This window comes from Pseudomonas sp. GM24, assembly GCF_000282235.1.
GTDB lineage: Bacteria > Pseudomonadota > Gammaproteobacteria > Pseudomonadales > Pseudomonadaceae > Aquipseudomonas.
This window is the reverse complement of sequence record NZ_AKJR01000024.1, coordinates 1-57,671: the sequence shown is the minus strand read 5'-3', so window position 1 is coordinate 57,671 and position 57,671 is coordinate 1. Positions and strand designations below refer to the sequence as shown.

General features: G+C 58.3%; 52 protein-coding genes (1 of these 52 running past the window's edge). 12 read left to right on the top strand and 40 right to left on the bottom strand.

All coding sequences use genetic code 11. The features are described 5' to 3' along the window. The 7 genes from PMI23_RS03880 to PMI23_RS03845 all read right to left on the bottom strand — a co-directional run. A protein-coding gene (locus PMI23_RS03880; RefSeq protein ID WP_007908819.1) for a DUF642 domain-containing protein crosses the window boundary here: on the bottom strand, nt 1–89 show its beginning. 487 nt of this gene lie to the left of the window's left edge; only the first 89 of its 576 coding nucleotides appear in the window; it begins with the start codon at nt 87–89; the stop codon falls past the left edge of the window. A 99-nt stretch (nt 90–188) separates the two neighbouring features. Next, nucleotides 189–590, bottom strand: a complete 402-nt coding sequence (locus PMI23_RS03875; protein ID WP_007908820.1) for a tail fiber assembly protein — start codon at nt 588–590, stop codon at nt 189–191. A gap of 514 nt (nt 591–1,104) precedes the next feature. Beyond that, nucleotides 1,105–1,839, bottom strand: a complete 735-nt coding sequence (locus PMI23_RS03870; RefSeq protein WP_007908821.1) for an XRE family transcriptional regulator — start codon at nt 1,837–1,839, stop codon at nt 1,105–1,107. A gap of 138 nt (nt 1,840–1,977) precedes the next feature. Then, nucleotides 1,978–2,160 carry a hypothetical protein gene (locus PMI23_RS03865; RefSeq protein ID WP_007908822.1) on the bottom strand — a complete coding sequence of 61 codons (183 nt, stop codon included), beginning with the start codon at nt 2,158–2,160 and terminating at the stop codon, nt 1,978–1,980. Nucleotides 2,161–2,250: 90 nt separating this feature from the next. Next, the gene (locus PMI23_RS03860; protein WP_238539509.1) at nt 2,251–2,601 is read right to left on the bottom strand and encodes a DUF1090 family protein; all 351 of its coding nucleotides are present in this window, start codon (nt 2,599–2,601) and stop codon (nt 2,251–2,253) included. 585 nt (nt 2,602–3,186) lie between these two features. Continuing rightward, nucleotides 3,187–3,678 carry a hypothetical protein gene (locus PMI23_RS03850; RefSeq protein WP_007908824.1) on the bottom strand — a complete coding sequence of 164 codons (492 nt, stop codon included), beginning with the start codon at nt 3,676–3,678 and terminating at the stop codon, nt 3,187–3,189. Further along, the gene (locus PMI23_RS03845) at nt 3,645–4,403 is read right to left on the bottom strand and encodes a winged helix-turn-helix domain-containing protein (RefSeq protein ID WP_007908825.1); all 759 of its coding nucleotides are present in this window, start codon (nt 4,401–4,403) and stop codon (nt 3,645–3,647) included. Before PMI23_RS03845 ends, PMI23_RS03850 begins: the two co-directional genes overlap by 34 nt. Before the next feature lie 251 nt (nt 4,404–4,654). Between PMI23_RS03845 and mutS the strand changes: the two genes are divergently transcribed. Next, on the top strand, nt 4,655–7,225 hold the full coding sequence (gene mutS / locus PMI23_RS03840; protein ID WP_177321039.1) for a DNA mismatch repair protein MutS: 2,571 nt from the start codon (nt 4,655–4,657) through the stop codon (nt 7,223–7,225). A gap of 163 nt (nt 7,226–7,388) precedes the next feature. Then, complete coding sequence (fdxA, locus tag PMI23_RS03835; RefSeq protein ID WP_007908827.1) at nt 7,389–7,712, top strand: ferredoxin FdxA; 324 nt, start codon at nt 7,389–7,391, stop codon at nt 7,710–7,712. A 528-nt stretch (nt 7,713–8,240) separates the two neighbouring features. Here fdxA and rpoS read toward each other — a convergent pair. The 8 genes from rpoS to PMI23_RS03795 all read right to left on the bottom strand — a co-directional run bounded on the left by rpoS (nt 8,241) and on the right by PMI23_RS03795 (nt 15,459). Then, nucleotides 8,241–9,248 (bottom strand): RNA polymerase sigma factor RpoS, encoded by a 1,008-nt coding sequence (rpoS, locus tag PMI23_RS03830; protein WP_007908828.1) that lies wholly within the window; start codon nt 9,246–9,248, stop codon nt 8,241–8,243. Nucleotides 9,249–9,354: 106 nt separating this feature from the next. Next, the gene (locus tag PMI23_RS03825; RefSeq protein ID WP_007908829.1) at nt 9,355–10,236 is read right to left on the bottom strand and encodes a peptidoglycan DD-metalloendopeptidase family protein; all 882 of its coding nucleotides are present in this window, start codon (nt 10,234–10,236) and stop codon (nt 9,355–9,357) included. Between the two features lie 212 nt (nt 10,237–10,448). Then, nucleotides 10,449–11,084 (bottom strand): protein-L-isoaspartate(D-aspartate) O-methyltransferase, encoded by a 636-nt coding sequence (locus PMI23_RS03820; RefSeq protein ID WP_171057346.1) that lies wholly within the window; start codon nt 11,082–11,084, stop codon nt 10,449–10,451. A gap of 41 nt (nt 11,085–11,125) precedes the next feature. After that, nucleotides 11,126–11,875 (bottom strand): 5'/3'-nucleotidase SurE, encoded by a 750-nt coding sequence (gene surE / locus PMI23_RS03815; protein ID WP_007908831.1) that lies wholly within the window; start codon nt 11,873–11,875, stop codon nt 11,126–11,128. Then, the gene (gene truD / locus PMI23_RS03810) at nt 11,863–12,921 is read right to left on the bottom strand and encodes a tRNA pseudouridine(13) synthase TruD (RefSeq protein ID WP_007908832.1); all 1,059 of its coding nucleotides are present in this window, start codon (nt 12,919–12,921) and stop codon (nt 11,863–11,865) included. The genes surE and truD overlap by 13 nt, the downstream gene beginning before the upstream one ends. Further along, nucleotides 12,918–13,391 carry a 2-C-methyl-D-erythritol 2,4-cyclodiphosphate synthase gene (ispF, locus tag PMI23_RS03805; RefSeq protein WP_042704890.1) on the bottom strand — a complete coding sequence of 158 codons (474 nt, stop codon included), beginning with the start codon at nt 13,389–13,391 and terminating at the stop codon, nt 12,918–12,920. The genes truD and ispF overlap by 4 nt, the downstream gene beginning before the upstream one ends. 44 nt (nt 13,392–13,435) lie before the next feature. Continuing rightward, the gene (fghA, locus tag PMI23_RS03800; RefSeq protein WP_007908834.1) at nt 13,436–14,281 is read right to left on the bottom strand and encodes an S-formylglutathione hydrolase; all 846 of its coding nucleotides are present in this window, start codon (nt 14,279–14,281) and stop codon (nt 13,436–13,438) included. 65 nt (nt 14,282–14,346) lie between these two features. Continuing rightward, nucleotides 14,347–15,459: an S-(hydroxymethyl)glutathione dehydrogenase/class III alcohol dehydrogenase gene (locus PMI23_RS03795; RefSeq protein WP_007908835.1), complete on the bottom strand. Its 1,113-nt coding sequence runs from the start codon at nt 15,457–15,459 to the stop codon at nt 14,347–14,349. A 116-nt stretch (nt 15,460–15,575) separates the two neighbouring features. On the opposite strand from PMI23_RS03795, the gene PMI23_RS03790 reads away from it, so the two are divergent. Continuing rightward, on the top strand, nt 15,576–16,472 hold the full coding sequence (locus PMI23_RS03790) for a LysR substrate-binding domain-containing protein (RefSeq protein WP_007908836.1): 897 nt from the start codon (nt 15,576–15,578) through the stop codon (nt 16,470–16,472). 87 nt (nt 16,473–16,559) lie between these two features. On the opposite strand, the gene ispD is transcribed toward PMI23_RS03790, so the two are convergent. The 23 genes from ispD to rpsB all read right to left on the bottom strand — a co-directional run bounded on the left by ispD (nt 16,560) and on the right by rpsB (nt 42,659). Then, nucleotides 16,560–17,267, bottom strand: coding sequence for a 2-C-methyl-D-erythritol 4-phosphate cytidylyltransferase (gene ispD / locus PMI23_RS03785; RefSeq protein WP_007908837.1), 708 nt, complete (start codon nt 17,265–17,267; stop codon nt 16,560–16,562). Further along, nucleotides 17,264–17,542: a cell division protein FtsB gene (gene ftsB / locus PMI23_RS03780; RefSeq protein ID WP_007908838.1), complete on the bottom strand. Its 279-nt coding sequence runs from the start codon at nt 17,540–17,542 to the stop codon at nt 17,264–17,266. The genes ispD and ftsB overlap by 4 nt, the downstream gene beginning before the upstream one ends. Before the next feature lie 171 nt (nt 17,543–17,713). Further along, entirely contained in the window at nt 17,714–19,003 is a 1,290-nt protein-coding gene (gene eno / locus PMI23_RS03775) for a phosphopyruvate hydratase (protein WP_007908839.1), read from the bottom strand. A gap of 157 nt (nt 19,004–19,160) precedes the next feature. After that, a complete protein-coding gene (gene kdsA, locus PMI23_RS03770) occupies nt 19,161–20,006 on the bottom strand; it encodes a 3-deoxy-8-phosphooctulonate synthase (RefSeq protein ID WP_007908840.1) in 846 nt (281 codons plus the stop codon). Nucleotides 20,007–20,011: 5 nt separating this feature from the next. Next, nucleotides 20,012–21,643 (bottom strand): CTP synthase, encoded by a 1,632-nt coding sequence (locus PMI23_RS03765; RefSeq protein ID WP_007908841.1) that lies wholly within the window; start codon nt 21,641–21,643, stop codon nt 20,012–20,014. 274 nt (nt 21,644–21,917) lie between these two features. Beyond that, a complete protein-coding gene (gene tilS, locus PMI23_RS03760) occupies nt 21,918–23,246 on the bottom strand; it encodes a tRNA lysidine(34) synthetase TilS (protein WP_007908842.1) in 1,329 nt (442 codons plus the stop codon). Between the two features lie 108 nt (nt 23,247–23,354). Then, complete coding sequence (locus PMI23_RS03755) at nt 23,355–24,302, bottom strand: acetyl-CoA carboxylase carboxyltransferase subunit alpha (RefSeq protein WP_007908843.1); 948 nt, start codon at nt 24,300–24,302, stop codon at nt 23,355–23,357. A 139-nt stretch (nt 24,303–24,441) separates the two neighbouring features. Beyond that, the gene (dnaE, locus tag PMI23_RS03750; RefSeq protein ID WP_007908844.1) at nt 24,442–27,963 is read right to left on the bottom strand and encodes a DNA polymerase III subunit alpha; all 3,522 of its coding nucleotides are present in this window, start codon (nt 27,961–27,963) and stop codon (nt 24,442–24,444) included. Nucleotides 27,964–28,039: 76 nt separating this feature from the next. After that, nucleotides 28,040–28,666 carry a ribonuclease HII gene (rnhB, locus tag PMI23_RS03745; protein WP_007908845.1) on the bottom strand — a complete coding sequence of 209 codons (627 nt, stop codon included), beginning with the start codon at nt 28,664–28,666 and terminating at the stop codon, nt 28,040–28,042. A gap of 11 nt (nt 28,667–28,677) precedes the next feature. After that, entirely contained in the window at nt 28,678–29,808 is a 1,131-nt protein-coding gene (gene lpxB / locus PMI23_RS03740; RefSeq protein ID WP_007949652.1) for a lipid-A-disaccharide synthase, read from the bottom strand. Between the two features lie 2 nt (nt 29,809–29,810). Then, nucleotides 29,811–30,587 (bottom strand): acyl-ACP--UDP-N-acetylglucosamine O-acyltransferase, encoded by a 777-nt coding sequence (lpxA, locus tag PMI23_RS03735; RefSeq protein WP_007908847.1) that lies wholly within the window; start codon nt 30,585–30,587, stop codon nt 29,811–29,813. Then, on the bottom strand, nt 30,584–31,024 hold the full coding sequence (gene fabZ, locus PMI23_RS03730) for a 3-hydroxyacyl-ACP dehydratase FabZ (protein WP_003222142.1): 441 nt from the start codon (nt 31,022–31,024) through the stop codon (nt 30,584–30,586). Before fabZ ends, lpxA begins: the two co-directional genes overlap by 4 nt. Before the next feature lie 106 nt (nt 31,025–31,130). Beyond that, nucleotides 31,131–32,186, bottom strand: coding sequence for a UDP-3-O-(3-hydroxymyristoyl)glucosamine N-acyltransferase (gene lpxD / locus PMI23_RS03725; protein WP_007908848.1), 1,056 nt, complete (start codon nt 32,184–32,186; stop codon nt 31,131–31,133). Nucleotides 32,187–32,189: 3 nt separating this feature from the next. After that, on the bottom strand, nt 32,190–32,693 hold the full coding sequence (locus PMI23_RS03720) for an OmpH family outer membrane protein (RefSeq protein ID WP_007908849.1): 504 nt from the start codon (nt 32,691–32,693) through the stop codon (nt 32,190–32,192). Nucleotides 32,694–32,738: 45 nt separating this feature from the next. Next, nucleotides 32,739–35,114, bottom strand: a complete 2,376-nt coding sequence (bamA, locus tag PMI23_RS03715) for an outer membrane protein assembly factor BamA (protein WP_007908850.1) — start codon at nt 35,112–35,114, stop codon at nt 32,739–32,741. A gap of 74 nt (nt 35,115–35,188) precedes the next feature. Then, nucleotides 35,189–36,541: a sigma E protease regulator RseP gene (gene rseP, locus PMI23_RS03710; protein ID WP_007908851.1), complete on the bottom strand. Its 1,353-nt coding sequence runs from the start codon at nt 36,539–36,541 to the stop codon at nt 35,189–35,191. Between the two features lie 54 nt (nt 36,542–36,595). Continuing rightward, a complete protein-coding gene (ispC, locus tag PMI23_RS03705; protein ID WP_007908852.1) occupies nt 36,596–37,786 on the bottom strand; it encodes a 1-deoxy-D-xylulose-5-phosphate reductoisomerase in 1,191 nt (396 codons plus the stop codon). Further along, nucleotides 37,783–38,589, bottom strand: a complete 807-nt coding sequence (locus PMI23_RS03700; protein ID WP_007908853.1) for a phosphatidate cytidylyltransferase — start codon at nt 38,587–38,589, stop codon at nt 37,783–37,785. The genes ispC and PMI23_RS03700 overlap by 4 nt, the downstream gene beginning before the upstream one ends. Beyond that, complete coding sequence (gene uppS / locus PMI23_RS03695) at nt 38,589–39,344, bottom strand: polyprenyl diphosphate synthase (RefSeq protein WP_007908854.1); 756 nt, start codon at nt 39,342–39,344, stop codon at nt 38,589–38,591. Before uppS ends, PMI23_RS03700 begins: the two co-directional genes overlap by 1 nt. A gap of 14 nt (nt 39,345–39,358) precedes the next feature. After that, nucleotides 39,359–39,916 (bottom strand): ribosome recycling factor, encoded by a 558-nt coding sequence (frr, locus tag PMI23_RS03690; RefSeq protein ID WP_007908855.1) that lies wholly within the window; start codon nt 39,914–39,916, stop codon nt 39,359–39,361. Then, on the bottom strand, nt 39,913–40,656 hold the full coding sequence (gene pyrH / locus PMI23_RS03685; protein ID WP_003222124.1) for a UMP kinase: 744 nt from the start codon (nt 40,654–40,656) through the stop codon (nt 39,913–39,915). The genes frr and pyrH overlap by 4 nt, the downstream gene beginning before the upstream one ends. A gap of 209 nt (nt 40,657–40,865) precedes the next feature. Continuing rightward, nucleotides 40,866–41,729, bottom strand: a complete 864-nt coding sequence (gene tsf, locus PMI23_RS03680) for a translation elongation factor Ts (RefSeq protein ID WP_007908856.1) — start codon at nt 41,727–41,729, stop codon at nt 40,866–40,868. Between the two features lie 192 nt (nt 41,730–41,921). Further along, nucleotides 41,922–42,659, bottom strand: a complete 738-nt coding sequence (gene rpsB, locus PMI23_RS03675) for a 30S ribosomal protein S2 (RefSeq protein WP_003222119.1) — start codon at nt 42,657–42,659, stop codon at nt 41,922–41,924. Nucleotides 42,660–43,032: 373 nt separating this feature from the next. Between rpsB and map the strand changes: the two genes are divergently transcribed. The 4 genes from map (at nt 43,033) to PMI23_RS03655 (ending at nt 48,697) form a co-directional block, all read left to right on the top strand. Beyond that, nucleotides 43,033–43,815 (top strand): type I methionyl aminopeptidase, encoded by a 783-nt coding sequence (map, locus tag PMI23_RS03670; RefSeq protein WP_007908857.1) that lies wholly within the window; start codon nt 43,033–43,035, stop codon nt 43,813–43,815. A gap of 41 nt (nt 43,816–43,856) precedes the next feature. After that, nucleotides 43,857–46,559 (top strand): [protein-PII] uridylyltransferase, encoded by a 2,703-nt coding sequence (locus PMI23_RS03665; protein WP_007908858.1) that lies wholly within the window; start codon nt 43,857–43,859, stop codon nt 46,557–46,559. A gap of 43 nt (nt 46,560–46,602) precedes the next feature. Then, the gene (dapC, locus tag PMI23_RS03660; protein ID WP_007908859.1) at nt 46,603–47,802 is read left to right on the top strand and encodes a succinyldiaminopimelate transaminase; all 1,200 of its coding nucleotides are present in this window, start codon (nt 46,603–46,605) and stop codon (nt 47,800–47,802) included. Between the two features lie 202 nt (nt 47,803–48,004). Then, a complete protein-coding gene (locus PMI23_RS03655; RefSeq protein WP_007908860.1) occupies nt 48,005–48,697 on the top strand; it encodes a M12 family metallopeptidase in 693 nt (230 codons plus the stop codon). Here the strand turns inward: PMI23_RS03655 and PMI23_RS03650 are convergent. Continuing rightward, entirely contained in the window at nt 48,690–50,321 is a 1,632-nt protein-coding gene (locus PMI23_RS03650; RefSeq protein WP_007908861.1) for a Na+/H+ antiporter, read from the bottom strand. The genes PMI23_RS03655 and PMI23_RS03650 overlap by 8 nt on opposite strands. Before the next feature lie 291 nt (nt 50,322–50,612). Between PMI23_RS03650 and PMI23_RS03645 the strand changes: the two genes are divergently transcribed. The 4 genes from PMI23_RS03645 (at nt 50,613) to PMI23_RS03630 (ending at nt 53,783) form a co-directional block, all read left to right on the top strand. After that, nucleotides 50,613–50,975: an ArsC family reductase gene (locus tag PMI23_RS03645; RefSeq protein ID WP_003222107.1), complete on the top strand. Its 363-nt coding sequence runs from the start codon at nt 50,613–50,615 to the stop codon at nt 50,973–50,975. A 33-nt stretch (nt 50,976–51,008) separates the two neighbouring features. Continuing rightward, nucleotides 51,009–52,043: a 2,3,4,5-tetrahydropyridine-2,6-dicarboxylate N-succinyltransferase gene (dapD, locus tag PMI23_RS03640; protein ID WP_007949650.1), complete on the top strand. Its 1,035-nt coding sequence runs from the start codon at nt 51,009–51,011 to the stop codon at nt 52,041–52,043. Nucleotides 52,044–52,176: 133 nt separating this feature from the next. Next, complete coding sequence (locus PMI23_RS03635) at nt 52,177–53,382, top strand: aminotransferase class V-fold PLP-dependent enzyme (protein WP_042704889.1); 1,206 nt, start codon at nt 52,177–52,179, stop codon at nt 53,380–53,382. After that, nucleotides 53,379–53,783, top strand: coding sequence for a SufE family protein (locus tag PMI23_RS03630; RefSeq protein WP_007908864.1), 405 nt, complete (start codon nt 53,379–53,381; stop codon nt 53,781–53,783). The genes PMI23_RS03635 and PMI23_RS03630 overlap by 4 nt, the downstream gene beginning before the upstream one ends. Before the next feature lie 115 nt (nt 53,784–53,898). Here the strand turns inward: PMI23_RS03630 and tcdA are convergent, their stop codons facing one another. After that, nucleotides 53,899–54,717, bottom strand: a complete 819-nt coding sequence (tcdA, locus tag PMI23_RS03625) for a tRNA cyclic N6-threonylcarbamoyladenosine(37) synthase TcdA (RefSeq protein WP_007908865.1) — start codon at nt 54,715–54,717, stop codon at nt 53,899–53,901. Nucleotides 54,718–54,930: 213 nt separating this feature from the next. Between tcdA and PMI23_RS03620 the strand changes: the two genes are divergently transcribed. After that, the gene (locus PMI23_RS03620) at nt 54,931–57,519 is read left to right on the top strand and encodes a glycosyltransferase (protein ID WP_007908866.1); all 2,589 of its coding nucleotides are present in this window, start codon (nt 54,931–54,933) and stop codon (nt 57,517–57,519) included. Nucleotides 57,520–57,671 lie beyond the last annotated feature (152 nt).

The window sequence follows — 57,671 nt, the reverse complement described above, 5'->3', positions numbered from 1 at the left end:
TTCACCAACAGATTGGCAGCCAGTGCGTGGGTACCTGTGCCGAGCAGTACAAAAGTCGTGAAAAGCGCAGCGATTTTATTGTTCAACATGGTTTGTTTTTCATCCCTGATAAATTTCGGATTTGGTTGTGGTCTTCTGGCTCAAGGAACCAGGCACGATGGGTCTGCTTTCACAGCAGACTTGATGCGTCAGTAAGGAGCGACCGGCCACATGATGTTTGCCGGATACCCCGACTGTTTATCGATGTCGCTGAGAGCGATGCAGTACTGTTTGTGAGCCAGCAGCCGGGCCTGCTCTTCTGCCGTGGCCATGGCCAGGTCAACCTTGAACTGCAACGAGTTCATCAACAGCCAGTTGGCGGCAGCATTCAGCAATTGCCATTTCTGCTGTTCGGCTTCATTTCGCAGGTCTTCCTCGGTCGGTGGAGAAAAGGTCCAGATTCCGTTGAATGTGGCTCCCCACCCCACTCGAACATCCGAGCCGGTGACATCAACCCAGACGGAGGCTGGCGAAGCCGGTGCTTCAGGAGCGATTTCGCTCTCTTTCAGTTGGACCACTCTGTTGTATTCGACCAGTGCATAAAGATTCATGTGTATTCCTCGATGTGTGTTTTTCAATGCATGTCGTGTTTGATCAGGCAGGCATTCCAAAAAGCCCGGCGCTTGCACCCCGGGCTTTTCAGTAATGCGCTCCTTCGCCTTCCTTCAAATCCTGTGTTCGAGAAGGAAGCTGACTGTTCGGCGCTACTGGCGCGGTACTAGTCCATTCAAATTGTTTTTCCGACCGCGGTCCCTGCCCGCCGGATAACTGCTTCTGGTGCTTTACGCTGCACACCCGGGTCAGTTGCCAACCCTCTGAACCGTTGAGGCCGGTTCATCGCTGCCTGTTCTTGTGGAACTAAAGAGCTTTCTTGCCAGCCGCTTTGTCGAGCGGCTTGGTGGCAAGAATATGCATGTATGCATATCCAGTCAATGCGCAAATGCATTTATTTATGCATTAGAAATGCGCAAACGCATGAAAGCCCCGCAGCGAAAGGGTTTGGTGGTTTTATCCAGGCGAAAAAAAACCCGCCAACGAAGGCGGGTTTATCTGGAAGAGGTCTGGTTAGCGGGCGTACATGCCCCACCAGAAGACGTGACCGAGGATGACAATCTGCTCTTCCTGGATTTCCTGGAAGCTGTAGTCCTCGTCTGGATGCTCATCGCGATTGAAGCTGCGCAGACGAATGCCGGTAGGCAAGCGATAAAGCTGCTTCACGCGCAATTGGCCATTGTGATTGATCGCGTACAGGTCGCCATCGATGATGTCGCCGATGCCGCACTTGCCGGCGTTGACGCCGACGGTGGCGCCATCACGCAAGACCGGCAACATGCTGTTGCCGCGTACCGTCACACATTTGGCCTGGTCGAACTGCACACCGTTATGGCGCAGGCTGCGCTTGCCGAAGCGCAGGCTAGAGCGCTCGCTCTCTTCGATGACGAATCTTCCTGATCCAGCAGCCAATTCAACCTCGCGAAGGAACGGCACCGATACTTCGTCATCATCGACCGGCGTATCGTCGTCCCACAGCATTATGTCCTTGAGTTCCGCGTGTACATCATCACGCGCGGCACCGGCCGACGGCGCGACATCCGCGCGCCCGCGCAACTGATCGGTGCTCACGGCGAAGTACTCGGCGATCTTCGAGATATGTTTATCCGAGGGATCGACGATCTTCCCGCTGAGAATCCGCGAGAGAGTGGATTGAGGCACGCCGGTGCGACGGTGGAGCTCCGTGGGGGAGATCCCGTGCTGGTCGAGCAGTGCTCTTAAGACGGAGGCTACGTTGCGTTTTTGCATAACGCGCATAGTGCTTGAAGTTATTGGTTAAGACAAATGCTGATTTGCATAATTAACGCATAAATATGAATTCAGCCGCAAAATGATATTGCCGAGCCATCATTTTGTATTGGATAACGGCCCGGTTCCAACTTGTGGTCAGCCTTTGACGCGACGCGCAGCAGCATTGGCTTTTTTTAGTCGATCGGTTCTGGCTTTCCTGTCGTAATCGTCCTTGGCGCCCATGATTCCACCGGCAGCATGCACCCAGTCGGTCGCGGTGCAGCCAGAGATCAGCACAGCAGAAGTAAAGACTGAAGCAAAGATAAGGATGTTTTTCATATTCGATTCCTCGGTGTCACTGATGAGCTTGTTGAATTGCAGAGTTGAAAAAAGAAAACCTGCTGCGGTGTGTTGGCCGTGGTTGACCCTTTACTCATCCATGAGCTTTTGCAGTTTTGTCTGAGCTCGTTCGAGCCTCGCTTCCTGATTCTTGATGACTTTCACATCGCCGTACTGACGCGCGGCCTCCAGATAGTTCTGTCTGCGTCGCACTTCGGCTTCGGCCTTCTGGATGGAGCTAGAACGGTCATCTTGCGCGGAGGGTTCTTGGCAATAACGCTCGACATTGGCCAGCGCCCGCTCCAGACCGGACTTGCGATATATATTGTCCGCCTTGTCAGCGCGCTCAATTTGCAACACAAGTTCAGCGCGGCGCTGCGCGCAACTTTCCCGCGAGTCAGCCCTTGAACTATCGATGATCAAAACGCTGCCAATCAGCAAGGACAGATTCCACAACAGACTTGATCTCATCAGACAAACCCCAGATAGTTTTTCTCTCCAGCGCGCCCATGAAAGTAGCTCACCCGAGACCATGCCTCGCGACTAACTAACGTTTCCCGTATAGCAAAAAGTGCTGCCTTCATCATTTCGCAACAGCGAGTTCTACACATTGGGAAGTGTTCAACCATCCACGCCACCGGTACGTAAACATGATCGAAGCACAGCAACACCGGAGTACGATCAGACAACGTGGAAATACTGACGTCCTTTTCTTTTCCACCCATAACCGCCGGCACAAACACGATACCTTCCCTGTTTATTGCAATTGATCGCTTCCAGACGGGAGACTTGGCCCCATGAGCACTGCGCACGCAAAACCAGAGCATCTATACGTTCCTCAACAGCTTAAACATCGCCATATTATTCAAGGCAACCAAACAGCCGCAGTGCGCTGACTCTCGGGTAGTCGCAGGGGCTGTTGGCTTGACTCGAATCATATTAACGACCCGGGGCCGTCAAGGCCTTACAGGCCTCTTACTCAGTCTTACTTAATCGCCCAGAGGCCTTGCACCCCGGGGGTTTTCGCTAGCGAGGGACGTGGCATACGCCATTGATCAAGTTATTGATGTTGTAGTAGTACTCGGTATCGGAGAAGTAATTGAACGTCACCATACCGCCTTGAAAACCTCTTTCCATAAACGGAAGTTCATCGCCGGCGGTGTCCGCATCAAACTTTACAATCGAACGCGTCCTGAACAGAAACCTGGAAGTATCCAGATGGGTGAGTGCAATTTCAAACTTGCGATCATAAGTATAGACTTTGCCCTCAGGGGTTTTGACAGCGTAGTACACATAAAGAGCGCCTTCCTCTGAGTCGATCGTCATATCACCAACGCCATGCCAACGAACTTTGTGATCATTCGTATGGACAAAATCTATGGATGCAAAACAAGGTGCGCGCGGAATATCGCGACTGATCAAATAAAAATGTTTTATAACCAGAGCACCGAAGACGAATACCGACAAAGCGGCAATCACTGCGATTATTTTTTTCCAACGAGTTGGTAGTTCACACATATGGCCTCCCCCTTACTTTCCGGCTTGATGCATTTGACCAGCAATTGGGAGAGTGGCTTTCGCACATAGTAGTTGATATCGGACAATACAATCGGTGGTTCGAACTCGCTGAGCGCCTTGACAATATCCTCTTTGGACATTCTTTCACTTTCTTCTACATACAACTTCGCTTCACCCTCTTGCCAGATGAGTTTCCACTCTTCCAGATCGGCTGGCTTTTTAAACACCAGGTAAGTGTAAAAGACCGGAAGAGCAATCGCAGGCACCAGGATTGCTGGCAAAAGGAAGCGCCAGTAACGACTGAATGGCTTTTTCACCATGGGAGCGTCGACGATGAATGGTTCAGCATCGTTTACCACCGCAGGTGGCGACTCAGAGGCTTGAGTCTGCGTGCTGACCAAGCGGATTTCACACAACAGCACCACGCCACGGCGTGGCAAGGTCTTAAGACTGTCCCGCGGTAACCCGACGTCAGCGAAATGCGCGCGGAGCATGTGCAGCGTCTTGTAATAACTGCTGTCGGAAATCACCAGGCCGCGCTCCCCCCAGACTCGGGAGATAAGCTGCTCCTTATCGGTCACGCCGGCTATCAGGGCCAGCAGCAGGTCACTTTCATTGCTGCCTAGCACCGCTGACTGCCGCGCCCGGCTGAGGGTCATTTTTTCCGCATCGTAGTAACAGTTGCTCGCTGATATCCCTGAGCCGATGCCCTCTGACTGTTCCAAGCTGCGTCCTCAACTGATCTGCAATCCTCGAATTCCGATCATTCGATAGCTTTTCGGCACTATAGGACACAATGCCAACCCAAGCGGCGGTGCGTTGCTGCATCCACTTCAAAAAAACTTCATACTCGGCCCCACTGAATCAACTCACGGGCCGCATCGCTGGCAAACACTCGCCATTTTGAAGATGCGAACGACCCCGTTTTGGCCTCGTCACTTTTTCCGGTAAAGCTAAACCCCTGATGAATAAAGCTATTTCAGACCTTTCCTCCCACACTCCGATGATGCAGCAGTACTGGCGCCTGAAGAATCAGCACCCGGACCAGCTGATGTTCTACCGCATGGGCGACTTCTACGAGATCTTCTACGAAGACGCGAAGAAGGCGGCCAAGTTGCTCGACATTACCCTGACCGCCCGCGGGCAGTCGGCGGGGCAGGCGATTCCGATGTGTGGCATTCCTTACCACGCAGCGGAAGGCTATCTAGCGAAACTGGTCAAGCTTGGCGAGTCCGTGGTGATTTGCGAGCAAGTCGGCGACCCGGCGACCAGCAAAGGCCCGGTGGAGCGTCAGGTGGTGCGGATCCTCACACCGGGTACGGTCAGTGATGAGGCGCTGCTCGACGAGCGCCGCGACAACCTGATCGCTGCGCTGCTGGGGGATGAGCGTCTGTTCGGTCTGGCCGTGCTGGACATCACCAGCGGCAGTTTCAGCGTGTCGGAAATCAAAGGCTGGGAGAACCTGCTCGCGGAACTGGAGCGGATCAATCCGGTGGAGTTGCTGATCCCGGATGACTGGCCAAGGGACCTGCCAGCGGAAAAACGCCGTGGCGTCAGCCGTCGTGCGCCGTGGGATTTCGAGCGTGATTCAGCACTGAAAAGTCTTTGCCAACAGTTTTCTACTCAGGACCTGAAAGGCTTCGGCTGCGAGAACCTGAGCCTGGCCATCGGCGCTGCCGGTTGCCTGCTGGCCTACGCCAAGGAAACCCAGCGCACCGCCCTGCCTCACCTGCGCAGCCTGCGCCACGAACGTCTGGATGACACCGTGGTGCTGGACGGTGCAAGCCGTCGTAACCTCGAACTCGACACCAATCTGGCCGGTGGCCGCGATAACACCCTGCAATCGGTCGTCGATCGCTGCCAGACCGCCATGGGCAGCCGCCTGCTGACCCGTTGGCTGAACCGTCCGCTGCGCGATCTGACCGTGCTGCTGGCACGCCAGAGCTCGATCACTTGCCTGCTCGATCGCTATCGTTTCGAAAAGCTGCAACCGCAGCTCAAGGAAATCGGCGACATCGAGCGAATTCTCGCGCGGATCGGCCTGCGCAACGCGCGTCCTCGTGATCTCGCACGGCTGCGCGACGCCCTTGGCGCACTGCCTGAACTGCAAGTGGCCATGACCGACCTGGAAGCGCCGCACCTGCAAGGTCTGGCGACCACCACCAGCACTTACCCGGAACTGGCAGCGTTGCTGGAAAAAGCCATTATCGACAACCCGCCTGCGGTCATCCGTGACGGCGGCGTGCTGAAAACCGGTTACGACAGCGAACTCGATGAACTGCAGTCGCTGAGCGAAAACGCCGGTCAGTTCCTCATCGATCTGGAAGCCCGCGAGAAAGCCCGCACAGGCCTGAGCCACCTGAAAGTTGGCTATAACCGCATTCACGGCTACTTCATCGAACTGCCGAGCAAGCAGGCCGAATCGGCGCCAGCGGATTACATTCGTCGGCAGACGCTGAAAGGCGCCGAACGCTTCATCACGCCTGAGCTGAAAGAGTTCGAAGACAAGGCCCTCTCTGCCAAGAGCCGTGCCTTGGCGCGCGAGAAGATGCTTTACGAAGCGCTGCTGGAAGATCTGATCAGCCAGTTGCCACCGCTACAGGACACCGCCAGCGCACTGGCTGAACTGGACGTGTTGAGCAACCTCGCCGAGCGTGCGCTGAACCTCGACCTGAACTGCCCGCGCTTCGTCACCGAGCCTTGCATGCGCATCTCCCAGGGTCGTCACCCGGTGGTCGAGCAGGTGCTGACCACGCCGTTCGTGGCCAACGACCTCAGTCTGGATGACAACACGCGCATGCTGGTGATCACCGGCCCGAACATGGGCGGTAAATCCACCTACATGCGCCAAACCGCACTGATCGTGCTGCTGGCGCATATCGGCAGCTTCGTGCCGGCCGCCAGTTGCGAACTGTCGCTGGTCGATCGCATTTTCACCCGCATCGGTTCCAGCGATGACCTCGCGGGCGGCCGTTCGACCTTCATGGTTGAAATGAGCGAGACCGCCAACATCCTGCACAACGCCACCGAGCGCAGCCTGGTACTGATGGACGAAGTCGGTCGCGGCACCAGCACCTTCGACGGTCTGTCGCTGGCGTGGGCTGCGGCGGAGCGCCTGGCTCATTTGCGCGCCTACACACTGTTCGCTACACACTACTTCGAACTGACCGTGTTGCCGGAAGCCGAGCCATTGGTGGCCAACGTCCACCTCAACGCCACCGAGCACAACGAACGCATCGTGTTCCTGCACCACGTGCTGCCCGGCCCTGCCAGCCAGAGTTATGGCTTGGCAGTGGCGCAGTTGGCCGGCGTGCCGAGTGAAGTGATCGTGCGTGCCCGCGAGCACTTGAGCCGACTGGAAGAAACCGCGTTGCCGCATGAAGCGCCGAAACCTGCGGCCAAGGGCAAACCGGCGACGCCACAGCAAAGCGACATGTTCGCCAGCCTGCCGCATCCGGTACTCGATGAGCTGGCTAAACTGGATCTGGATGACCTGACCCCGCGTCGTGCGCTCGAAATGCTCTATGCATTGAAGAACCGGATATAAGCACTGAAGAAGCGGATATAACGCAAACGGCTTCAAGCTGTTAGAATCTCGCGCGGTTTGGGATGCTGCTGGCTAATAGCCTGGCCAGCAGGTATCGCTCCCGAACCTGGCGACCCCAACCGTGAAGGGGCAACGCTGCCGCCGCCTGAGGAGAAAATTAGAAATGACCTTCGTCGTCACCGACAACTGCATCAAGTGCAAGTACACCGACTGCGTAGAAGTCTGTCCGGTGGACTGCTTTTACGAAGGCCCGAACTTCCTGGTGATTCACCCGGATGAGTGCATCGACTGCGCCCTGTGCGAACCGGAATGCCCGGCCGTAGCCATCTTCTCCGAGGACGAAGTTCCGGAAGAGATGCAGGAGTTCATTCAACTCAACGTTGAGCTGGCTGAAATCTGGCCGAACATCACCGAGAAGAAAGAATCGCTGCCGGATGCCGAAGAGTGGGACGGCGTCAAAGGCAAGATCAAAGACCTCGAACGCTGATCTGCCCCGCGCTCGAATGAAAAGGCCCCTCGCGGGCCTTTTTGCTTTTCTGTGTTCTGCTTTTCTGCGGGCAAAAAAAAGGGGCGGTATGACCCGCCCACATTTTTTCCCTATTCCCTGTATTCCTTTTCATCGTCCTGATGAATCGCGTCCTGCGATGTCCGTTCCCCTCATCCTTGAAGGGCGTGTCTGTCCGTCGACACAACCCAGATACTAGAGAATTCCCCGGCGAGAGCAATCGGCCCTGAGACCGTAGAAGCGCTGTAATAAGCACTTCACATTAAAAAATAAATATATAAATCAACAAGTTAAATGGCTCTGCCGAAAGCGATCGACGTCTACCGTACTGTAAAAATAGTGAACACTTACGAAAGAGTAAGCCAAGGCTTACACCGAGAGACTACAAACGATGGAATTGCCAACCGTACGTCCGGCAATGAACCGGGTGGCGTGAGATAACCAACAAATCCATGCCCGCAAAAAGCCCCGAACCAGTCGGGGCTTTTTGCGGGCGGGCGTGTGAGGCGCTTACTGGAACAGCGACTCGCTCGACAGGCCATTCTTCTCAAGAATTTCACGAAGGCGCTTGAGGCCTTCTACCTGAATCTGCCGCACCCGTTCCCGGGTCAGGCCGATCTCCAGGCCTACGTCTTCCAGCGTGCTGCTCTCGTGACCGCGCAGGCCGAAGCGACGTACAACCACCTCGCGCTGCTTGTCGGTCAGCTCCGACAGCCATTGATCGATGCTTTGCGACAGGTCGTCATCCTGCAACAGTTCGCACGGATCGGTCGGACGATCATCGGTAAGGGTGTCCAGCAGGGTTTTATCCGAATCCGGACCCAGCGAGACGTCGACCGAAGAAACCCGCTCGTTCAGGCCCAGCATGCGCTTGACCTCGCCCACCGGTTTTTCCAGCAGGTTGGCGATTTCTTCGGGTGAAGGTTCGTGGTCGAGCTTTTGCGTCAGCTCCCGTGCAGCCCGCAGGTACACGTTGAGCTCCTTGACCACATGGATCGGCAACCGGATGGTCCGGGTCTGATTCATGATCGCGCGCTCGATGGTTTGACGAATCCACCAGGTTGCATAGGTCGAGAAGCGGAAGCCGCGCTCGGGATCGAACTTTTCCACCGCCCGGATCAGCCCAAGGTTGCCCTCTTCGATCAGATCCAGCAGCGACAGCCCCCGATTGACGTAACGCCGGGCGATTTTGACCACCAGCCGCAGGTTACTTTCAATCATGCGCTTGCGCCCGGCCGGATCGCCACTTTGCGACAAGCGCGCAAAATGAACTTCTTCCTCCGGGGAGAGCAATGGGGAAAAGCCGATTTCGTTGAGATACAACTGCGTGGCATCAAGTGCACGCGTGTAGTCGATGTACTTATGTTGTTTAAGTGAAGCGGAGTGTTTGGATTTGGAACGAACGGAAGGTGGAGCAGCCCCTTCATCATTCGACATCGAATCCGAATCGATGCCGGTCTCCATAAGGAGAACCTCATCGTCGATGTCAAACTCCGGCACTTCTTTACTGAGAGCCATTGTTATAGTCCTTTGGTGAGTTCGACCCCAAGCTCAAGCGACGCCTTTATCCTTGGCAGCGCTGGAGCCTGTCCCCTCTACGTGACGGAACAGGCTGGCTTACAAATCAACGTCTTGGCAGGAACTGCAGCGGATCCACAGGTTTACCTTGGCGGCGAATCTCAAAATGCAGTTTCACCCGGTCTGTACCCGTTGACCCCATTTCGGCAATTGTCTGTCCGACCTTGACCTGCTGTCCCTCCCGAACCAACAGCCTGCGGTTATGTCCGTAGGCACTGACGTAGGTTTCGCTGTGTTTGATGATGACTAATTCGCCGTAGCCCCTTAAGCCACTCCCGGCGTATACCACCGTCCCATCAGACGCAGCTAAAACAGGCTGTCCCAAATCTCCGGCGATATCAATTCCTTTATTCAAACTACCGTTTGAAGAGAATTTTCCAATCAGAATGCCATTAGATGGCCATCCCCAGCCGGTCGGGGCCGGGCCTGCCGGAGGCAGTGGCGCGGGCGCTTGCTTGTTGGCGACGGACGGTGCAACACCCGCAGAACCGCCAGTAGAACCGGTGGTTGTGGTGGTCGTCGTGCCATTTGCCTGGCGCCGGATTACCGTGGTTTTACTCGAAGAAGAAGGCGAAGAACTGCTGTTGCCGACCACCGCCGTCGGCGTTGAACCGGTGCGGCCATCGAAGCGAATCGTCTGACCCGGATGGATCGTGTACGGCGTAGGAATATTGTTCCGGGCCGCGAGGGCTTTGTAGTCCCAGCCGTAGCGAAACGCGATCGAAAACATCGTATCGCCGGGACGGACTACATACTGTCCGGTCGTCACGGTAGGACGCTGGGCCACCGCATTATTGCGATCGACCACCCGCACATTGCTCGATTTGGTGCTGGAGCAACCGACCAGCAAGGTGCTCAAGACAAGGCCAGTCACCAGGCGCTGAAAGCTCGTGTTACCCATACGCTGCGCAATGACTGTGAGACTCACCCGCCGCTCCCTTTGTGGTGGCTGAAAAATGTGAAATGCCGGATGTCGGCATGAGGTGTCGCAAGTATAACGGGCCGGATCGGCTTTACCTTTAATGAAGCGAAATCGCTTCGCGCACACGTTTGCAAGCTGACAATCTGCTGCGTTTAAACCATCGCTGCCGGAGTAAGACACAGGCGAACGAAAGGAATTCAGCGTGCGTAAACAAATGCTCAGGCCAGCGGCCCATTGAGCAACGGCACGAAACGAACAGCCCCCAGAACATGCCGGGAAAAGCCGTTTTCCTCACGCACGATCAGCAACAATTGCTGCACTTCTCCGGAACCCACCGGAATCACCATGCGCCCGCCCGGAGCCAATTGGTCGAGCAAGGCTTGCGGAACATCGGTGGCCACGGCGGTGACGATAATGCCGTTATACGGCGCCAGCGCCGGCCAGCCTTCCCAGCCATCGCCCCAGCGGAACACCACATTGCGCAGGTTCAGTTCGACCAGGCGCTCCTTGGCGCGGTCCTGCAGCACCTTGATCCGCTCGACCGAGAACACTCGCTCCACCAGTTGTGACAACACCGCGGTCTGGTAACCGGAACCGGTGCCGATCTCCAGCACTTTATCCAGCGGTCCCGCCTCCAACAGCAGCTCGCTCATGCGCGCCACCATATAAGGCTGGGAAATGGTCTGGTTATTGCCGATCGGCAGCGCCGTGTCCTCGTAAGCGCGATGTGCCAGCGCTTCATCGACGAACAGATGACGCGGCGTACGCCGAATCACTTCCAGCACCTTGGCGTTGGACACGCCCTCTTCGTACAGGCGCTGGATCAGACGTTCACGGGTACGCTGCGAGGTCATACCGATGCCGCTGCGCAGCCTGTCTTCGTGTTCACGGGCCATCAGCGCAGTCCCTCCAGCCAGCCATCGAGACTTCTGAAGGCATCATTGAAGGTGCGATCAAGCTGCAACGGCGTGATGGAGACATAACCTTGCATCACCGCATGAAAGTCGGTGCCGGGGCCGCCATCCTCGGCATCGCCGGCGGCAGCGATCCAGTAACCGGCCTTGCCACGCGGATCGACCACTTTCATCGGCGCGGCCGCGCGGGCGCGATGGCCGAGTCGGGTCAGCTGGATGCCACGAATGTGATCGATGGGCAGGTTGGGAATGTTCACGTTGAGCACCGTGCGCGGCGGCAGGTCGAGCCCGGCATGGGCTTCAACCAGTTTGCGCGCAAAGTACGCCGCCGTCGGCAGATTATCCACCTGCCGTGAGACCAGCGAAAAAGCAAACGACGGACGCTCGAGGAAACGTCCCTCAAGAGCGGCCGCCACTGTCCCGGAATACAGCACGTCATCGCCAAGGTTGGCGCCGAGGTTGATGCCGGAAACCACCATGTCCGCCTCGCGTTCCAGCAGACCGTTCAGGCCCAGGTGCACGCAGTCGGTCGGTGTGCCGTTGAGGCTGATAAAGCCGTTGGCAAGGTATTGCGGGTGCAGCGGACGGTCGAGCGTCAGCGAACTGCTGGCGCCGCTTTTGTCCTGCTCCGGGGCGATAACCACGCACTCGGTGTAATCCGCCAGCGCAGCATAGAGCGCGGCAAGACCGGGTGCGGTTACCCCATCGTCGTTAGAAATCAGAATACGCATGGGCTGTCCGTCTGCCCCACCGGCACCAGATCAACGAGTTCGCGCACCAATACGGTGGCGAAGCATCCGGCCGGGAGGACGAATTCCAGTTGCAGAATGTCAGGCTGGGGATAATGCCACGTCAACCCGCCAATGGGCAGCCGCAGGATGCGACGTTCGTGGCTCATGCCGGCATGAACCAACCAATCGCGCAGCTCTGCTTCATCGGCGGCGATCCCCTGCTCCAGTTCATGGACAACGCCTGCGGTCGGCGAGTCACCTTCGCCCCACTGTGGACCGGTCGGATGCAGATCGAGAATCGCCAGACGCGGGTCGCTGCATTCAGCTTCTCCGGCCGGGAAAAAACTGCGGCTGTCGGTGAACGCCAGCAGATCGCCGACCTGAGCTTTTTGCCAAGTACCATCGGCAACACGCGCCGCCAGCACTTTGTTGAACAGAAAACTGCGCGCGGTCGAGAGCAGGCGCGAGCGCACATTGCGCTGCTCCGGCAAAGCCTTGCGCGCCGCCCACGCACGCGCATCAACGACGTTGCCGCCGTCATGGCCGAAACGCTGGGCGCCGAAATAATTGGGAATGCCCTGTTTGGCGATCAGTTGCAGACGCTGTTCAATCGCGTCTTTGTCGCCAGTGAACTGAGTCAGGCGCAAGGTAAAACCGTTGGCCGAATGCGCACCGCGTTGCAGCTTACGCTTGTGCCGGGTGGTCTTGAGGATCTTCAGCGTGTCGTTTTCCGCCGCTGACAGATCCGGATCGGCCTTGCCCGGCAGTTGCACGCTGAACCACTGACGGGTCAGCGCCTGACGATCCTTCAGCCCGGCATAGCTGACGGTGCGCAACGGCACGCCGGCAGCCTTGGCAATACGCCGTGCGGCTTCTTCAGTGTTGAGGCCGCGTTTTTCGACCCAGATCCACAAGTGCTCGCCGTCGCCGCTGAACGGGATGTCGAGCACTTCATCGACCTGAAAATCTTCAGCGATGGCTTTTAGTATCGCGCTGCCGAGAGCTTCGCCATAGGCACGCGGGCCGAGCAATTGCAGTTCATTCATGCGCGCAGCAACAAGGCAACGGAGTGCACGGCGATGCCTTCTTCGCGACCGACAAAGCCAAGCTTTTCGGTGGTGGTAGCTTTCACGTTCACTTGATCCAACTCAACTTGAAGATCCGCCGCGATCAGCGCGCGCATCGATTCGATATGCGGGGCCATTTTCGGCGCCTGGGCAACGATGGTGTTGTCGACGTTGCCGACTTTCCAGCCCTTGGCATGGATCAGCGCGACCACATGACGCAGCAGCGCACGGCTGTCGGCGCCCTTGAATTGCGAGTCGGTGTCCGGGAAGTGTTTGCCGATATCACCCAGCGCCGCAGCGCCGAGCAAGGCATCGCTCAAGGCGTGCAGCAAAACGTCACCGTCGGAATGAGCGAGCAGCCCGAAGCTGTGTGCGATACGCACGCCGCCCAGAGTAATGAAATCGCCTTCAGCGAAACGGTGCACATCATAGCCGTGGCCAATACGCATAAAAAAAACGCCCCGATTTTTGTCAGGGCGTGATTCTACCTGCATTAACCGCGCAGGGCGCGTGCGTGATGCTGCAAGTGGTCGTCTATAAAGCTTGAGATGAAGAAATAGCTGTGGTCGTAGCCCGGTTGCAGGCGCAATGTCAGCGGATGGCCCGCTTGTTTTGCTGCTTGTTGCAAGGCTTCGGGTTTGAGCTGAGTGGCGAGGAAGTCGTCGCGATCACCCTGATCGACCAGCAGCGGCAGTTTTTCGTGGGCCTCGGCGATCAGCGCACAGGCATCCCACTCTTTCCACTTCGAACGATCTTCGCCCAGGTAACGGGAGAACGCCTTTTGCCCCCATGGGCAATCCATCGGGTTGTTGATCGGCGAGAACGCCGACACCGATTGATAGCGACCCGGGTTTCGCAATGCGCAGACCAACGCACCGTGACCGCCCATGGAGTGGCCGCTGATGCTGCGTTTGTCCGAAGCGGGGAAATGCGCTTCAACCAGTGAAGGCAATTCCTGCACGACATAGTCATGCATCCGATAGTGGCGCGACCAAGGTTCCTGGGTGGCATTCAGATAGAACCCGGCGCCAAGGCCGAAATCCCAAGCGTTGTCCGGATCACCCGGGACATCGCGGCCGCGCGGGCTGGTGTCCGGCGCAACAATGATCAAACCCAGTTCGGCAGCCATGCGCATCGCGCCGGCCTTCTGCATGAAGTTCTCATCGGTGCAGGTCAGGCCTGACAACCAATACAGCACTGGCAGCTTGCCGCCCTGCTCAGCCTGCGGTGGCAGGTAGACGGCGAACACCATGTCGCAACCGAGCACGTCAGAGCGATGGCGATAGCGCTTGTGCCAACCGCCGAAACTCTTCTGACAGGAGATGTTTTCCAGATTCATATGAAGACTCCTACGTGATCACGACCACAAGCCTTCAAGACTTGTAGCCATGTCGCCACGATTGATCAGAAATGAATGACGGTACGAATGCTCTTGCCTTCGTGCATCAGATCGAACGCTTTGTTGATGTCTTCCAGGCCCATGGTGTGGGTGATGAACGTATCCAGCGGGATTTCGCCGCTCTGGGCCATGTCGACGTAGCTTGGCAACTCGGTACGACCGCGCACGCCGCCGAACGCCGAACCGCGCCAGACGCGACCGGTCACCAACTGGAACGGACGGGTCGCGATTTCCTGGCCGGCACCGGCCACACCGATGATCACCGACTCACCCCAACCTTTGTGGCAGCACTCAAGGGCGGCGCGCATCAGTTGCACGTTGCCGATGCATTCGAAGGAGAAGTCGACGCCGCCATCGGTCATGTCGACGATCACTTCCTGGATCGGACGATCGAAGTCTTTCGGGTTTACGCAGTCGGTTGCACCGAGTTGCTTGGCGATTTCGAACTTGGCCGGATTGATGTCGATGGCAATGATGCGGGCAGCCTTGGCTTTCACCGCGCCGATCACCGCTGACAGACCGATGCCGCCGAGACCGAAGATGGCCACGGTGTCACCCGGTTTGACCTTGGCGGTGTTGAGCACTGCGCCGATACCGGTGGTGACGCCGCAGCCCAGCAGGCAAACCTTTTCCAGTGGCGCGTCCTTGGAGATCTTGGCCACGGATATTTCCGGCAACACGGTGTATTCCGAGAACGTCGAAGTGCCCATGTAGTGGAAAATCGTTTCGCCCTTGTAGGAAAAGCGCGAAGTGCCGTCCGGCATCAAACCTTTACCCTGAGTGGCGCGAATTGCCTGACACAGGTTGGTCTTGCCCGACTTACAGAATTTGCACTGGCCGCATTCCGGGGTGTACAGCGGAATCACGTGATCGCCCACCGCAACCGAGGTTACGCCCTCGCCGATGGCTTCAACGATCGCGCCACCTTCGTGGCCAAGGATCGACGGAAAGATGCCTTCCGGATCAGCACCGGACAGGGTGTAGGCGTCAGTGTGGCAAACCCCGGAAGCCACCACGCGCAGCAACACTTCGCCGGCCTTGGGCATGGCGACATCGACTTCTACGATTTCCAGCGGCTTCTTGGCCTCGAAGGCAACGGCGGCGCGCGACTTGATCATGCTGACTCTCCAGTGAATCCAATGAATAAAAAACCAGACGAGGAGTGTAATACATGGCTTTACGATGAATAATCCGGACAAAAGCAAAACATTATTGCCATACAGGGATAATCCCCATGTCCGAAAACCGCTGGGAAGGCATCGACGAGTTCGTCGCCGTCGCCGAATGCAGCCAGTTCACCGCCGCTGCCGAACGTCTTGGGGTTTCGTCCTCGCACATCAGTCGCCAAATCGTCCGACTCGAAGAGCGTTTGCAGACGCGCCTGCTCTATCGCAGTACCCGGCGCGTGACACTGACCGAGGCCGGGCAGACCTTTCTGCAACATTGCCAACGCTTGCAGGATGGTCGCGAAGAAGCCCTGCGTGCGGTGGGCGACCTGACCAGTGAGCCGAAAGGCATGCTGCGCATGACCTGTGCCGTGGCTTACGGCGAACGCTTTATCGTGCCGCTGGTAACGCGGTTCATGGGGCTTTATCCGCAGCTGCGCATCGATATCGAACTGAGCAATCGCCAACTCGACCTGGTGCATGAAGGATTGGACCTGGCGATTCGTCTCGGTCGCTTGCAGGACTCGCGGCTGGTCGCGACACGCCTGGCGCCACGGCGAATGTTTCTCTGCGCTTCACCGTCCTACGTTGAGCGGTACGGCCGCCCACACAGCCTGTCGGAATTGAGCCGACATAATTGCCTGATCGGCAGCTCGGACATCTGGCAGCTTGAGCAAAACGGCCGGGAGTTTTCCCAACGGGTGCAGGGCAACTGGCGCTGCAACAGTGGGCAAGCAGTGCTGGATGCGGCGTTGCAGGGGGTTGGGCTGTGTCAGTTGCCGGACTATTACGTGCTGGAACATCTGCACAGTGGCGCGTTGATTTCCTTGCTGGAGGCGCACCAGCCACCGAACACGGCGGTGTGGGCGCTGTATCCGCAGCAGCGGCATTTGTCGCCGAAGGTGCGCAAGTTGGTGGATTTTTTGAAGGAGGGATTGGCTGAGCGGCCGGAATATCGAGGTTGAAAAGCAAAAGATCGCAGCCTTCGGCAGCTCCTACAAAGGCATGCGAACCCATGTAGGAGCTGCCGAAGGCTGCGATCTTTTGATCTTTTAGCGGCGGTTAGCCCAACGCTGACGCAACCATTCGAGATCTTCAGGCCGGGTCACCTTGAGGTTATCCGCCCGCCCTTCAATCAGTCGCGGCTTGAGACCGGCCCACTCCATCGCCGAAGCTTCATCAGTAATCAGCGCATCCGCCACCAGACTGTCCGCCAACGCCCGATGCAACGCGCCGAGGCGAAACATCTGCGGCGTATACGCCTGCCAGATCACGCTGCGATCGACGGTTTCCAACACCCGACCGTGCTTGTCGACGCGCTTCAACGTGTCGCGCGCAGGGACGGCGAGCAAACCGCCGACCGGATCATCCGCCAGTTCATCGAGTAACTTGTCGAGATCTTCGCGACTCAGATTCGGTCGTGCCGCATCGTGCACCAGCACCCAATCTTCATCATCGGCACCCTGCGCATGCAAGTGCAGCAGGGCATTGAGCACCGAACCAGAACGCTCGGCCCCGCCTTCAACCCGCTGAATGCGCGGATCGCTGACGCACGCCAGGTTCGGCCAGTAAGGATCATCAACCGCAAGACTGACCACCAGTCCTTTAAGGCTTGGGTGATCGAGGAAACAGCCGAGGCTGTGTTCGAGAATTGTGCGCCCGCCCAATTGCAGATATTGCTTGGGACGGTCCGCGGCCATTCGGGCACCGACGCCCGCGGCAGGAATCACGGCCCAGAAGGCCGGCAGGGAATTGATCATTGGGCCAACTGGTAAAGGGTTTCGCCGTCCTTGACCATGCCCAGTTCGTGACGAGCCCGCTCTTCAACGGTCTCCATGCCCTTTTTCAACTCACTGACTTCAGCGTCCATCACGCGATTACGCTCCAGCAAACCTTCGTTCTCGGCATGTTGATCAGCAATCTGCTGATTCAGCTCGGCAACTTGCGCCAGACTGCCATTGCCCACCCACAGGCGGTATTGCAGACCGGCCAGTAGCAAGAGCAAAACGAGAAACAACCAGTAAGGACTGCGCATCGAATATCAGGTATCCAGTGAAAAAAGACAGCCACGCCAAAACTTTGAAGCATCTGATAGCACGAAGCCTGGAAGACCCAGGCTTGTGCTGTTAAGGCATCAGATTAGTGGCAAATCCATCGCTGTCACGACTTTTTCGACACAATCCGGTGTCCTTCCATCGATTTGTACTTAGCCGCGAAACTCGCTGCGACCGTTGTACTTGGCCTTGCCATTCAACTGCTCTTCGATACGCAGCAGTTGGTTGTACTTGGAAACGCGGTCGGAACGGCACAGCGAACCGGTCTTGATCTGGCCAGCCGAAGTACCCACAGCCAGGTCGGCAATGGTCGAATCTTCGGTTTCGCCCGAACGGTGCGAGATCACTGCGGTGTAACCGGCTGCCTTGGCCATCTGGATGGCTTCCAGGGTTTCGGTCAGGGTGCCGATCTGGTTGAACTTGATCAGGATCGAGTTGGCGATGTTTTTATCGATGCCCTCTTTCAGGATCTTGGTGTTGGTCACGAACAGGTCGTCGCCCACCAATTGAACCTTCTCGCCGATCTTGTCGGTGAGGATTTTCCAGCCAGCCCAGTCAGACTCGTCCAGACCGTCTTCGATCGAGATGATCGGGTAACGTTCAGTCAGGCCTTTCAGGTAGTCAGCGAAACCTTCAGCGGTGAACACCTGGCCTTCGCCGGACAGGTTGTACTTGCCGTCTTCGTAGAATTCGCTGGCCGCGCAGTCCAGGGCCAGAGTCACGTCGGTGCCCAGTTTGTAACCGGCATTGGCCACAGCTTCGGAGATTACTTTCAGCGCGTCTTCGTTGGACGCCAGGTTCGGTGCGAAACCGCCTTCGTCGCCAACGGCAGTGCTCAGGCCACGAGCCTTCAGCACAGCTTTCAAGTGATGGAAAATCTCGGTGCCCATGCGCAGACCTTCCGAGAACGACTTGGCGCCAACCGGCTGCACCATGAATTCCTGGATGTCGACGTTGTTATCGGCGTGCTCGCCACCGTTGATGATGTTCATCATCGGTACCGGCATCGAGTAAACACCCGGGGTGCCGTTGAGGTTGGCGATGTGTGCGTACAGCGGCAGGTCCTGGTCCTGCGCAGCAGCCTTGGCCGCAGCCAGAGACACAGCGAGGATGGCGTTGGCGCCCAGAGTTGCCTTGTTTTCGGTACCGTCGAGCTTGATCATCGCGTGATCCAGGGCTTTCTGGTCGCTTGGGTCGGTGCCCAGCAGCAGATCGCGGATCGGACCGTTGATGTTGGCTACCGCTTTGAGCACGCCCTTGCCCAGGTAACGGCTCTTGTCGCCATCACGCAGCTCGAGCGCTTCACGCGAGCCAGTGGATGCACCGGACGGCGCGCAAGCGCTGCCGATGATGCCGTTGTCGAGAAGCACGTCCGCTTCCACGGTGGGATTGCCACGGGAGTCGAGAACTTCACGACCTTTGATGTCGACGATTTTTGCCATTGTTGTAAACACTCCAAAGTTGACGAAAACGACGCAGCTAGAGGAAATCTTTTTACCGTCGGCAAGGGGTGTGCAGCGGGCAGACTTGCAGACGATAACGCTCATGCCCGAGGGCATGAGCGACAAATCGTGCGGTACTTTACCGGAGAATTGAGGCTTACGCGGTTTCTACCGTCGGAAAACTCTTCACCAGTTCGTCCAAAGCTTTGAGCTGGGCCAGGAATGGCTCCAGTTTGTCCAGACGCAAGGCGCAAGGGCCGTCGCATTTGGCGTTGTCCGGATCCGGATGCGCTTCGAGGAACAGACCCGCCAGCGACTGGCTCATGCCCGCCTTGGCCAGATCCAGAACCTGTGCACGGCGACCGCCGGCGGAGTCGGCACGACCACCCGGCATTTGCAGCGCGTGGGTCACGTCGAAGAATACCGGGTACTCGAACTGCTTCATGATGCCGAAGCCGAGCATGTCGACCACGAGGTTGTTGTAGCCGAAGCTCGAACCACGCTCGCAGAGGATCAATTGATCGTTACCCGCTTCCACGCACTTGTTCAGGATGTGTTTCATTTCCTGAGGCGCGAGGAACTGGGCTTTCTTGATGTTGATCACAGCATTGGTCTTGGCCATCGCGACGACCAGATCGGTCTGGCGCGACAGGAAGGCCGGTAGCTGGATGATGTCGCAGACCTCAGCGACGACCGCGGCCTGTTCAGGCTCGTGGACGTCGGTGATGATCGGTACGCCAAAGGCTTGTTTGATGTCCTGGAAGATGCGCATGCCCTCTTCCAGGCCAGGACCGCGATAGGAGGTCACAGAAGAACGGTTGGCCTTGTCGAAACTGGCCTTGAACACGTAAGGGATACCGAGTTTCTCGGTGACTTTCACGTACTCTTCGCAAACCTGCATGGCCATGTCACGGCTTTCCAGCACGTTCATGCCGCCGAACAGCACCATGGGTTTGTCGTTGGCAATTTCGATGTCGCCGACGCGGATGATCTTCTGTGCCATCGGGATTAAGCCTTCTTCTGGTGTTGAGCCAACGCTGCTTTGACAAAACCGCTGAACAGCGGATGGCCATCGCGTGGTGTCGAGGTGAACTCAGGGTGGAACTGGCAAGCCACGAACCAAGGGTGATCGGCCGCTTCAACCACTTCAACCAGCGCCGCGTCAGCGGAGCGACCGGAGATTTTCAGGCCGGCTTCGATCAGTTGTGGCAGCAGGTTGTTGTTCACTTCGTAACGGTGACGGTGACGCTCGACGATCACATCCTTGCCGTAGCAGTCGTGCACCTTGGAGCCGGCTTCGAGCAGGCAGTCCTGAGCGCCGAGACGCATGGTGCCGCCCAGATCAGACGATTCGGTACGCACTTCAACGGCACCGGTCGCGTCTTCCCACTCGGTGATCAGACCGACAACCGGATGACCGCTGGCGCGATCGAACTCGGTGGAGTTGGCGTCTTTCCAGCCCATCACGTTACGGGCGAACTCGATGACCGCCACTTGCATACCGAGGCAGATACCCAGGTATGGAACCTTGTTTTCGCGAGCGTACTGAACGGCAGTGATCTTGCCTTCCACGCCACGCAGACCGAAGCCGCCCGGTACGAGGATCGCGTCGACACCTTCGAGCAGCGCAGTGCCCTGGTTTTCGATGTCTTCGGAGTCGATGTAGCGCAGGTTGACCTTGGTGCGGTTGCTGATGCCGGCATGACTCATCGCTTCGATCAGCGATTTGTAGGCGTCCAGCAGCTCCATGTACTTGCCGACCATGGCGATGGTCACTTCGTGTTCCGGGTTCAGCTTGGCATCAACCACCGCTTCCCACTCGGACAGATCAGCGCTACCGCATTGCAGACCGAAACGCTCAACGACGAAATCGTCCAGACCCTGCGAGTGCAGGATGCCCGGGATCTTGTAGATGGTGTCGGCGTCTTCCAGCGCAATGACCGCACGCTCTTCAACGTTGGTGAACTGGGCAATCTTGCGACGCGACGAGATGTCGATCGGGTGATCGGAACGGCACACCAGCACGTCCGGCTGCAGACCGATCGAACGCAGCTCTTTTACCGAGTGCTGAGTTGGTTTGGTCTTGGTTTCGCCAGCGGTGGCGATGTACGGCACCAGCGTCAGGTGCATCAGCATCGCGCGCTTGGCGCCGACTTCGAAACGCAGTTGACGGATGGCTTCGAGGAACGGTTGCGACTCGATGTCACCGACGGTGCCACCGATTTCAACCATCGCCACGTCAGCGTCACCGGCACCTTTGATGATGCGGCGCTTGATTTCGTCAGTGATGTGCGGGATCACCTGGATGGTCGCACCCAGGTAGTCACCACGGCGCTCTTTGCGCAGCACGTGTTCGTAGACACGGCCGGTGGTGAAGTTGTTGTTCTGGGTCATGGTCGTGCGGATGAACCGCTCGTAGTGGCCCAGGTCCAGGTCGGTCTCGGCGCCGTCGTGGGTGACGAACACTTCACCGTGCTGGAACGGGCTCATCGTGCCCGGATCGACGTTGATGTACGGATCCAGCTTCAGCATGGTGACCTTAAGTCCCCGCGCCTCCAGGATGGCTGCCAATGAAGCCGATGCAATGCCTTTCCCCAATGAAGAAACAACACCGCCCGTGACGAATATGTAGCGCGTCATGAAAAACCCTAGAAGTCTGCGTTAAAGCGGTACGAGCCGCCGGGGAAAGCGAAGGAAGGCCGAAGCCCCCGATCACCTGCATTAATCACAGTGCACCTTTCAAAAAAACCGCCGCGTTGGGACAGACCGGCAGGTGAAACACCGGTACGTTGCTCGCTACACATTTTTTGGAATCGCCCAGCAAAGACTGCTTGGTAATCGGCAACTCCTGCAATTCAGGCGAATCCACAGAAGTTGTATCAAGAAGGGAGCGTAGTCTACCGGAATGCTCCTTTCAGCTCAAACCTTGATCTTCGTCTGTTGGCAGCCAATGCAATTTCCAGCCGCCCTGCACAGGTCCATCAAGTCCCGGCAGGTTCGCCACCGCGAGCAATTCATCACCGCGAAACAGCAGCGGCAATCTGCCACGGACGAAGCCCGGCACCGCGCGCTCATTGAGCAGGCGCTTGAGATCGCGGTGACCGCGATCCGCCAGGTTCATGACTTCGCCGCCCTGACGATAGCGAATCTGCAAAGACCCGGAAGGCGCCTGCCCGCTGAACATGACACGGCCATTATCGGCCAAGCGTAGCGCTGACGACGGCGCTTGCCAGTCGGCACCGATCACTGGCGTGCGCAACCAGTTACCGCTCAGCCACCACACTCGACCGGCGCTACGGTGCAGCTCGCCCTCAGCCAGCCGCCAGACGGGTGAAGCATCGTGAGCGGCCGCGCACAGATCCGTCCATCCCGACCAATGGTCACTATCGGGCAGTTGTGTGGAGGGCTCGAGCCAATGGCTGATCGCGTTTCGTTGGCGGGCCGCGGACAGTGCGGCGAGGGGCGCCAGTTCCAGCGACGGCAAACCCAGCCATGCAAAATCATGAGCAGTCGCGGCTGGCGCCAGATCGATCTGCGCCAGTTCGTCGAGCAGCCCCTGCGCCTCTCGCAGATGCGCAGCGCTGCGGGCCATGCTCGCCTGCGCTTGCGGCCAGCGCCCGGTCAGCAGCGGCATGACCTGATGGCGCAGATAGTTGCGCGAGAATTGCCGATCCTCATTTGATGGGTCTTCAATCCAGCGCAATTGATGAGCCTGCGCATACGCTTCCAGTTCGGCCCGGGAGATTTCCAGCAACGGACGAACCAGCGTGCCCTGCCCCACTGGCCGCCGCGTCGGCATCCCGGACAATCCGCGCACACCGGCGCCACGTAATAACCGGAACAGCAGCGTTTCCGCCTGATCATCGCGATGCTGGCCAGTAAGCAACACGTCATTGGCTTGCGTCAGCGAACTGAACACCGCGTATCGCGCATCCCGCGCCGCGCGCTCCAGGCTTGCACCCGGTTGCACCTTCACCCGCTCGATCAGCAACGGCACACCCAGCGCATCGCAGATGGACTGGCAATGTTGCGGCCACGCATCAGCCGCAGCCTGGAGGCCGTGATGGATATGAACAGCGCACAGCGGGGGCAGGGATTCGGTTTTTACGAGATGGGCAAGCAGATGCAGCAGAACAGTGGAATCGAGTCCACCAGAGAAGGCGATACGCCAATGAGCGGCATTGCGCCAAGGCTCAAGGTTCAGCAGAAGCCGCGACGGCAAATCACTCTTCGAAGAATTCATAGAGAGGGTCGCTTCTCAAAGATCCTGTAGGAGCTGCCGAAGGCTGCGATCTTTTGATCTTGAAAGATCGCAGCCTTCGGCAGCTCCTACAGGGGGACTGCGTTCGACTTAGAGACCGTAGCTCATCAGTCGATCATAACGACGCTTCAACAGCGCTTCGTTATCGAACTTCTTCAGCATCGCCAGTTGCGAGCTCAGCTCGGCACGGATCGAAGCCGCCGCAGCCGCCGGGTCACGGTGAGCGCCGCCCAGTGGCTCGCCAATCACCTTGTCGACAATGCCCAGACCTTTCAGACGCTCGGCAGTAATGCCCATCGCTTCAGCCGCATCCGGCGCCTTTTCCGCGGTTTTCCACAGAATCGAAGCGCAACCTTCCGGCGAGATCACCGCGTAGGTCGAGTATTGCAGCATGTTCAGCTGATCGCAGACGCCGATCGCCAGTGCACCACCGGAACCACCCTCACCGATAACGGTAGCGATGATCGGCGTTTTCAGGCGCGACATCACGCGCAGGTTCCAGGCAATTGCTTCGCTCTGGTTGCGCTCTTCAGCGTCGATACCCGGGTAGGCGCCCGGGGTGTCGATGAAGGTCAGGATCGGCATTTTGAAACGCTCGGCCATTTCCATCAGGCGGCAAGCCTTGCGGTAGCCTTCCGGACGCGGCATACCGAAGTTGCGGCGTACCTTCTCGCGCACTTCACGGCCCTTCTGGTGACCGATGACCATCACCGGCTGGTCTTCCAGACGGGCGATGCCGCCAACGATGGCCGCGTCGTCAGAGAAGTGACGGTCGCCGTGCAGTTCGTCGAACTCGGTGAAGATGTGCTCGATGTAGTCGAGGGTGTACGGGCGTTTCGGGTGACGCGCCAGGCGTGCGATCTGCCAGCTGGTCAGCTTGCCGAAGATGTCTTCGGTCAGCGTTTTGCTTTTGTCCTGCAGGCGGGAGATCTCATCGCCGATATTCAGCGAATTGTCATTACCGACCAAGCGCAACTCTTCGATCTTGGCTTGCAGGTCGGCGATCGGCTGTTCGAAATCTAGAAAATTCGGGTTCATAGGCGTCCGTCTTGGGTCGTGTCCCAAATGAGCTTGGGCCGGCCGGTTGTCTATTCGCGCCCTACCTTAAGGGAGAGGCGCGCTGAGGTCGAGATTAAAAATTCAGGTTGCGGGCAAGCGCAATGATGGCACTTGCCGGTCAACGGTATTGGAGGAAGACGTTGTCTCGCCCGAACTGGTCACGCAGGGCTTGAATCAACGCATCCGCCGGATCAATTCGCCAGGTCTCGCCGAACTGCAGCAAGGTCTTCGCATCCGGGCTGGTGTACTCCATGGTGATCGGGCACGCGCCGCGATGACGCTTGAGCAAATCACCCAACCAGCGTAGCTGATCGCCTTTCAGGTCCTGGGTTTGCAGCTTCAGGCGCAGGCTCTCGGCGAGGTTGGTGCGCGCATCTTCCATGCTCATCACCCGCTTGACCCGCAGGCGCAGACCACCGGAGAAGTCGTCGTTGCTGACTTCGCCTTCGACCACCACCATCGCGTCGGTCTGCAACAACGATTGCGCAGAGTGGAACGCATCGGCAAACAAGGAAGCCTCGATCCGCCCTGAGCGGTCGTCGAGGGTGATGAAGCCCATCTTGTCGCCCTTCTTGTTCTTCATCACGCGCAGGGCAATGATCATCCCGGCCACGGTCTGCGTGTCGCGCGCCGGTTTCAGGTCGATGATGCGCTGGCGGGCGAAACGGCGAATTTCACCTTCGTATTCGTCGATCGGGTGACCGGTCAGGTACAGTCCCAAGGTGTCTTTCTCACCTTTGAGACGTTCCTTGAGGGTCAGCTCCTTGGCCTTGCGATGGGACGCATAAACATCGGCGTCTTCCTCGACAAACAGCCCGCCGAACAGGTCGGCATGGCCGCTGTCGTGGGTGCGCGCGGTTTGTTCGGCCGCCTTGATCGCCTCTTCCATCGCCGCCAGCAGCACGGCACGGTTACGGTCGATATTGGCCTGGTAAGCCTTTTGCTCGTCGTGGAAGTACGGGCCCAGACGATCCAGCGCACCGCTGCGGATCAGGCCGTCCAGCGTACGTTTGTTGATGCGCTTGAGGTCGACACGGGCGCAGAAGTCGAACAGATCCTTGAACGGACCGGCCTGACGCGCTTCGGTGATCGCCTCAACCGGGCCTTCGCCGACGCCTTTGATCGCGCCGAGGCCATAGACGATGCGGCCATCGTCGTTCACCGTGAACTTGAACTCCGAAGTATTCACATCCGGCGCGTCGAGACGCAGCTTCATGGTGCGAATTTCTTCGATCAAGGTCACGACCTTGTCGGTGTTGTGCATATCCGCCGACAGTACCGCGGCCATGAACGGCGCCGGGTAGTGAGCTTTCAGCCACGCAGTCTGGTACGAGACCAGGCCGTAGGCGGCGGAGTGGGATTTGTTGAAGCCGTAACCGGCGAATTTTTCTACCAGGTCGAAAATGTTACCGGCGAGGTCGGCGTCAATATTGTTGGTCGCGCAACCTTCAATGAAACCGCCGCGCTGCTTGGCCATTTCCTCAGGCTTTTTCTTACCCATCGCCCGACGGAGCATGTCCGCACCACCGAGGGTGTAGCCGGCCATGACCTGTGCAATCTGCATCACCTGTTCCTGATACAGGATGATGCCGTAAGTCGGTGCCAATACTGGCTTGAGGCCTTCGTACTGATAGTCCGAGTGCGGGTACGCCAGTTCGGCGCGACCGTGCTTACGGTTGATAAAGTCGTCCACCATGCCGGACTGCAGCGGGCCTGGACGGAACAGGGCCACCAGTGCGATCAGGTCTTCCAGGCAGTCGGGCTTGAGCTTTTTGATCAGCTCTTTCATGCCGCGCGATTCAAGCTGGAATACCGCAGTGGTCTCAGCTTTCTGCAACAACGAGTACGTCGGCTTGTCGTCCAGCGGGATAAACGCGATATCCAGCGGCGGCTCGTTGACCTTGGCGCGGTCGCGGTTAATCGTTTTCAGCGCCCAGTCGATGATTGTCAGGGTCCGCAGACCGAGGAAGTCGAACTTCACCAGACCGGCCGCTTCAACATCGTCCTTGTCGAACTGGGTTACCAGACCGTCACCGGCCTCATCGCAATAGATCGGCGAGAAGTCAGTCAGCTTGGTCGGCGCGATAACCACACCACCGGCGTGTTTACCGACGTTACGCACAACGCCTTCGAGCTTGCGCGCCATCTCCCAGATTTCCGCCGCCTCTTCATCGACCTTGATGAAGTCACGCAGGATCTCTTCCTGTTCGTAGGCTTTTTCCAGGGTCATGCCGACTTCGAACGGAATCATCTTCGACAGACGATCGGCCAGACCGTAAGACTTGCCCTGTACCCGCGCCACGTCACGCACCACAGCCTTGGCGGCCATGGAACCGAAGGTGATGATCTGGCTTACCGCGTTGCGGCCGTATTTTTCGGCCACGTAATCAATCACGCGGTCACGACCGTCCATGCAGAAGTCGACGTCGAAGTCGGGCATGGAGACCCGTTCCGGGTTAAGGAAACGTTCGAACAGCAGGTCGTATTCCAGCGGATCGAGGTCGGTGATCTTCTGCACGTAGGCCACCAGCGAACCGGCACCCGACCCCCGGCCAGGACCTACCGGTACGCCGTTATTCTTGGCCCACTGGATAAAGTCCATAACGATCAGGAAGTAACCGGGGAAACCCATCTGGATGATGATATCCAGCTCGAAATTCAAGCGATCGACATAGACCTGGCGCTTGGCTTCGTAGTCTTCGGTGGTGTCTTTGGGCAGCAGTACCGCCAGGCGTTCTTCGAGACCGTCGAAGGACACTTTGCGGAAATACTCATCGATGGTCATGCCATCGGGGATCGGGAAGTTGGGCAAAAAGTGCGTGCCCAGCTTCACTTCGATGTTGCAGCGCTTGGCGATCTCGACGGTGTTTTCAATCGCGTCGGGAATATCGCTGAACAGCTCGATCATTTCCTCGGCGCTTTTGAGGTATTGCTGATCGCTGTAATTCTTCGAACGGCGCGGATCGTCGAGGGCACGGCCCTCACCGATGCACACGCGGGTTTCGTGGGCGGCGAAGTCTTCCTGCTTGATGAAGCGCACGTCGTTGGTTGCCACCAGCGGCGCGCCGAGTTTGTCGGCAAGCGCTACGGCACCGTGCAGTTGCTCTTCATCGTTAGGACGATTGGTGCGCTGGATTTCCAGATAGAAACGATCCGGGAACACCGCCATCCATTCGCGCGTCAGGGCTTCGGCTTCGGCCGGATTGCCGCCGATCATGGCCATGCCGATCTCGCCTTCTTTGGCGGCGGACAGCATGATCAGGCCTTCGTTGGCTTCGGCAACCCACTCACGCTCGACAATGATCATGCCGTTGCGCTGGCCTTCGATGAAGCCGCGCGAGATCAGCTCGGTGAGGTTGCGATAGCCCTTGGCGTTCATCACCAACAGGCTGATGCGACTCAGCGGTGCATCCGGGTCTTTGTTCGACAGCCACAGGTCGGCGCCGCAAATCGGCTTGATGCCGGCGCCCATGGTGTTTTTATAGAATTTGACCAGAGAACACATGTTGTTCTGGTCGGTGACCGCGACCGCCGGCATGTTCATGGCGGTCAGCGCCTTGACCAGCGGCTTGATCCGCACCAGCCCGTCGACCAGGGAGTATTCAGTGTGCAGGCGTAGATGAACGAATGAAGCCGGCATAGTGATCCTGTCCAGTTACATAGAGACAACAAGGCCCGGATTGTACCGGGCCTCGAACAAAACATCAGCCTTGCGACTAAACCTGCGTCAGACCTTCCAGCGCTTCATAAGCCTGACGCACCGGGGCGAACGAGCGCCGGTGAATCGGCGTCGGGCCAAGGCGCACCAAGGCTTCCAGATGAACGGGCGTCGGGTAGCCTTTATGGCCGCCGATGCCGTAACCCGGGTAGATCAATTCGAATGCAGCCATTTCACGGTCGCGACTGACTTTGGCCAGAATCGACGCCGCAGCAATGGCCGGCACCTTGCCGTCGCCCTGCACCACCGCTTCGGCGCGCATCGGCAATTGCGGACAGCGATTGCCGTCGATCATCGCCAGCTTCGGCTGAATGTGCAGGCCGGCGACTGCGCGCTGCATGGCCAGCATGGTCGCGTGCAAAATATTCAGCTCGTCGATTTCTTCGACTTCGGCGCGGGCAATGCACCAGCTCAGGGATTTCTCGATGATTTCGTCGTAGAGCTTTTCGCGCTTGGCTTCGGTGAGCTTCTTCGAATCGTTGAGGCCGAGAATCGGCCGATTCGGATCGAGGATCACCGCTGCCGTGACCACTGCACCGCACAACGGACCACGACCGACTTCATCGACGCCGGCGACCAGTTCTTCGACTTCGGCGACCAGGGTGAAATCCAGGCCCATCTGCATGCTTGCCTTGCTCATCGTGTCTGACCGATCAGGTTGAGGACGGCGTCCGCCGCCTGATTAGAAGCATCCAGCCGCAGTGTGCGGTGGATCTCGTCGAACCCGCGGGTCTGTTCTTCGCCGCCTTCGATCAGCGGCGACAGGGTCTGCGCCAATGCTTCGACCGTCGCATCATCCTGCAACAATTCTGGAACCAGCAGACGCTGGGCCAGCAGATTCGGCAAGGACACGTACGGGCTCTTGACCATGCGTTTGAGAATCCAGAACGTCAGCGGTGCCAAGCGGTACGCCACCACCATCGGCCGCTTGTACAACAGCGCTTCGAGGGTCGCGGTGCCGGAGGCGATCAGCACGGCGTTGCACGCAGCCAGTGCCAGATGGGATTTGCCGTCGAGCAAGGTCACCGGCAGATCACGCCCCGCAAGCAACTCTTCAAGTTGCGCGCGGCGCTCCGGATTGGCGCACGGGATGACAAAGCGCAAACCCGGGCGCATCGCGCGCAGGCGTTCAGCAGTATCGAGGAACAGCGCACCGAGACGGGAGACTTCGCCGCCACGGCTGCCGGGCATCAACGCCACCAGCGGGCCGTCGGGCAAGCCCAACTCGGCACGCGCCGCAGAGCGGTCGGCCTCCAGCGGGATGGTGTCGGCCAGTGTGTGGCCAACGAACCGCACCGGCACGCCTTTCTCTTCGTAGAACTTTGCTTCGAACGGCAGCAGTGTCAGCATCAGATCGCAACCTTCGCGGATCTTCAGCACGCGCTTCTGTCGCCATGCCCACACCGAAGGGCTGACGTAATGCACGGTTTTGATCCCGGCCTGACGCAGCTTGAGTTCGATATTGAGATTGAAGTCCGGCGCGTCGATGCCGATGAACACATCCGGCTTCTCGGCGATCAGCGTGGCGATCAGGTCCTTGCGGCGCTTAAGCAATTCGCGCAGGCGCCCGAGCACTTCCACCAGGCCCATGACCGACAAGCGCTCCATGGGAAAATAGGAGGTCAGGCCTTCGGCCTGCATCAACGGGCCACCGACGCCGATGAACTCGACCGCCGGATGCCGCGCCTTGAGGGCGCGCATAAGACCGGCGCCGAGAATGTCACCGGAAGCTTCACCCGCTACCAGCGCGATACGCAGATTGGCCATGATCAGCGAGTGATGCCGCGAGTCGACGACTGGATGGAGTCGCGGAATATCGCGACTTCCGGGAACTGCGCTGCAGGTTCGGCCAGCTCGGCCAGCGCCTGTTCGACCGTGAGGCCCTGACGATAGACGGTTTTGTAAGCGCGACGCAGGGTGTGGATCGCGTCCTCGCTGAAACCGCGACGGCGCATGCCTTCGAAGTTCATGCTGCGCGCTTCGGCCGGGTTGCCGAACACGGTGACGAACGCCGGAACGTCCTTGCCGATGGCGGTGCCCATGCCGGAAAAGCTGTGGGCGCCAATGTGGCAATACTGGTGAACCAGGGTGAACCCGGAGAGGATCGCCCAGTCATCCACATGCACATGGCCGGCCAAAGCCGTGTTGTTGACCAGAATGCAGTGGTTGCCGATAACGCTGTCGTGGCCGATGTGGGCATAGGCCATGATCAGGTTGTGATCGCCTAGCGTGGTTTCCGAACGGTCCTGCACGGTGCCACGGTGAATCGTCACGCCTTCGCGGATGACGTTATGGTCACCGATCACCAGACGGGTTTCTTCACCCTTGTACTTCAGATCGGGCGTGTCTTCGCCTACCGAGGAAAACTGGTAGATGCGATTGTGTTTGCCGATGCGGGTCGGGCCTTTGAGGATTACATGCGGCCCGATCACGGTACCCTCGCCGATTTCCACACCTGCGCCGATGATCGACCACGGGCCGACCTCGACGCCATCAGCCAGAACGGCCGATGGATCGATGATTGCGCGAGGGTCAATCAAACTCATAGCTTGCGTTCCGCACAGATGATTTCAGCGGAGCAGACTGGCTTGCCGTCGACCGAAGCCTGGCATTCGAACTTCCAGATCTGACGCTTGCAGCTGATGAACTTGGCTTCGAGGATCAACTGATCGCCCGGCAACACCGGCTGACGGAAGCGCAGCTTGTCGGAACCGACGAAGTAGTAAAGCGTGCCGTCGGCAGGCTTCACGTCAAGCATTTTGAAACCGAGGATCCCGGCAGCCTGAGCCATCGCTTCGATGATCAGCACGCCCGGCATGATTGGATGCGCAGGGAAGTGACCATTGAAGAACGGTTCATTGATGCTGACATTCTTGTAGGCGCGAATGCGCTTGCCTTCAGTGTCCAGTTCCACCACCCGGTCCACCAGCAGGAACGGGTAACGGTGAGGCAGGTATTCGCGAATCTCGTTGATGTCCATCATTTCGGGGGGAAGCCTATGTAAAGATTGGGAGCGCGACTGACGCGCACTCCTCTAGCAAATCAAGGAGGCAGTCTAGAGGCTGTGCACACTTGATATGGAAATGGTATCAGCCATCTGATGAAGCATTGCCGTCAGGGGTCACTTCCCCTACGCGCTTTTCCAGCTGTTTCAAACGTCGCGCGATGTCATCGAGCTGACGGATGCGGGCCGCGCTTTTGCGCCATTCGGCCGCCGGTTGCATGGCTGTACCGGAAGAATAGGCACCCGGCTCGGTAATCGAGTGGGTCACCATGGTCATCCCGGTGAGGAAAACGTTGTCGCAAATTTCAATGTGGCCGACCAGGCCAACACCGCCGGCGAGCATGCAGTGCTTGCCGATTTTGGTGCTGCCGGAAATGCCGACACACGCCGCCATGGCGGTATGATCACCGACCTGAACGTTGTGGGCGATCTGGATCTGGTTATCGAGCTTAACGCCATTGCCGATCACGGTATCGGCCAACGCGCCGCGGTCGATGGCGGTGTTCACGCCAATCTCGACATCGTCGCCGATGGTCACACCACCGATCTGAGCGATTTTCTGCCAGATGCCTTTTTCATTGGCGAAACCGAAACCTTCGCCGCCGAGCACGGCACCGGACTGGATAACCACACGCTTGCCGATGCGCACGTCGTGATACAGCGTCACGCGTGGCGCGAGCCAGCCGCCTTCGCCAATTTCACTGCGCGCGCCGATGAAGCAATGCGCGCCCAGTGTCACGTTTGCCGCGATCCGCGCACCGGCCTCGATCACCACGAATGGGCCGATGCTGGCGGCTGGATCAACCACTGCGTCAGGCGCAATGACCGCCGACGGATGGATACCCGCAGTGGCTTTTGGCTTGGGATCGAACAGATGCGAGATTCGCGCGTAAGCCAGGTAAGGATCCGGCACCACCAACGCATTACCGGCAAAACCTTCGGCATCGGCTTCTTTGAGCAGCAGTGCTGCCGCCTGCGAGCCGGCGAGGTATTTGCGATATTGAGGGTTTGCCAGAAAGCTCAACTGAGCTGGGCCAGCCTCTTGCAAAGTGGCTAGCCCAGTAATTTTCGTCTCAGGGTCGCCACGCAGGGTGGCGCCGAGGAACTCGGCCAATTGGCCGAGCTTGATATTCACGGTCATGGGTTACTTCAGCTGATTCATGCGCTCGATAACCTGGCGCGTGATGTCGTACTGAGGTTTGACATCGATCACTGCACCACGCTCGAACACCAGATCAAAACCACCTTTCTTGATGACTTCTTCCACTGCGCTATCCAGCTTCGGCTTCAGTTGCTTGAGCATTTCGCGGTCAGCAACGGCTTTGGCTTCGTTCAGCTCCTTGGACTGGAACTGGAAGTCACGGGCCTTTTGCTTGAATTCCAGCTCCAGACGCTCACGCTCACCCTGCTGCATTTTGTCGCCACCGGCCATCAGACGATCCTGAATACCCTTGGCGCTGCTTTCCAGCGTTTTCAGCTTGGTCAGTTGCGGACCGAACTTCTTCTCGGCATCCACGGCGTACTTCTTCGCAGCGTCCGATTCCAGCAAGGCCATCTGATAGTTCAGAACGGCAATTTTCATGTCGGCAAATGCCGGGCCTGCCACCATCAAGGAGGCCAGGAGAACCAATTGAGTCAACTTACGCACGATGCACTCCTACAAAATCCATTGTCGTTATCTTGGGTCAGACGCTTAGAACGTCTGGCCGAGGGAGAATTGGAACACTTGAGTTTCAGCCTCATCCGGCTTCTTGATCGGCATGGCCAACGCGAAGCTCAGAGGACCCAGTGCGGTGACCCAGGTCACACCCACACCCACGGAACTGGCCATGTTGCTCAGGCTGATGTCGTTGCACTTGGTGTTCGACGTCGAGCCGTTTGCATTGGTAGTGTCCTTGCACTGCGAGTCAAATACGTTACCCACATCCCAGAAAACAGAGGTGCGCAGCGAACGTTGATCTTTCACGAACGGCAGCGGGAACAGAACCTCGACACCACCCTGGATCAGGACGTTACCACCGAACGGCAGTGGATCCTGGTCCGGGTCAGCCAATGTGCCCGGGTTGGTGCCACGGCTCGGCGTACTGCGCGGGCCGAGGGTGCTGTCCTTGAAGCCACGAACCGAGTTGAAACCACCAGCATAGTAGTTTTCATAGAATGGCAAGCCATCGGTTCCGCCGTATCCATCGCCATAACCCAGCTCGGTGTGCAGACGCAGGGTGTAGTTCTCGCTGATCGGCTGGAACAGCTGACCGCGGTAATCCAGTTTGTAGAACGACAGGTCGCTGCCCGGCACGGTGGTTTCCAGGGTCAGACTCTGGGAACGACCACGGGTCGGCAGTACGCCTTTGTTCAGGGTCGATTCGGACCAACCGGCCGAAGCCTTGAAGTTCAGGTACTTGTCGCCTTCCTTGTTAACGAAGTCGAAAATCTCGTCAACGGTGTAGGTACCGGTCTTGATCTCGTCCTGCTGAACCGACAGGCCAAAGGTCAGACGCGAAGTCTCACTGATCGGGTAGCCAACGTTCACGCCGGCACCCAGGCTGTCGACCGCATAGCTTGCTACGTCGACGTCGAGGTCTTTGTAGTCGGTGGTGCGATAGAACGCGTTGTAACCCAGGCTCACACCATCGGCGGTCCAGTACGGGTCAACGTAGCCGAAGTTGTAGCGGCTCTGGTATTCACTGCGGGTCAGGCCGACGCTGACGCGGTTACCGGTACCGAGGAAGTTGTTCTGGGTGATCGAACCACCGAGGATCAGACCGGCACTCTGGGCGAAACCGACACTGGCGGTAATCGAACCGGAAGCCTGCTCTTCCACGGCGTAATTCACGTCAACCTGGTCGTCGACACCTGGCACGGCCGGGGTTTCAACGTTGACCTCTTTAAAGAAGCCCAGACGCTCAAGACGGGTTTTGGATTGGTCGATCAGGTAAGTCGAAGCCCAACCGCCTTCCATCTGACGCATTTCACGACGCAGCACTTCGTCCTCGGACTTGGTGTTGCCACGGAAGTTGATGCGATTGACATAGGCTCGCTTGCCCGGATCAACGGCGAACAGAATATCTACAGTGTGATCATCATCGTGCGGCTGAGGTACGCCGTTGACGTTGGCGAAGGTGTAACCCTCGTTACCCAGTCGACGGGTGATCAGTTCGGACGTGGTGGTCATCAGCTTGCGCGAGAACACCTGCCCCTTCTGCACCAGCAGCAGGGATTTGACTTGGTCCTCAGGGACTTTCAGATCACCGCTGAGCTTGACGTCACGAACGGTGTACTTCTCGCCTTCGTTGACGTTGACAGTGATGTAGACGTGCTTTTTGTCCGGGGTGATGGATACCTGGGTCGAAGCGATATCCATGTTGATATAGCCACGGTCCAGGTAGTAGGAGCGCAGACGCTCCAGGTCACCGGAAAGCTTTTCACGGGCGTACTTGTCATCGTTCTTGAAGAACGACAGCCAGTTGGTGGTTTTCAGCTCGAACAGATCGGTCAGGTCTTCCTCAGGGAAAACCGTGTTACCCACCACGTTGATGTGCTGAATGGCCGCAACGGTGCCTTCGTTGATCTTCACTTTCAGACCAACGCGGTTACGCGGCTGCGACACCACTTCGGTATCAACGGTAGCCGAGTAACGGCCTTGCGCGACGTACTGACGTTGCAGTTCATTACGCACACCCTCAAGGGTGGCGCGCTGGAAGATCTCGCCTTCAGCCAGACCAGACTGTTTGAGACCTTTCATCAAGTCTTCAGTGGAGATCGCCTTGTTGCCTTCGATCTCGATACTGGCGACCGACGGGCGTTCAACGACCGTGATGACCAGAACGTTGCCTTCGCGGCCCAGCTGGATATCTTGAAAGAAACCGGTTTTGAACAACGCACGAGTGGATTCCACCAGGCGACGATCATCCGCCTGCTCACCGACGTTCAACGGCAAGGCACCAAAGACGCTACCCGCGGAGACCCGCTGGAGGCCATTGACGCGAATATCAGAGATAGTGAAGGACTCGGCGTGAACTTCGGCGATCATCAATACGGTGAGAACCGCAGTTAGCAGCAGACGTTTCATGAAGTCCTTTCTTATTCCAACTGGCAATAAACAAACTGCCGCAAAATGCGGCAGATTCGCAATTCAGCGAAGCGTTACAGTCGACCCAGATCGTTGACCAGAGCAAGCAACATCACCCCGACCACCAAACTGATACCGATCTGTATCCCCCAACCTTGCACCCGATCCGACAAGGGACGACCACGCGCCCACTCGATCAGATAAAACAACAAATGCCCCCCATCCAGTACAGGAATGGGCAGCAAATTCAGAACCCCCAGGCTAATACTCAGATAAGCAAGGAAATTCAGGAAATCAGCGACGCCCGACTGGGCAGAAGCGCCCGCCACTTTAGCAATGGTTATCGGTCCACTCAAGTTTTTTACCGAGAGCTCGCCGAACAGCATTTTCTTTAGCGAATCGAGCGTCAGAATGCTCATGGTCCAAGTGCGACGGGCACCCTCGCCAATGGCAGCAAGAGGCCCGTAACTGACCTCGCGAATCATCTCCGGCGGCCAGTCGACAGCTTTTACACCTGCACCCAGATATCCGCTTGGCGATTTGCTTTCACCGCGCGCCGCCAGAGTGACAGGGACGTCGATTTGAGCACTGTCGCGCTCGATGCGCAGCATGATTTTGGTATCAGGACGCGTACGAACGGTATCGACCACTTGCTGCCAGTCATTCAGCGTCTGGCCGTCAAGGGCCAGCAGGCGATCACCCGTCTTCAGACCGGCAGCCTGAGCCGGGCCTTTCGGATCAAGCTCGGCAAGCACCGGTGGCAAAGCCGGGCGCCACGGACGAATACCCAAAGAGCGGATCGGGTCTGGTTCATCAGCACCTTTAAGCCAGTTATCCAGCTTCAGCTCACGCGGCGAATCCGCTGTCGAACCCTGCTCACGCACCAGCAACTGCAGAGAACCGCTTTCGCCCAGACGCCGGACCAACTGCAGATTGACGGCCGCCCAACCGGTAGTCGGCTCTCCATCGATCGCCACGATCTCTTCACCTGCGCTCAAACCGGCACTGGCGGCGATACTGCCGGATTCAACCGCACCGATGACCGGACGCACCTGTTCGCTGCCGAGCATCGCCAACACCCAGAAGAACACCAGCGCCAAGAGAAAATTGGCAATGGGGCCGGCCGCAACAATGGCGATACGCTGACGCACGGATTTGCGGTTGAACGACTGATCAAGCTGATCGACCGGGACTTCGCCCTCACGTTCGTCGAGCATTTTGACGTAGCCGCCCAGCGGAATCGCGGCAACCACAAACTCGGTGCCTTGCTTGTCGTACCAGCGCAACAACGGCATGCCAAAGCCTACGGAAAAACGTAGAACCTTGACGCCACAGCGACGCGCGACCCAGAAGTGGCCGAATTCGTGAAAGGTGACCAGCACACCCAAAGCGATCAGGGTGCCGGCAATCATATAGAGCGCGCTCATCTATTTTCTCCGCAATCCTGTTCAGTGCCGCGTGTAGCCATTGTGTAGCAAATTCTATCGATCGTGGCGCTTCAGCCACTGCTCGGCCAGAACTCGCGCCTTGGCGTCTGCCGTAAATACGGCATCGAGGTCTGCCAATGCTACGACCGGTTCGAGGCTCAATACCTCCTCGATGATACTCGCGATTTCCAGGTAACGAACCCGTCCATCGAGAAACGCTGCCACCGCTACTTCGTTCGCTGCGTTGAGCATCGCCGGAGCACTGTCGCCAGCTTCGGCAGCTTGCCGGGCCAGACGCAGGCAAGGGAAGCGTTCTTCATCCGGCGCCTCGAAGTCCAGGCGCGCCACAGCAAACAGATCCAGCGGTGCCACGCCGGAATCAATGCGCTCCGGCCAAGCCAGGGCATTGGCAATCGGCGTGCGCATGTCGGGATTGCCCAACTGCGCCAGCACCGAGCCATCGACATAATCGACCAGCGAGTGAATCACGCTCTGCGGGTGGATCACCACCTCAACCTGCGAGGGCTTGGCATCAAACAACCAACAGGCCTCGATCAGTTCGAGACCTTTATTCATCATGCTGGCCGAATCGACCGAAATCTTGCGCCCCATGGACCAGTTCGGGTGAGCACACGCCTGCTCAGGTGAAACATGCGCCAACTCACTCATCGGTGTCTGTCGGAACGGACCACCAGAGGCTGTGAGTAAAATCCGACGGACACCGACCGAGCTCAATCCACGGGCAAAATCCTGTGGCATGCACTGAAAAATCGCGTTGTGTTCGCTATCGATCGGCAGCAGCACCGAACCGCTCTTGCGCACTGCCTGCATGAACAGGGCGCCGGACATCACCAGCGCCTCTTTATTGGCCAGGAGAATCTTCTTGCCGGCCTCGACGGCCGCCAGGGTCGGACGCAGCCCTGCTGCACCGACGATTGCCGCCATCACGGCATCGACCTCAGGAGCAGCAGCGACCTGGCACAGGCCCTCCTCCCCCACCAGCACGCGGGTCGGTAAACCGGCCGCACGCAAATCATCCTGCAAACCGCGCGCAGCGGCAGCTTCCGGCACCACGGCAAATTGCGGCACGTGACGCACGCACAAGGCGAAAAGCTCGCTCAGGCGCGTGAAACCACTCAGCGCGAACACCTGATAACGCTCAGGATGGCGGCCAATGACATCCAGCGTACTCAGACCGATCGAGCCGGTCGCACCCAGAACAGTGACCTGTTGAGGGCGACTCACGGTGCAGCCATCCACAGCAGCACGGCAAACACCGGGATGGCCGCTGTCAGGCTGTCGATACGATCAAGCACACCGCCATGACCAGGCAGCAGGTTACTGCTGTCCTTGATGCCAGACTGACGCTTGAACATGCTTTCGGTCAGGTCGCCAACCACGGAGATGAAGACGATCAGCGCAGCGCCAATCAAGCCTTTAAGCAACTCGGCGACCGTCCAGTCGCGAACAAACGCGACAATGGCAGTAATCACCAAACTCAGCGCAAGACCACCATAGACGCCTTCCCAGCTTTTGCCTGGGCTGACTTGCGGGGCCAGCTTGCGCCTGCCGAATTTGCGACCAGAGAAGTAGGCGCCGATATCGGCCCCCCAGACCAGCACCATCACGGCCATGATCAGCCAGTTACCCAGCGGATACTGTTTGATCTGCACCAGACCTTGCCAGGCCGGCAGCAGAATCAGCAGGCCGATGACCAGTTTGGTAGCGGCGCTGGACCAATGCACGCTGGAATGCGGGTAGGTCAGCACCAGCCAGGTTGCCACCGCCCACCACAGCACGGAAGCACCCAGCACCCACGGGGCAAGCCCGGGCAGGATGTACATGATAAACAGCATGAACGCGACCACGGCGGCAAAACCCACGCGGAACGTTTGTCCGGTGAAGCCTGCCAGACGCGCCCATTCCCACGCACCCAAAGTCACGACCAGACCGATAAACAAGGCAAAACCGGAGCCTTCCAGCAGGAAAAACCCGCACAAGGCAATCGGCAGCAGGATCAGTGCAGTGATGATTCGTTGTTTAAGCATTAAACCCGGGCTCCAGCTTCGACCTGTTCGCTCGTTTTACCGAAGCGACGCTGGCGCGAAGCGAAATCGGCCAGCGCATTGCGCATGGCATCGTGTTTGAAGTCCGGCCAGAACAGGTCGGAGAAGTACAACTCGGCGTAAGCCAGTTGCCACAGCAGGAAGTTGCTGATGCGATGCTCGCCACCGGTACGAATGCACAGGTCTGGCAACGGTAGATCGCCGGTCGCCAGACAGGTTTGCAGCAGATCCGGGGTGATGTCTTCCGGACGCAGGTGCCCGGCCTGAACTTCACGCGCCAGACGCTGCGCAGCTTGTGCGATATCCCACTGACCGCCGTAATTGGCAGCGATCTGCAGGATGAATCGGTTGGCGCCCGCCGTCATCGCCTCGGCTTCACGCATTGCCGCCTGAAGCTCCGGATGAAAGCGCGAACGATCGCCAATGATGCGCAGGCTGATGTTGTTGTCGTTGAGGCGCTTGGCCTCACGACGCAAGGCCTTGAAGAACAGGTCCATCAAGGCACTGACTTCATCGGCCGGGCGCTGCCAGTTCTCACTGGAAAACGCGAACAGGGTGAGCACTTCGACCTTGGCCTCGGCGCACACCTCGATTACGGCACGCACAGCATCCACGCCCGCTTTATGCCCGGCGACACCCGGCATAAAGCGTTTTTTCGCCCAGCGATTGTTGCCATCCATGATGATCGCGACATGGCGCGGCACCGCGGACGGCGCAGTCTGCTTGGTCTTGTCCATTAAAAGCTCGAACCTTATACGGCCATCAGATCCGCTTCTTTTTGCTTGGTAGCCGTGTCGATATCAGCCTCGGCCTTGTCGGTGAGCTTCTGAATATCGGCAGCGGCACGACGCTCTTCGTCTTCGCTGATTTCTTTGTCCTTGACCAGTTTCTTCAGCTCGCCCAAGGCGTCACGACGGATGTTGCGCACGGCAACACGAGCGTCTTCAGCAGCACTGCGCGCCTGCTTGGTGAAGCCCTTGCGGGTTTCTTCAGTCAGGGCAGGCATGGAAATCAGCAACAACTCGCCCAGGTTGGTCGGGTTGAGGTTCAGGCCAGCGCTCTGGATTGCCTTGTCGACCGCTGCGAGCATGTTGCGCTCGAAGGCCACGACTTGCAGAGTGCGCGAGTCCTTTACAGTGATGTTGGCCACTTGGGTGATGGAGGTGTCAGCACCGTAGTACGGCACCATCACGCTACCCAGAATGCTTGGGTGAGCCTTGCCGGTACGAATCTGGCCGAATGCATGGGCCAGAGAGTCCAGGGATTTTTGCATGCGCTCTTGAGCGTCTTTTTTGATTTCGTTGATCATTGTTGACCTTCCTCGATCAGGGTGCCTTCAGCGCCGCCATGGACGATGTTCAGCAGGGCACCAGGCTTGTTCATATTGAATACGCGCAGCGGCATCTTGTGGTCGCGGCACAGGCAAATAGCTGTCAGATCCATTACACCCAGCTTGCGATCCAGCACTTCATCATAAGTCAGATGATCGAACTTCTCGGCATGCGGGTCTTTGAATGGGTCAGCGGTGTAGACGCCATCGACCTTGGTCGCTTTGAGCACGACGTCGGCATCGATCTCGATTGCGCGCAGGCAGGCTGCAGAATCCGTGGTAAAGAACGGATTACCGGTACCGGCCGCGAAAATTACCACGTCCTTGGAGTTCAGGTGGCGCATGGCCTTGCGGCGATCATAGTGATCGGTCACGCCAACCATGGAAATGGCCGACATCACGATGGCCGAGATATTGGCACGTTCCAGCGCATCACGCATGGCCAGGGCGTTCATCACAGTGGCCAGCATGCCCATGTGGTCGCCTGTCACCCGATCCATACCGGCTTTGCTCAAGGCTTCGCCACGGAACAGGTTGCCACCGCCGATCACCAGACCGACCTGCACGCCGATGCCGACCAGCTGGCCGACTTCCAGTGCCATCCGATCCAGCACTTTTGGATCGATCCCGAACTCTTCCGAGCCCATCAGGGCCTCGCCGCTAAGCTTGAGTAGAATGCGTTTATAGCGAGCCTGATAACCACTGCCCTGCTGAGCCATTGCGAATCTCTCCTGCGGCGTATTTAAAATTCTTTGCGAGCTGTTTACAGCTGGCGTTCACTCTAGCTTGGCGCTGCTTCAGCGCCATCGGAACATGGCTTTGTAAGTCAGTTCCAAGTGGAAACCAATAAAAAATTGGCAACCCCATCTGAAAAGAGGCTGCGCGCGTGAGCGGGCAGCCTCTTTCGGGCGACAGTTGAAAAACCGTCTTATTGCTTGGCGGCAGCCAGCTGGGCAGCAACTTCTTCAGCGAAGTTGTCGACCGGCTTCTCGATGCCTTCGCCTACCTTGAAGTAGGTGAAGGAAACGATTTCAGCACCGGCTTTCTTGGCCAGTTCGCCAACCTTGATTTCAGGGTTCTTGACGAACGCCTGCTCAACCAGGCTTGCTTCAGCCAGGAACTTGCTGATACGGCCTTTGACCATATTTTCAACAATGTTTTCTGGCTTGCCTTTGATTTTTTCTTCGTTCAACTGCAGGAACACAGCTTTTTCGCGTTCGATAGCTTCAGCCGAAACTTCCGATGGCAGCAGGAACTCAGGGTTGCTGGCCGCTACGTGCATAGCGATGTCTTTGGCCAGTTCAACGTTGCCGCCTTTCAGAACAACTGCAACACCGATCTTGTTGCCGTGCAGGTAGCCACCAACAACGTCGCCTTCTACGCGAACCAGACGACGGATGTTGACGTTTTCGCCAACCTTGCCGACCAGTACCAGGCGAGCAGCTTCTTGAGCTTCGATCAGCGGAGCAACATCAGTCAACTTGTCAGCGAAAGCTTTTTCAATGCTTTCAGCAACGAATGCCTTGAAGTCGTCCTGCAGAGCCAGGAAGTCGGTCTGCGAGTTCACTTCCAGCAGAACAGCAGATTTGCCGTCTTCTTTCAGAGCGATGGCGCCTTCAGCGGCAACGTTGCCAGCTTTTTTGGCAGCCTTGATTGCGCCCGAAGCACGCATGTCATCAATGGCTTTTTCGATGTCGCCGTCAGCCTTTTCCAGGGCTTTCTTGCAATCCATCATGCCTTCGCCGGTACGCTCGCGCAGTTCTTTAACCAACGCTGCAGTAATTGCTGCCATTTTCAAATTCCTCTTGGATAGGTTTTCAACCATTCCACCCGATCGAACGGGCGTTCAATTCGTCCCAAACCCCACGTTGTAGCTGCTGCACGTTACAGAAGCTGTAGCTGCGCCGCCGACAAATGGTTTTCGAGGTGGCAAAAAGGGGGCCAAGCCCCCTTTTTGCTTACTGAGTCAACGCCAGGGCGTTAATTACTCAGCTGCAGCCTGAGTTTCTTCAGCTGCGAATTCTACAGTGCCGCCAGCAACATTGTTGCGACCACGGATTACTGCGTCAGCCATCGAACCCATGTACAGCTGGATAGCGCGGATTGCGTCATCGTTGCCTGGGATGATGTAGTCAACGCCTTCCGGGCTGCTGTTGGTGTCGACAACGCCGATTACCGGGATGCCCAGCTTGTTGGCTTCGGTGATCGCGATGCGCTCGTGGTCAACGTCGATCACGAACAGTGCGTCTGGCAGACCGCCCATGTCCTTGATGCCGCCCAGCGAACGATCCAGCTTCTCAAGATCACGGGAGCGCATCAGCGCTTCTTTCTTGGTCAGCTTGGCGAAAGTACCGTCTTCGGCTTGAACTTCAAGGTCACGCAGACGCTTGATGGAAGCACGAATGGTTTTGAAGTTGGTCAGCATGCCGCCCAACCAGCGGTGATCGACGTACGGCGAACCGCAACGTGCTGCTTCTTCAGCAACGATCTTGCCAGCGGAACGCTTGGTGCCGACGAACAGAATCTTGTTTTTGCCCTGGGCCAGACGCTCTACGAAAGTCAGAGCTTCGTTGAACATTGGCAGGGTTTTTTCAAGGTTGATGATGTGAATCTTGTTACGCGCGCCGAAAATGTACTTACCCATTTTCGGATTCCAGTAACGGGTTTGGTGACCGAAGTGCACACCGGCCTTCAGCATATCGCGCATATTGACTTGGGACATGATAGTTCCTTAATAAGTCGGGTTTGGCCTCCACGTATCCCAATGACCAACCAGTGGCATAAAGCCAAAAGCACCCAGGTCATCGTGTCGACACGTGTGTGGATTTAAGCTTTTCGGGGTATCCCCGGAAAGCGGCGCATTTTATACCACAGGGTGCGCAGAAACGGAACCCGGAATCTGTATTCGCACCAAGGACATGGGCGCAGCCCCCTTGGAATCGGCCCCGAACGCACCATTGTATAGAGAGAAGCGATGCACGCGGGCGCTGAATTGCGCCGTGCGTCTGTTAGAATCGCGTTTTTCAGGGTCGCAAAACGCACACCTGCCACCCTATTCGTATCAGCAAGCGCCGCCGAGCGCAGAGAGAGCCTGTATGACCGTCAACCTCAAAACCCCCGAGGACATCGCTGGCATGCGTGTCGCCGGCAAACTGGCCGCCGATGTGCTGGAAATGATTGCCGAACACGTCAAACCGGGCGTCACCACCGATGAGCTGAACCAGATCTGCCACGACTACATCGTCAACGTGCAGCAAGCCATCCCTGCCCCGCTCAACTACAAGGGCTACCCGAAGTCGATCTGCACCTCGATCAACCACGTGGTCTGCCACGGCATCCCGAACGACAAACCGCTGAAAAACGGCGACACCCTGAACATCGACGTCACCGTGATCAAAGACGGCTACCACGGCGACACCAGCCGCATGTTCCATGTCGGCGAAGTGCCGGTGTGGGCCGAGCGCCTGTCGCAGATCACTCAGGAATGCATGTACAAGGCGATCGAAATCGTCAAACCTGGCTGCCGCCTCGGCGACATCGGCGAAGTCATCCAGAAGCACGCCGAGAAGAACGGCTTCTCGGTGGTTCGCGAGTTCTGCGGCCATGGCATCGGCAAGGTCTTCCACGAAGAACCGCAGATCCTGCACTACGGCCGTGCCGGCACCGGCATGGAACTGAAGGCCGGCATGACCTTCACCATCGAACCGATGATCAACCAGGGCAAGGCCGACACCAAAGTATTGGGCGACGGCTGGACCGCGATCACCAAAGACCGCAAGCTCTCGGCCCAGTGGGAGCACACCCTGCTGGTCACCGACACCGGTTACGAGATCTTCACCCTGCGCGCCGATGACACCATCCCGCGCGTCTCGGCCTGATCCACACAACGCTCCCAGCCTTATAGAAGGAAAGCCAATCGATGCCGCAGGTGGATCCCGAACTCTTCGACCGCGGCCAGTTCCAGGCTGAACTGGCCCTGAAAGCGAGTCCCATCGCGGCGTTCAAGAAGGCGATCCGCCAGGCTCGCGAAGTACTCGACACGCGTTTTCGCAATGGCCGCGACATTCGCCGTCTGATCGAAGACCGTGCCTGGTTCGTCGACAACATCCTGCAAAAGGCCTGGGAGCAGTTCACCTGGAGCGAAGACGCCGACATCGCGCTGGTCGCGGTCGGCGGCTACGGCCGCGGTGAGTTGCACCCGTATTCCGACATTGATTTGCTGATCCTGCTGGACAGCGCCGATCACGAAGTTTTCCGTGACTCTATCGAGCGTTTTCTGACGCTGCTGTGGGACATCGGCCTGGAAGTCGGCCAGAGCGTGCGCTCGGTCGATGAATGCGCCGAAGAAGCCCGCGCCGACCTGACCGTCGTCACCAACCTGATGGAAAGCCGCACCATCTGCGGCCCCGAGCGTCTGCGTCAGCGCATGCTCGACGTCACCAGCACCGCACACATGTGGCCGGCCAAGGAGTTCTTCCTGGCCAAGCGTGCCGAGCAAAAGGCCCGTCACCACAAGTACAACGACACCGAATACAACCTGGAACCCAACGTCAAAGGCTCGCCCGGCGGCTTGCGGGATATCCAGACGATTCTGTGGGTGGCCCGGCGTCAGTACGGCACCCTGAACCTGCGCGCCCTCGCCGGCGAAGGTTTCCTGGTCGAAAGCGAAAACGCCCTGCTCGCCTCTTCCCAGGAATTCCTCTGGAAAGTGCGCTATGCGCTGCACATGCTGGCGGGCCGCTCCGAAGACCGCTTGCTGTTCGATCATCAACGCACCATCGCCGGGCTGCTCGGGTTTGAGGGTGACGACGCCAAACAGGCCGTCGAAAACTTCATGCAACAGTATTTCCGCGTGGTAATGAGCATCGCCCAGCTCAGCGACCTGATCATCCAGCACTTCGAGGAAGTCATCCTCGCCCCGGAAGACGAAGCGCCGCCGCAGCCGATCAACTCGCGCTTCCAGCTCCACGACGGCTATATCGAGGCACGCAACGACAACGTGTTCCGCCGCACGCCGTTCGCCATGCTCGAGATTTTCGTGCTGATGGCGCAGCAGCCGGAGATCAAAGGCGTACGCGCCGACACCATTCGTCTGCTGCGCGAGCACCGTCACCTGATCGACGACAACTTCCGCAACGATATTCGCAACACCAGCCTGTTCATCGAGCTGTTCAAGTGCAAGATCGGCATCCACCGCAACCTGCGCCGGATGAACCGTTACGGCATTCTCGGGCGTTACCTGCCGGAGTTCGGCTTTATCGTCGGGCAGATGCAGCACGACCTGTTCCACATCTATACGGTCGATGCGCACACGCTGAACCTGATCAAACACCTGCGCAAATTGCAGTACACCCAGGTCTCGGAGAAATTCCCGCTGGCCGCCAAGCTCATGGCCAAACTGCCCAAGCCCGAACTGATCTACATGGCCGGTCTGTACCACGACATCGGCAAGGGCCGGCATGGCGATCACTCAGAAATCGGCGCGGTCGATGCCGAGGCGTTCTGCCAGCGACATCAGTTGCCACTGTGGGACAGCCGCCTGATTGTCTGGCTGGTGCAGAACCATCTGGTGATGTCGACCACCGCGCAGCGCAAGGACTTGTCCGATCCGCAGGTGATCCATGACTTTGCCCTGGCTGTCGGCGATGAAACCCGCCTCGACTATCTCTATGTGCTGACGGTTGCCGACATCAACGCGACCAACCCGACGCTGTGGAATTCGTGGCGCGCCAGCCTGTTGCGCCAGCTCTATACCGAGACCAAGCGCGCCTTGCGCCGCGGCCTGGAAAACCCGGTGGATCGCGAAGAACAGATCCGCCAGACCCAAAGTGCCGCGCTGGATATTCTGGTGCGTGGTGGCACCGATCCGGATGATGTCGAGCAGTTGTGGGCGCAGTTGGGCGATGACTATTTCCTGCGCCACACCGCCGGTGACGTGGCTTGGCACAGTGATGCAATCCTGCAGCAACCGGTCGATGGCGGGCCGTTGGTGCTGATCAAGGAAACCACCCAGCGCGAATTCGAGGGCGGCACGCAGATCTTCATTTATGCGCCGGACCAGCATGACTTCTTCGCCGTGACCGTGGCGGCAATGGATCAGCTCAACCTGAACATTCACGACGCCCGGGTTATCACCTCGAGTAGCCAGTTCACCCTCGACACCTACATCGTGCTCGACAACGAAGGCGAATCCATCGGCGACAACCCGGCACGGGTCAAGCAGATCCGCGAAGGCCTGACCGAAGCCCTGCGCAATCCGGACGACTACCCGACGATCATCCAGCGTCGCGTGCCGCGCCAGCTCAAGCATTTCGCCTTTGCGCCGCAGGTGACGATTCACAACGATGCCCAGCGTCCGGTGACCGTGCTGGAATTGACCGCACCCGACCGCCCGGGACTGCTGGCGCGGATCGGCGGGATTTTCCTCGAATTCGACCTGTCGCTGCAGAACGCCAAGATTGCGACCCTCGGCGAGCGGGTCGAAGACGTGTTCTTCATCACCGACGCTCACAACCAGCCGCTGTCCGACCCGTTGCTGTGCAGCCGTTTGCAGGATGCGATCGTTGAGCAACTGAGCGTCAATCAGGAACCCGATATCAAATTGTCGCGCATCAGTATTTGATGGCGCCCCGGATTCAAATGGCTTTGCGAGAGACCCAGCCCCAATGAACAACGCTCTGAACCAGCTCCAGCCGTACCCGTTCGAAAAGCTCCGCGCCCTGCTCGGCACCGTAACGCCGAACCCGGAAAAACGCCCGATCGCCCTGTCGATCGGCGAGCCGAAACACCGCTCGCCAAGCTTTGTCGCTGAAGCGCTGGCTAACAGCCTGGATCAGATGGCGGTGTATCCGACCACCCTCGGCATCCCGGCGCTGCGTGAAGCCATTGCCGGCTGGTGCGAGCGGCGATTCGGTGTGCCTGGCGGCTGGATCGATCCGGCGCGCAACGTACTGCCGGTGAACGGCACCCGTGAAGCGCTGTTCGCGTTCACCCAGACCGTGGTCAACCGTGGCGACGACGCGCTGGTGGTCAGCCCTAACCCGTTCTACCAGATCTACGAAGGCGCGGCGTTCCTCGCCGGGGCCAAGCCGCACTACCTGCCGTGCCTCGACGAAAATGGCTTCAATCCGGATTTCGATGCCGTTTCGCCAGACATCTGGAAACGCTGCCAGATCCTCTTCCTCTGCTCGCCGGGCAACCCGACGGGCGCGCTGATCCCGGTCGACACCCTGAAAAAGCTGATCGCTCTGGCCGACGAGTACGATTTCGTGATCGCCGCCGACGAGTGCTACAGCGAGTTGTACTTCGATGAGCAAACGCCGCCGCCGGGCCTGCTCACAGCCTGTGTCGAACTGGGCCGCAAGGACTTCAAGCGTTGCGTGGTGTTCCATAGCCTGTCCAAGCGCTCCAACCTGCCAGGCCTGCGCTCCGGTTTCGTTGCCGGCGACGCCGACATCCTCAAAGGCTTCCTGCTGTATCGCACCTACCACGGCTGCGCGATGCCGGTACAAACGCAACTGGCCAGCGTGGCGGCGTGGAATGACGAAGTGCATGTACGCGCCAACCGTGCGCTGTATCGCGAGAAATTCGATGCGGTGCTGGAAATCCTCAGCCCGGTGATGGACGTGCAGCGTCCGGATGGCAGCTTCTACCTGTGGCCGAACGTGCAAGGTGATGACGCCGCGTTCTGCCGCGATCTGTTTGAGCAGGAGCACGTGACCGTGGTGCCGGGCTCGTACCTGTCTCGTGATGTCGATGGCGTCAACCCGGGCGCAGGGCGTGTGCGCATGGCGCTGGTTGCGCCACTGGCCGAATGTGTCGAAGCCGCCGAGCGGATTCGCGCCTTTATCACCCGTCAGCAATAAGTAGTATTTGGCCCGCGCCAGGCAATCTGGCGCGCGGTTTTATCACCGCGATACATATCAAAGCAATTACCGACTTCCTACCTGCCCGCTCCAAAGATAGTCTTCAGATGAACAGTTACCGTAACTATCCGTCGCGCCCTATCGATTAAAAAACTTCCGGGCACCACCCTAAGCACCTTGTCAATCAATATGGATATTGATCATGCACCATTACCCCTTCGTCAAAATGCGCAGTCGCAACTTCACCTCGGGAGAACGTCACAAGCGTTCTATCGTCTGTTCCAACCGGTTATGGGACAACGCCAGTACGGTAACTTTTTCGTTCATGGAGGATTTACCCGATGAACTGGCCTACCGGGTCGAACGGATAATTCGTCAATGGGAGCCCTTTGTCAGCCTGACATTTGCCCAGGTCGAACAAGGCCCGGGACAGATCCGTATCGCCCTGAACGGCGAAGCGAACTGGTCGGAAATCGGCACCGAAGCGTTGGAAGTCGATCCAGAAGAACCTACGCTGGTCATCCAGACTGAACCGCAACACCCGCTGTTTGAAGCCACGCTGCTGCATGAGTTCGGACATGCACTGGGGTTTCATCATGCCCATCTGCATCCCGATGCCAATATTCCATGGGATATAGAAGCTGTGTACAAGTACTTCAGCGAAACTCAGGGCTGGAACCGTGAAGAAATTGAACTGAATATCTTCCGCCTCGACAGTTGCGACATTACTTCCAGAGGAGAATACGACAGCCTTTCCATCTTGCATTATCCGGTACCCAACTTTCTGACCCACGGCAACTTCGAGATTGCCTTCAACCTGAAACTCAGTGAACGGGACAAACGCCTGGCCAAACAAAGTTATCCGGCCATTGATTATCAAGCTCAGGTTATTTGACCTGCCCCAAGTTGGCCTCGCTCAAATCCAGATCGGCCAACACTTCTCGGAGAACGTCATCACCTATCTGATGCTGACGACTGAGACTATAGAGCTCCAGGCGCTGCGCCCTCAGCGCCTTCAAGCGCAGGCGACGCTCAAGCAGATCCATCTGGAACGCCAGGGCCTGCGCTTCGGCGGAATCGTTGAAGACATCCAGTTGATGGCGATACTCGGACATGATCCGCGCCTTCAGCTCGGCTGACAGAGCGGCTTGAGCAGCGTCCTGCGGGGTAGTTTCTTCGGTTTCGAGCGCGTGAATCGCCGCCTCTGCGGTTTTACGCCACGCGTCGCGCACTTCCTGGCGCCGTTTGTCATCCGGACTTTTCTCGATGCCGCGCAACAACAGCGGCAGCGCGATGCACGCCGAAATCAGCGACAGCAAAATCACCCCGGCAGCAATGAAGATCAACAGATCACGCTCGGGAAACGCCTCCGCCCCCATCAACATCGGCACCGACATCACCCCGGCCAGCGTCACCGCACCGCGCACACCGCCGACGGTCAGCAGCCAGCAGGAGCGCGCGGTCGGCACTTGCGTCAGATCACCTTTACCGCGCAAACGCCGCAGCAATACCGATAAACGCCAGATGCTCTGCACCCAGATAAATCGCAGTAATACCAGGGCGAGGAAAATCGCCACTACATCCAGGCAACGGTAAAACAACGTCGGCCACAGCGTCGGTTCATGGCTGACCACGGCTTTGATGATGTCCGGCAATTGCAGGCCGAGCAGGAGGAAAATCAGCCCGTTGAAAGCGAACTCCAGCAGCGACCAGACACTGCGATTAAGCAAGCGAGTGCTGGTCTGTCGTGGCAGCAGATCGAGCCAGCTCTGCATCATCCCCGCCGCCACGGCCGAGAGAATGCCCGACACGCCAAGACGTTCGGCCAATACATAAGCGGCGAACGGCAACAGCAACATGAACACAACGTGCGTCGCGGGATCGTCCCAACCGCGAGCGATCATCCACGCCCGCAAGCGCCCGACCAGCCAGCTCAATGCCACACCGACCGCCAGTCCGCCGAGCGCCACCACGACAAAGGTCAGGCTGGCGTTGGTCAGCGAGAACACGCCCGTGATGGCCGCCACCAGGGCGAACTTGAAGGTCACCAAACCCGAGGCATCGTTCATCAGCGCCTCGCCCTGCAATATATGCATCAGCGGGGTCGGCAAGCGATTTTGCGAAATGGCCGACACCGCCACGGCGTCCGTAGGCGACAACACTGCCGCCAGGGCGAAGGCCACCGGCAGCGGAATTGACGGCAATAACCAATGAATGAAGTAGCCGGCGCCGACCACGGTGAACAGCACTAGTCCCACCGCCAGCGTAAGGATCGGCCCGCGCAGGTGCCAGAACTCGCGCTTGGGCATGCGCCAGCCGTCGGAGAACAACAATGGCGGCAGAAACAGAAACAGGAACAATTCGGGATCGAGGGCCACGTGCAGCCCCAGCGTCGGCCAGGCGAGCAAGGCGCCGGCGGCAATCTGGACCAGTGGCAGCGGCAGCGGGATGACCCGTCCGACCAGACGCGAGACGCTGACCAGCATCAGCAGGATGAGGACGGTGTAAGCAGTTTGCATAAAGCGGAAATCTCAGACAATCGACAGCGTTGAACTGCCATATTAGCCGCTTAGGCTGTGTCTGACCGTTGCACCTATGTCGCACGCCCGCAACGCAGTCCCCTTGTGGGAGCGAGCCTGCTCGCGAATGCGGTTGATCAATCAACACTCAATTGACTGAAGCGGCCCCTTCGCGAGCAGGCTCGCTCCCACAGGTTTTGCAGCGTTACGACAACCGTGGCCGACGAAACCGTTTGGTCATGGCATAATCCGACACCATTTTTCTCCAGCACCTGTAAAGGGGGCGATTCCTTGACCGTTTCAAGTAAAACGTTGCACCTTTTCGGCATCAAAGCCTGCGACACCATGAAGAAGGCGCGCACCTGGCTCGATGAACACGCTGTCAGCTACGACTTTCACGACTACAAGACCGCCGGCATCGACCGTGAGCACCTGACCCAATGGTGTGACGAACATGGCTGGCAAACGGTGTTGAACCGTGCAGGCACGACCTTTCGCAAACTCGACGACGAACGTAAAGCCGATCTCGACCAGTCGAAAGCCATCGAACTGATGCTCGCTCAACCCTCGATGATCAAGCGCCCGGTGCTCGATCTCGGTGACCGAACCCTGATTGGCTTCAAGCCAGATATCTACGCGGCCGCTCTGAAGTAAGCAGCCCGTCACTCTTTGTAGAGGTGTATTTACATGTCCAATTCCCTGTTCAGCATCGCCTTTGGTGTCGGCACTCAGAACCGTCAAGGCGCGTGGCTGGAAGTGTTCTACGCACAGCCACTGCTCAACCCATCGGCCGAACTGGTCGCCGCTGTTGCGCCGATCCTCGGTTATACCGAAGGCAACCAGGCCATTACCTTCACCACCGCTCAGGCTGCGCAACTGGCTGAAGCCGTAAAAGGCATCGACGCCGTGCAAGGCAAGCTGTTGACCCGTCTGGCCGAAAGCCACAAGCCGCTGGTCGCCACCCTGCTGGCAGAAGACTCGCAACTGACCTCGACACCTGAGGCATACCTCAAGCTGCATCTGCTGTCGCACCGTCTGGTCAAGCCGCACGGCGTGAGCCTGGCCGGTATCTTCCCGTTGCTGCCGAACGTTGCCTGGACCAGCCAGGGCGCCATCGACCTGAGCGAACTGGCGGAAATGCAACTGGAAGCGCGTCTGCGCGGCGAGTTGCTGGAAGTATTCTCGGTGGACAAGTTCCCGAAAATGACCGACTACGTGGTTCCGGCTGGCGTGCGTATCGCTGACGCCGCGCGTCTGCGTCTGGGCGCTTACGTCGGTGAAGGCACCACCGTGATGCACGAAGGTTTCATCAACTTCAACGCCGGCACCGAAGGCCCGGGCATGATCGAAGGCCGCGTTTCCGCTGGCGTATTCGTCGGCAAGGGTTCGGACCTGGGCGGCGGTTGCTCGACCATGGGCACCTTGTCGGGCGGCGGCAACATCGTGATCAAGGTCGGCGAAGGCTGCCTGATCGGCGCCAACGCCGGTATTGGTATCCCGTTGGGCGACCGCAACACCGTTGAGTCGGGCCTGTACGTGACGGCCGGCACCAAGGTGGCGCTGCTCGACGAAAACAACAATCTGGTCAAGGTTGTGAAGGCGCGTGAGCTGGCCGGTCAGACTGACCTGCTGTTCCGTCGCAATTCGGAAACCGGTGCTGTGGAGTGCAAAACCCACAAATCGGCGATCGAACTGAACGAAGCGCTGCACGCTCACAACTAAGTGCTTGAATAATCCATTGTAGAAGTGAGCCTGCTCGCGATGCTTTTAGCGCCCTCACGGACGCCATCGCGAGCAGGCTCACTCCTACAGGATTTGGCGTACATCCCGCCCCTCTTCACCAGGGCTAAAAACTGTGATGATTCCCTCCCCGTGGCGTGCCGATTTCCCGGCCATCGCCGCGCTGCAACGGCAAGACCAGACCTATCTGGACAACGCCGCCACCACGCAAAAACCCCAGGCCCTGCTCGACGCACTGACGCATTACTACGCCAACGGCGCGGCCAATGTGCATCGTGCGCAACACCTGCCCGGCGCCCATGCCACGCAGGCGTTCGAGGACAGTCGGCTGAAGGTTGCCCAGTGGCTGAATGCCGGTGACAGCGGGCAGATCATCTTTACTCACGGCGCCACCAGTGCGCTGAACCTCCTGGCGTATGGCCTGGAACATCTTTTCCACCCTGGCGATGAAATTGTCATTAGCGCCCTGGAGCATCACGCCAACCTGCTGCCGTGGCAGCAACTGGCCCAACGGCGAAGTCTCAAACTGGTGATCCTGCCGCTGGATGCCGACGGCCTGATCGACCTTGCTGTCGCTGTGCATTTGATAGGCCCGCGCACGCGATTGCTGGCAGTCAGTCAGTTGTCCAACGTGCTCGGCGCGTGGCAGCCATTGCCGGCGTTGCTGGGCATGGCCAAGGCGCAGAACGCGCTGACCGTGGTCGATGGCGCGCAAGGCGTGGTGCATGGTCGGCATGACGTGCAGGCGCTGGGTTGCGACTTTTATGTATTTTCCAGCCACAAGCTCTATGGGCCTGATGGCCTTGGCGTGCTGTTCGGGCGCAATGCAGCACTTGAGCAGCTGAAGCCCTGGCAGTTCGGCGGCGAAATGGTCCTGGAAGCCAACTATCACGACTCGCGCTTTCGCCCTGCGCCGCTGGGTTTCGAGGCCGGTACGCCGCCGATTGCCAGCGTCATCGGCCTTGGCGCGACGCTGGATTATCTGGCGGGTCTGGATCAGGACGCTGTGTCTGCCCATGAAGCCGCGTTGCATGACTATTTGCTGCATGGACTCGCGGCGCGTAACGGCATTCGTCTGCTCGGCAAGCCGCAATTAGCGCTGGCGAGTTTCGTCGTTGAAGGTGTGCACAACGCTGATTTGGCGCACTTGCTGACTGAGCAAGGCATTGCCGTGCGCGCCGGGCATCATTGCGCGATGCCGCTGCTGAAAAGCTTTGAGCTGGCCGGGGCGATTCGTGTGTCACTGGCGCTGTACAACGATTCGGAAGATCTGGAGCGCTTTTTTGAAGCGCTGGATCAGGCGCTGGAGTTGTTGCGATGAGCTTGCCGCTCGAAGCCGCCGAGGCGCTGCAGACTTTTCAAAACGCGGCCGGCTGGGAACAGCGGGCGCGGTTGTTGATGCAGTTTGGTGATCGTCTGATAGCGCTCAGCGATGCGGACAAGTGCGAGGCTAACCGGGTGCATGGCTGTGAGAGTCAGGTGTGGCTGGTTGGGGAGTTGCGTGACGGTCACTGGCAATTTGCGGCGAGTAGCGATGCGCGGATGATTCGCGGGTTGGTGGCGTTGCTCTTGTTGCGGGTAAATGGCTTGTCGGGCGCTGATCTGAAGCAAATTGATTTGCCGGACTGGTTCAATCAGCTCGGCCTTTCGCGGCAGCTATCGCCATCGCGCAGCAATGGCCTCAATGCAGTGCTCCAGCGAATGAATGAGTTGGCTGGTTAATCGCCATCGCTGGCAAGCCAGCTCCCACAGGGTTCTATGGTGTTCATAGATGCAGTGAACTTACCCAATACCTGTGGGAGCTGGCTTGCCAGCGATGAGGGCATAAGCCCCAGCATCAAGCCTGAGGTTTAACTCGGTCAGCCGGACGCCGAACCCCCGCAACAATCTTGTCCACAGCCTTGGTCGCCGCGACCATGCCAAACGTCGCCGTGACCATCATCACCGCGCCAAATCCACCCGCGCAGTCCAGCTTCACACCGTCGCCGACAAAGCTCTTCTGCAAACAAATGCTGCCATCCGGCTTCGGATAACGCAGTTGCTCCGTGGAAAACACACACGGCACGCTGTAGTGCCGAGTCACGGTGCGCGAAAAACCATAATCGCGACGCAACGTCGAGCGCACTTTCGAGGCCAACGGGTCGTTGAACGTACGGTTGAGATCACACACCTGAATCAGCGTCGGATCGATCTGCCCGCCCGCGCCGCCCGTGGTAATGATCTGGATCTTGCGGCGCTTGCACCAGGCGATCAGCGCAGCCTTGGCGTTGACCGCGTCGATGCAGTCAATCACGCAGTCGATGTTCGGCGTGATGTATTCAGCCATGGTCTCGCGGGTGACGAAATCCGCCACGGCGTGCACGGTGCAATCCGGGTTGATCCCGCGCAGGCGCTCGGCCATCACCTCGACCTTGGGTTTGCCGACGGTGCTGTCCAGCGCGTGCAACTGACGGTTGGCGTTGCTGACGCAGACGTCATCGAGATCGAACAGCGAAATCTCACCGACACCACAACGGGCCATGGCTTCCGCCGCCCAGGAACCGACGCCACCGACGCCGACGATCGCCACATGGGCCGCGCGCAAACGCGCCAGGCCTTCGATGCCATACAAACGGGCGATGCCTGCAAACCGCGGATCTTCTGTACTCATGACCATTACCCCAAAAACCGGCGCGCATTATAGGGCTATGCGGCGACAAGTTCTAAACATCAGCTACAAGTGTAAGAACTTAAGTCAAAGTCGGCTGCCCAATGTCGGGCATTTCCCTGTCTGATGTACGACTTGTGAACTGCCGGTGTAGGATGCGCGCCCCTCGGGCGTCTAGCCGACCGATCCTTCGTTCCACAGCCTTTGGAACCCGAAATAGCTATGTCATCGCGTAAATTTGGACTCAACCTGGTGGTGGTTCTGGCAATCGCCGCCCTGTTCACCGGTTTCTGGGCGCTGATCAATCGCCCGGTTTCGGCGCCGAACTGGCCGGAGCAGATCTCCGGTTTCTCCTACTCGCCGTTCCAGCAGGGACAATATCCGCAGAAGGATCAGTATCCGACTGACGACGAAATGCGCCGCGATCTGGAGATCATGAGCAAGCTGACGGATAACATCCGCATCTACTCGGTAGACGGCTCGCTGGGAGACATCCCGAAACTGGCTGAAGAGTTCGGCCTTCGGGTCACCCTCGGCATCTGGATCAGTCCGGATCAGGAACGCAACGAACGGGAAATCACCAAAGCCATCGAACTGGCCAATACGTCACGCAGCGTGGTTCGCGTTGTCGTGGGTAACGAAGCGCTATTTCGTGAAGAAATCACCCCAGAGGCATTGATCGTTCTTCTCGATCGCGTGCGTGCAGCCGTGAAAGTACCGGTCACCACGTCCGAGCAATGGCACATCTGGGAGAAATACCCACAACTGGCCAAGCACGTTGACCTGATTGCCGCGCACGTTCTGCCGTACTGGGAATTCATCCCCGTCGACAAGGCCGGGCAGTTCGTTTTCGACCGCGCCCGCGACCTGAAAAAGCTGTTCCCGAAAAAACCGCTGCTGCTCTCCGAGGTCGGCTGGCCGAGCAACGGTCGCATGCGCGGTGGCGCCGATGCGTCGCCGGCAGATCAAGCGATCTACCTGCGCACCCTGGTCAACAAGCTCAATCGCCAGGGCTTCAACTACTTCGTGATCGAAGCGTTCGACCAGCCGTGGAAGGCCAGCGACGAAGGCTCGGTCGGCGCGTATTGGGGCGTGTTCAACGCCGCGCGTCAGCAGAAATTCAACTTCGAAGGCCCGGTCGTGGCGATCCCGCAATGGCGCGTGCTGGCGATCGGTTCGGTGGTGCTGGCGCTGTTGTCGCTGACCTTGCTGATGATCGACGGCTCGGCCCTGCGTCAACGTGGGCGGATCTTCCTGACCTTTATCGCGTTTCTTTGCGGTTCGGTATTGGTGTGGATCGGTTACGACTACAGCCTGCAATACAGCACATGGTTCAGTTTGACGGTCGGATTCCTCTTGGCGCTCGGCGCGCTTGGGGTGTTTATCGTCTTGCTGACGGAGGCGCATGAGCTAGCCGAAGCGGTGTGGATTCACAAGCGTCGGCGCGAGTTCCTGCCGGTCGAGGGCGACTCCAGCTACCGCCCGAAAGTCTCGATCCACGTGCCGTGCTACAACGAGCCGCCGGAGATGGTCAAACAGACCCTCGACGCCCTCGCCGCCCTCGATTATCCGGACTACGAAGTCCTGATCATCGACAACAACACCAAGGATCCGGCGGTGTGGGAACCGGTGCGCGACTACTGCGCAACCCTCGGCCCGCGCTTCAAGTTCTTCCACGTCTCGCCCCTGGCCGGTTTCAAGGGCGGCGCGCTGAACTACCTGATCCCGCACACCGCCAAAGATGCCGAAGTGATCGCCGTGATCGACTCCGATTACTGCGTGCACCCGAACTGGCTCAAGCACATGGTGCCGCACTTCGCCGACCCGAAAATCGCTGTGGTGCAGTCGCCGCAGGATTATCGCGACCAGAACGAAAGCACCTTCAAAAAGCTTTGCTACGCCGAATACAAAGGCTTCTTCCACATCGGCATGGTTACTCGTAACGACCGTGACGCGATCATTCAGCACGGCACTATGACCATGACCCGGCGTTCGGTTCTGGAAGAATTGGGCTGGGCCGACTGGTGCATCTGTGAGGACGCCGAACTCGGTCTGCGCGTGTTCGAGAAAGGCCTGTCGGCGGCGTATTACCACGACAGCTACGGCAAGGGGCTGATGCCGGATACGTTTATCGACTTCAAGAAGCAGCGTTTCCGTTGGGCCTACGGTGCGATCCAGATCATCAAGCGTCACACCGGCAGCCTGCTGCGCGGCAAGGACACCGAACTGACGCGCGGCCAGCGTTACCACTTCCTCGCGGGCTGGTTGCCGTGGGTCGCGGATGGCATGAACATCTTCTTCACCGTCGGCGCTTTGTTGTGGTCGGCGGCGATGATCATCGTGCCGCAACGGGTCGATCCGCCGCTGCTGATCTTCGCGATTCCGCCTCTGGCTCTGTTCGTGTTCAAGGTCGGCAAGATCATCTTCCTCTACCGTCGCGCCGTTGGCGTGAACCTGAAAGATGCCTTCTGCGCGGCGTTGGCCGGGCTGGCGTTGTCGCACACCATCGCCAAAGCGGTGCTGTACGGCTTCTTCACCAGCAGCATTCCGTTCTTCCGCACGCCGAAAAACGCCGACAACCATGGCTTCTGGGTGGCGATTTCCGAGGCGCGGGAAGAGCTGTTCATCATGCTGCTGTTGTGGGGCGCGGCGCTGGGGATCTTCTTGGTCAACGGCATGCCGAGCAACGACATGCGTTTCTGGGTGGTGATGTTGCTGGTGCAGTCGCTGCCGTATCTGGCAGCACTGATCATGGCGTTCCTGTCGTCGTTGCCGAAACCTGCGGCCAAGCCTGAGCCGGCAGCTGCATAATCGGTAACGGATAACGTCAAACGGCGGCCTTCGGGCCGCCGTTTTGCTTTAGAATGACCGCCTTTTTCAATGCCAACAAACTCGGTAGGAGCTGCCGAAGGCTGCGATCTTTTGATCTTGCTGTTGATTTTAAAAAACAAAATCAAAAGATC

What these genes read in the sequence shown, in the direction of transcription:
- PMI23_RS03875 (WP_007908820.1), bottom strand. Translation starts at nt 590, where the DNA reads ATGAATCTTTATGCACTGGTCGAATACAACAGAGTGGTCCAACTGAAA.
- PMI23_RS03870 (WP_007908821.1), bottom strand. Translation starts at nt 1,839, where the DNA reads ATGCAAAAACGCAACGTAGCCTCCGTCTTAAGAGCACTGCTCGACCAG.
- PMI23_RS03865 (WP_007908822.1), bottom strand. Translation starts at nt 2,160, where the DNA reads ATGAAAAACATCCTTATCTTTGCTTCAGTCTTTACTTCTGCTGTGCTG.
- PMI23_RS03850 (WP_007908824.1), bottom strand. Translation starts at nt 3,678, where the DNA reads ATGTGTGAACTACCAACTCGTTGGAAAAAAATAATCGCAGTGATTGCC.
- fdxA (WP_007908827.1), top strand. Translation starts at nt 7,389, where the DNA reads ATGACCTTCGTCGTCACCGACAACTGCATCAAGTGCAAGTACACCGAC.
- rpoS (WP_007908828.1), bottom strand. Translation starts at nt 9,248, where the DNA reads ATGGCTCTCAGTAAAGAAGTGCCGGAGTTTGACATCGACGATGAGGTT.
- PMI23_RS03820 (WP_171057346.1), bottom strand. Translation starts at nt 11,084, where the DNA reads ATGACCTCGCAGCGTACCCGTGAACGTCTGATCCAGCGCCTGTACGAA.
- surE (WP_007908831.1), bottom strand. Translation starts at nt 11,875, where the DNA reads ATGCGTATTCTGATTTCTAACGACGATGGGGTAACCGCACCCGGTCTT.
- truD (WP_007908832.1), bottom strand. Translation starts at nt 12,921, where the DNA reads ATGAATGAACTGCAATTGCTCGGCCCGCGTGCCTATGGCGAAGCTCTC.
- ispF (WP_042704890.1), bottom strand. Translation starts at nt 13,391, where the DNA reads ATGCGTATTGGCCACGGCTATGATGTGCACCGTTTCGCTGAAGGCGAT.
- fghA (WP_007908834.1), bottom strand. Translation starts at nt 14,281, where the DNA reads ATGAATCTGGAAAACATCTCCTGTCAGAAGAGTTTCGGCGGTTGGCAC.
- PMI23_RS03795 (WP_007908835.1), bottom strand. Translation starts at nt 15,459, where the DNA reads ATGATCAAGTCGCGCGCCGCCGTTGCCTTCGAGGCCAAGAAGCCGCTG.
- PMI23_RS03790 (WP_007908836.1), top strand. Translation starts at nt 15,576, where the DNA reads ATGTCCGAAAACCGCTGGGAAGGCATCGACGAGTTCGTCGCCGTCGCC.
- ispD (WP_007908837.1), bottom strand. Translation starts at nt 17,267, where the DNA reads ATGATCAATTCCCTGCCGGCCTTCTGGGCCGTGATTCCTGCCGCGGGC.
- ftsB (WP_007908838.1), bottom strand. Translation starts at nt 17,542, where the DNA reads ATGCGCAGTCCTTACTGGTTGTTTCTCGTTTTGCTCTTGCTACTGGCC.
- eno (WP_007908839.1), bottom strand. Translation starts at nt 19,003, where the DNA reads ATGGCAAAAATCGTCGACATCAAAGGTCGTGAAGTTCTCGACTCCCGT.
- kdsA (WP_007908840.1), bottom strand. Translation starts at nt 20,006, where the DNA reads ATGGCACAGAAGATCATCCGCGTCGGCGACATCGAAATTGCCAACGAC.
- PMI23_RS03765 (WP_007908841.1), bottom strand. Translation starts at nt 21,643, where the DNA reads ATGACGCGCTACATATTCGTCACGGGCGGTGTTGTTTCTTCATTGGGG.
- tilS (WP_007908842.1), bottom strand. Translation starts at nt 23,246, where the DNA reads ATGAATTCTTCGAAGAGTGATTTGCCGTCGCGGCTTCTGCTGAACCTT.
- PMI23_RS03755 (WP_007908843.1), bottom strand. Translation starts at nt 24,302, where the DNA reads ATGAACCCGAATTTTCTAGATTTCGAACAGCCGATCGCCGACCTGCAA.
- dnaE (WP_007908844.1), bottom strand. Translation starts at nt 27,963, where the DNA reads ATGCCGGCTTCATTCGTTCATCTACGCCTGCACACTGAATACTCCCTG.
- rnhB (WP_007908845.1), bottom strand. Translation starts at nt 28,666, where the DNA reads ATGCAGATGGGCCTGGATTTCACCCTGGTCGCCGAAGTCGAAGAACTG.
- lpxB (WP_007949652.1), bottom strand. Translation starts at nt 29,808, where the DNA reads ATGGCCAATCTGCGTATCGCGCTGGTAGCGGGTGAAGCTTCCGGTGAC.
- lpxA (WP_007908847.1), bottom strand. Translation starts at nt 30,587, where the DNA reads ATGAGTTTGATTGACCCTCGCGCAATCATCGATCCATCGGCCGTTCTG.
- fabZ (WP_003222142.1), bottom strand. Translation starts at nt 31,024, where the DNA reads ATGATGGACATCAACGAGATTCGCGAATACCTGCCTCACCGTTACCCG.
- lpxD (WP_007908848.1), bottom strand. Translation starts at nt 32,186, where the DNA reads ATGACCGTGAATATCAAGCTCGGCCAATTGGCCGAGTTCCTCGGCGCC.
- bamA (WP_007908850.1), bottom strand. Translation starts at nt 35,114, where the DNA reads ATGAAACGTCTGCTGCTAACTGCGGTTCTCACCGTATTGATGATCGCC.
- rseP (WP_007908851.1), bottom strand. Translation starts at nt 36,541, where the DNA reads ATGAGCGCGCTCTATATGATTGCCGGCACCCTGATCGCTTTGGGTGTG.
- PMI23_RS03700 (WP_007908853.1), bottom strand. Translation starts at nt 38,589, where the DNA reads ATGCTTAAACAACGAATCATCACTGCACTGATCCTGCTGCCGATTGCC.
- uppS (WP_007908854.1), bottom strand. Translation starts at nt 39,344, where the DNA reads ATGGACAAGACCAAGCAGACTGCGCCGTCCGCGGTGCCGCGCCATGTC.
- frr (WP_007908855.1), bottom strand. Translation starts at nt 39,916, where the DNA reads ATGATCAACGAAATCAAAAAAGACGCTCAAGAGCGCATGCAAAAATCC.
- pyrH (WP_003222124.1), bottom strand. Translation starts at nt 40,656, where the DNA reads ATGGCTCAGCAGGGCAGTGGTTATCAGGCTCGCTATAAACGCATTCTA.
- tsf (WP_007908856.1), bottom strand. Translation starts at nt 41,729, where the DNA reads ATGGCAGCAATTACTGCAGCGTTGGTTAAAGAACTGCGCGAGCGTACC.
- rpsB (WP_003222119.1), bottom strand. Translation starts at nt 42,659, where the DNA reads ATGTCCCAAGTCAATATGCGCGATATGCTGAAGGCCGGTGTGCACTTC.
- map (WP_007908857.1), top strand. Translation starts at nt 43,033, where the DNA reads ATGACCGTCAACCTCAAAACCCCCGAGGACATCGCTGGCATGCGTGTC.
- PMI23_RS03665 (WP_007908858.1), top strand. Translation starts at nt 43,857, where the DNA reads ATGCCGCAGGTGGATCCCGAACTCTTCGACCGCGGCCAGTTCCAGGCT.
- dapC (WP_007908859.1), top strand. Translation starts at nt 46,603, where the DNA reads ATGAACAACGCTCTGAACCAGCTCCAGCCGTACCCGTTCGAAAAGCTC.
- PMI23_RS03655 (WP_007908860.1), top strand. Translation starts at nt 48,005, where the DNA reads ATGCACCATTACCCCTTCGTCAAAATGCGCAGTCGCAACTTCACCTCG.
- PMI23_RS03650 (WP_007908861.1), bottom strand. Translation starts at nt 50,321, where the DNA reads ATGCAAACTGCTTACACCGTCCTCATCCTGCTGATGCTGGTCAGCGTC.
- dapD (WP_007949650.1), top strand. Translation starts at nt 51,009, where the DNA reads ATGTCCAATTCCCTGTTCAGCATCGCCTTTGGTGTCGGCACTCAGAAC.
- PMI23_RS03630 (WP_007908864.1), top strand. Translation starts at nt 53,379, where the DNA reads ATGAGCTTGCCGCTCGAAGCCGCCGAGGCGCTGCAGACTTTTCAAAAC.
- tcdA (WP_007908865.1), bottom strand. Translation starts at nt 54,717, where the DNA reads ATGGTCATGAGTACAGAAGATCCGCGGTTTGCAGGCATCGCCCGTTTG.
- PMI23_RS03620 (WP_007908866.1), top strand. Translation starts at nt 54,931, where the DNA reads ATGTCATCGCGTAAATTTGGACTCAACCTGGTGGTGGTTCTGGCAATC.